The 42,774-nt window shown below is 74.4% G+C and carries 34 protein-coding genes (1 of these 34 cut by a window edge); 13 read left to right on the top strand and 21 right to left on the bottom strand.

Annotation, left to right across the window (positions count from 1 at the left end; genetic code table 11):
- Nucleotides 1-689: 689 nt before the first annotated feature.
- The 4 genes from I003_RS0118915 to I003_RS0118900 form a co-directional block, all read right to left on the bottom strand.
- The gene (locus I003_RS0118915; protein WP_027772939.1) at nucleotides 690-1,679 is read right to left on the bottom strand and encodes a fibronectin type III domain-containing protein; all 990 of its coding nucleotides are present in this window, start codon (nucleotides 1,677-1,679) and stop codon (nucleotides 690-692) included.
- Nucleotides 1,680-1,768: 89 nt separating this feature from the next.
- Complete coding sequence (locus I003_RS32645) at nucleotides 1,769-3,016, bottom strand: PadR family transcriptional regulator (RefSeq protein ID WP_078564165.1); 1,248 nt, start codon at nucleotides 3,014-3,016, stop codon at nucleotides 1,769-1,771.
- A gap of 1 nt (nucleotide 3,017) precedes the next feature.
- Nucleotides 3,018-3,956 (bottom strand): DUF4097 family beta strand repeat-containing protein, encoded by a 939-nt coding sequence (locus I003_RS0118905; protein WP_027772938.1) that lies wholly within the window; start codon nucleotides 3,954-3,956, stop codon nucleotides 3,018-3,020.
- Between the two features lie 133 nt (nucleotides 3,957-4,089).
- Nucleotides 4,090-4,269, bottom strand: coding sequence for a DUF6104 family protein (locus I003_RS0118900; protein ID WP_027772937.1), 180 nt, complete (start codon nucleotides 4,267-4,269; stop codon nucleotides 4,090-4,092).
- Between the two features lie 148 nt (nucleotides 4,270-4,417).
- On the opposite strand from I003_RS0118900, the gene I003_RS0118895 reads away from it, so the two are divergent.
- From I003_RS0118895 to fxsT, 7 genes are all read left to right on the top strand, one after another.
- Nucleotides 4,418-4,993 (top strand): CU044_2847 family protein, encoded by a 576-nt coding sequence (locus I003_RS0118895; protein WP_027772936.1) that lies wholly within the window; start codon nucleotides 4,418-4,420, stop codon nucleotides 4,991-4,993.
- Nucleotides 4,990-7,173, top strand: coding sequence for a VMAP-C domain-containing protein (locus tag I003_RS0118890; RefSeq protein ID WP_027772935.1), 2,184 nt, complete (start codon nucleotides 4,990-4,992; stop codon nucleotides 7,171-7,173). Before I003_RS0118895 ends, I003_RS0118890 begins: the two co-directional genes overlap by 4 nt.
- Before the next feature lie 535 nt (nucleotides 7,174-7,708).
- Nucleotides 7,709-8,746: an AAA family ATPase gene (locus I003_RS0118885; protein ID WP_027772934.1), complete on the top strand. Its 1,038-nt coding sequence runs from the start codon at nucleotides 7,709-7,711 to the stop codon at nucleotides 8,744-8,746.
- Nucleotides 8,747-8,751: 5 nt separating this feature from the next.
- Entirely contained in the window at nucleotides 8,752-12,051 is a 3,300-nt protein-coding gene (locus I003_RS0118880) for an SAV_2336 N-terminal domain-related protein (protein ID WP_486584288.1), read from the top strand.
- A gap of 66 nt (nucleotides 12,052-12,117) precedes the next feature.
- Entirely contained in the window at nucleotides 12,118-12,330 is a 213-nt protein-coding gene (locus tag I003_RS0118875; RefSeq protein ID WP_027772932.1) for a YxD-tail cyclophane-containing RiPP peptide, read from the top strand.
- 250 nt (nucleotides 12,331-12,580) lie between these two features.
- A complete protein-coding gene (locus tag I003_RS0118870; RefSeq protein ID WP_027772931.1) occupies nucleotides 12,581-13,828 on the top strand; it encodes an FxsB family cyclophane-forming radical SAM/SPASM peptide maturase in 1,248 nt (415 codons plus the stop codon).
- Nucleotides 13,829-13,894: 66 nt separating this feature from the next.
- Nucleotides 13,895-16,870: an FxSxx-COOH system tetratricopeptide repeat protein gene (fxsT, locus tag I003_RS0118865; RefSeq protein ID WP_027772930.1), complete on the top strand. Its 2,976-nt coding sequence runs from the start codon at nucleotides 13,895-13,897 to the stop codon at nucleotides 16,868-16,870.
- Nucleotides 16,871-16,984: 114 nt separating this feature from the next.
- On the opposite strand, the gene I003_RS0118860 is transcribed toward fxsT, so the two are convergent.
- From I003_RS0118860 to I003_RS32640, 4 genes are all read right to left on the bottom strand, one after another.
- Nucleotides 16,985-20,827 (bottom strand): multifunctional oxoglutarate decarboxylase/oxoglutarate dehydrogenase thiamine pyrophosphate-binding subunit/dihydrolipoyllysine-residue succinyltransferase subunit, encoded by a 3,843-nt coding sequence (locus I003_RS0118860; RefSeq protein WP_027772929.1) that lies wholly within the window; start codon nucleotides 20,825-20,827, stop codon nucleotides 16,985-16,987.
- A gap of 302 nt (nucleotides 20,828-21,129) precedes the next feature.
- Entirely contained in the window at nucleotides 21,130-22,260 is a 1,131-nt protein-coding gene (locus I003_RS0118855) for a sensor histidine kinase (RefSeq protein WP_027772928.1), read from the bottom strand.
- Complete coding sequence (locus I003_RS0118850; protein ID WP_037721142.1) at nucleotides 22,257-23,006, bottom strand: response regulator transcription factor; 750 nt, start codon at nucleotides 23,004-23,006, stop codon at nucleotides 22,257-22,259. The genes I003_RS0118855 and I003_RS0118850 overlap by 4 nt, the downstream gene beginning before the upstream one ends.
- A gap of 79 nt (nucleotides 23,007-23,085) precedes the next feature.
- On the bottom strand, nucleotides 23,086-23,850 hold the full coding sequence (locus I003_RS32640; RefSeq protein WP_051368326.1) for a spermidine synthase: 765 nt from the start codon (nucleotides 23,848-23,850) through the stop codon (nucleotides 23,086-23,088).
- A gap of 108 nt (nucleotides 23,851-23,958) precedes the next feature.
- Here I003_RS32640 and lon point away from each other — a divergent pair, with 108 nt between their 5' ends.
- On the top strand, nucleotides 23,959-26,391 hold the full coding sequence (gene lon / locus I003_RS0118840) for an endopeptidase La (protein WP_027772926.1): 2,433 nt from the start codon (nucleotides 23,959-23,961) through the stop codon (nucleotides 26,389-26,391).
- A gap of 195 nt (nucleotides 26,392-26,586) precedes the next feature.
- Here lon and I003_RS0118835 read toward each other — a convergent pair whose 3' ends face one another.
- Nucleotides 26,587-27,465: a lysozyme gene (locus tag I003_RS0118835; protein ID WP_027772925.1), complete on the bottom strand. Its 879-nt coding sequence runs from the start codon at nucleotides 27,463-27,465 to the stop codon at nucleotides 26,587-26,589.
- Between the two features lie 378 nt (nucleotides 27,466-27,843).
- Here I003_RS0118835 and I003_RS0118830 point away from each other — a divergent pair, with 378 nt between their 5' ends.
- A complete protein-coding gene (locus I003_RS0118830; RefSeq protein ID WP_486584287.1) occupies nucleotides 27,844-28,338 on the top strand; it encodes a MarR family winged helix-turn-helix transcriptional regulator in 495 nt (164 codons plus the stop codon).
- A gap of 54 nt (nucleotides 28,339-28,392) precedes the next feature.
- Here the strand turns inward: I003_RS0118830 and I003_RS0118825 are convergent, their stop codons facing one another.
- Nucleotides 28,393-29,160 carry a protein phosphatase 2C domain-containing protein gene (locus I003_RS0118825; RefSeq protein WP_027772923.1) on the bottom strand — a complete coding sequence of 256 codons (768 nt, stop codon included), beginning with the start codon at nucleotides 29,158-29,160 and terminating at the stop codon, nucleotides 28,393-28,395.
- 231 nt (nucleotides 29,161-29,391) lie between these two features.
- Here I003_RS0118825 and I003_RS0118820 point away from each other — a divergent pair, with 231 nt between their 5' ends.
- Nucleotides 29,392-31,554 (top strand): ATP-binding protein, encoded by a 2,163-nt coding sequence (locus I003_RS0118820; protein WP_027772922.1) that lies wholly within the window; start codon nucleotides 29,392-29,394, stop codon nucleotides 31,552-31,554.
- Nucleotides 31,551-31,970 carry a roadblock/LC7 domain-containing protein gene (locus I003_RS0118815; RefSeq protein WP_027772921.1) on the top strand — a complete coding sequence of 140 codons (420 nt, stop codon included), beginning with the start codon at nucleotides 31,551-31,553 and terminating at the stop codon, nucleotides 31,968-31,970. Before I003_RS0118820 ends, I003_RS0118815 begins: the two co-directional genes overlap by 4 nt.
- Nucleotides 31,971-31,980: 10 nt before the next feature.
- Here I003_RS0118815 and I003_RS0118810 read toward each other — a convergent pair whose 3' ends face one another.
- The 10 genes from I003_RS0118810 to I003_RS0118765 all read right to left on the bottom strand — a co-directional run bounded on the left by I003_RS0118810 (nucleotide 31,981) and on the right by I003_RS0118765 (nucleotide 40,669).
- On the bottom strand, nucleotides 31,981-33,228 hold the full coding sequence (locus tag I003_RS0118810; RefSeq protein ID WP_027772920.1) for a C40 family peptidase: 1,248 nt from the start codon (nucleotides 33,226-33,228) through the stop codon (nucleotides 31,981-31,983).
- 64 nt (nucleotides 33,229-33,292) lie between these two features.
- Nucleotides 33,293-33,574: a hypothetical protein gene (locus I003_RS0118805; protein WP_027772919.1), complete on the bottom strand. Its 282-nt coding sequence runs from the start codon at nucleotides 33,572-33,574 to the stop codon at nucleotides 33,293-33,295.
- A gap of 5 nt (nucleotides 33,575-33,579) precedes the next feature.
- A complete protein-coding gene (locus I003_RS0118800) occupies nucleotides 33,580-34,344 on the bottom strand; it encodes a TetR/AcrR family transcriptional regulator (RefSeq protein ID WP_051368325.1) in 765 nt (254 codons plus the stop codon).
- A gap of 164 nt (nucleotides 34,345-34,508) precedes the next feature.
- Nucleotides 34,509-35,438 carry an AurF N-oxygenase family protein gene (locus I003_RS0118795; RefSeq protein WP_027772917.1) on the bottom strand — a complete coding sequence of 310 codons (930 nt, stop codon included), beginning with the start codon at nucleotides 35,436-35,438 and terminating at the stop codon, nucleotides 34,509-34,511.
- Between the two features lie 123 nt (nucleotides 35,439-35,561).
- On the bottom strand, nucleotides 35,562-35,726 hold the full coding sequence (locus I003_RS36500; RefSeq protein WP_199784323.1) for a hypothetical protein: 165 nt from the start codon (nucleotides 35,724-35,726) through the stop codon (nucleotides 35,562-35,564).
- 90 nt (nucleotides 35,727-35,816) lie between these two features.
- Nucleotides 35,817-37,271 (bottom strand): penicillin-binding transpeptidase domain-containing protein, encoded by a 1,455-nt coding sequence (locus I003_RS0118785; protein WP_027772916.1) that lies wholly within the window; start codon nucleotides 37,269-37,271, stop codon nucleotides 35,817-35,819.
- Entirely contained in the window at nucleotides 37,268-38,767 is a 1,500-nt protein-coding gene (locus I003_RS0118780) for an FtsW/RodA/SpoVE family cell cycle protein (RefSeq protein WP_027772915.1), read from the bottom strand. Before I003_RS0118780 ends, I003_RS0118785 begins: the two co-directional genes overlap by 4 nt.
- A gap of 100 nt (nucleotides 38,768-38,867) precedes the next feature.
- Nucleotides 38,868-39,572 (bottom strand): type 1 glutamine amidotransferase, encoded by a 705-nt coding sequence (locus I003_RS0118775; protein ID WP_027772914.1) that lies wholly within the window; start codon nucleotides 39,570-39,572, stop codon nucleotides 38,868-38,870.
- A gap of 19 nt (nucleotides 39,573-39,591) precedes the next feature.
- Nucleotides 39,592-39,963, bottom strand: a complete 372-nt coding sequence (locus tag I003_RS0118770; RefSeq protein WP_027772913.1) for a DUF6191 domain-containing protein — start codon at nucleotides 39,961-39,963, stop codon at nucleotides 39,592-39,594.
- A gap of 286 nt (nucleotides 39,964-40,249) precedes the next feature.
- Nucleotides 40,250-40,669, bottom strand: coding sequence for a winged helix-turn-helix transcriptional regulator (locus I003_RS0118765; RefSeq protein WP_027772912.1), 420 nt, complete (start codon nucleotides 40,667-40,669; stop codon nucleotides 40,250-40,252).
- Nucleotides 40,670-40,791: 122 nt separating this feature from the next.
- Here I003_RS0118765 and I003_RS0118760 point away from each other — a divergent pair, with 122 nt between their 5' ends.
- Nucleotides 40,792-41,685 carry a zinc-binding dehydrogenase gene (locus tag I003_RS0118760; RefSeq protein WP_027772911.1) on the top strand — a complete coding sequence of 298 codons (894 nt, stop codon included), beginning with the start codon at nucleotides 40,792-40,794 and terminating at the stop codon, nucleotides 41,683-41,685.
- Nucleotides 41,686-41,772: 87 nt separating this feature from the next.
- Here I003_RS0118760 and I003_RS0118755 read toward each other — a convergent pair whose 3' ends face one another.
- On the bottom strand, nucleotides 41,773-42,513 hold the full coding sequence (locus I003_RS0118755) for a VOC family protein (RefSeq protein WP_027772910.1): 741 nt from the start codon (nucleotides 42,511-42,513) through the stop codon (nucleotides 41,773-41,775).
- A gap of 75 nt (nucleotides 42,514-42,588) precedes the next feature.
- Between I003_RS0118755 and I003_RS0118750 the strand changes: the two genes are divergently transcribed.
- Nucleotides 42,589-42,774, top strand: the 5' portion of a protein-coding gene (locus I003_RS0118750) for a hypothetical protein (RefSeq protein WP_027772909.1). The gene runs 108 nt beyond the window's last position; 186 of the gene's 294 nt are visible here — the first part of the coding sequence; the start codon lies at nucleotides 42,589-42,591; its stop codon lies off the right edge, out of view.

Here is a 42,774-nt window from a genome sequence, read left to right as displayed (position 1 = left end):
CGTTTCGGGGCGAACAACGGCGCCCACGACGCGGCACCCACCGACGTCCGCCTCGGTCACGGACGGGCGCCCACCCGGCCCTCACCGGCACCGGGCCGACCCCACGCACCAACGGCCACCCCGGCGCGTACCCCCGGGCACCGGTCCGCTCAGCTAACTGCCGTTCCGCTCGGCGCGTACCCCCGCACCCGCTTCACCCACCACGCCGGCCGGCCGTCGGCGCCGGTGACCCGGGCCCACTGTCAGAGCGGGCGCATACCCTTGGGCGGGCGTGCGGGGGACGTGGTCCCCGGCGGTGCCCCGGCCTCCCGGCGGGGCGGCCCGGCTCCTCCGGCCGTCACGGCCAGTCGGCCGCCCCGGCCCTGCGGCGCCCCGACCTCCGCGGCCTCCTCGATTTCGCGGTGCCCCGGCCTTCCGGCCTTCCGGCCTCCCGGCCAACCTTGGCCCGACACCCTTCGGCCCGTACTTGGGCCCGACATACTTCGGCCTGGCGGCTTTTCGGCCTGGCGGCCTTCTCGGCCTGGCGGCCTCCCTACCCCTCCGGCCCTCACGGTCCCGGCCCCGGCGGGCCCCGGCGGGCCGTGGCGGCTTCGCCGTCGACCCGCCTCCTGCACCCCACCCCCCCCCCACCCCGGTCCCGCGTACCCGGGTCACTCCGCCCTCGACCGGCGAACCGCACGCCGCCGTTGCTACCCGCCCGCCGTCGCCTTCACTTCCTTCGTGAACGGGCCCCACTTCCCGTCCAAGAGCTTCGCCCGCACCTTCACCGCGTATGTCCCCTTCCCCTTCTCCAACGGCAGGCTGATCCGTCCCGTGTCCTTCGGTGCCGACTCACCCAGCACCAGCTTCGATCCGAACTTCCCGTCCACGTACACCTCGTACTCGGTGATGTCCCCGCCCGCCTTCGGGGCGTTCCACACCAGGTCGAGGTTCCACACGCCGGCGTCCTTGCGGGCCGTCGCCTGGAGGTCGGTCGGGACCTCCGCGCCTGCCTTGCCGTCCGGTTCCGACTGCGTCGTGACGGTGGCGGACGGACTGGCCGGGCCGGAGTTGTCGGCGGCGTCGCGGGCCTTGACCGTGAAGGTGTAGCGGGTGTCGGGGCGGAGGGTGGTGACCGCCGCGGTGGTTTCCGTGCCGCCGACGCTGTGGATCTTGGTTCCCTCCTGGTAGATGTCGTAGGACGTGACCTCCTTGTCGTCCTTCGCCTTCGTCCAGGTCAGGGTCGCCGAACGGGGGCCGTCCGCGCGGGCCCGGAGACTCGCCGGCCGCGTCGGGGGCTTGCTGTCGTCGGCGTCCGCCGAAGGGGTCGTGACGGGGGCGGCCCGGCCGGGGGCGGAGAGTTTTCCGCCGGCGTCCCGGGCGCGTACGGAGAAGGTGTACGAGGACGACGGCTTGAGGCCGGTGACGTCGATCATGTGCTTCGCCGCCGGTACGTTCTGGATCTTCTTGCCGTTGCGATACACCTCGTACCGCCGTACGTTCTCCGCCTCCGCCGCCTTGTTCCACATGACGTGCACCGACGTGGACGTGCTCGTATAGACGGTGACGCCGGTCGGCACGGTGGGCGTGTCCGGCGGTTCGGCGGCGGCGCCGCTGTCCGAGCTGCAGGAGGTCGCGGTCAGGGCCAGGAGGCAGGCGGCGGTGGTGCTCAGCGCGGCGAGCGTGGGGGTGGGCCTCACAGGGACGCCTCTCATCGTGCGAAGCAAAGGTCCAGACCTTTTTCGCACACCACCGCGTACATTTCAAGACGTCGGCGGCGCCCCGCAGTTCAGCCCTTCCGGCCACCCCCGCCACCGTCTCTGCCGCCGTCTCTGCCGCCGCCTCGGCCGCCTCCCTCACCGCCGCCCATGCGCAGCAGTGCCGTGAGATGCGCCGCCGCCGTGGACAGGTGGCGGCGGGCCTCGCGGAGCTGGTCCGGCGAGACGCCGTTGTCGCGGGCGGCGTCGCGGACGTCGTCACGGAACCGGTCGAGCAGGCGCTCCAGTTCACGGGCCAGCTCGGCGGGGGTGGCGTCCTGCGGGGTGTCCTCCTCGGCCCACTCCGGGGTGTCGGCGGGGTCCGGCTTGACGTACGGCGGCCAGGGCGTCCTGACGCCGTCCATGCCCGTGGTTCCCGGGCCCGTGTGCAACCCGCCGGAGGGCGGGGTGGGGGCAGCCGCGTCCGCGATCCTGTCGGACGGAGAGGCGGCCTCCGGACCCGTGCCGGAGGCCCCGCCCGCGCCGGGCCCCGGACCCGCCCCCGGCCCCGGCCCCGGTCCCGCGCCCGCGTCCGTCCCCGGACCCGTCCCCCCGTCCGTACCGCGGCCTCCGAAGCCGCCCAGGTTCCCCAGCTCCCGCGTCAGCTCCGCCAGGCCGTCCATCAGGCCGCCCTGCCAGTCGCCGGTACGCACCCGCGTCTGCACCTGCTCCTGCACCTGCCGCGCGATCCGCTCCGCCTCGCTGCGCACCCGCTCCTGCGTCTCACGCGCGTGCCTGCGCGCCTGCTCCGCGTCCTGCCGGGCCCGCCGCGTCTCGTCCTTCGCGCGCCTGGCCTGCTCCTTGAACTCCTGCTTCGCCCGCTTGTACTCCTCCTTCGCCTGCCGCCACGACTCCTTCTCCCCGGCGTTCGCGCCGCGCGCGCCGCCCGGCGTGCGCGCCTCCTTGGCGGCCTGGCGCATCTCGCGGCGCAGGTCGCTGGCCGTGCCGCTGACGTCCGCCTGGATCTCGGCCGCCAGTTCGGCGACGGACTCGCGGATCTCCAGCTCCAGCTCCGCGAGTTCCGTCTGGCGGGCGGCCAGTTCGGCGCGGCCGGCGTCGGTGATCGCGTAGACCTTCCGGCCGCCCTCGGAGGTGTGCGTGACCAGGCCCTCGGTCTCCAGTTTGGCGAGCCGGGGGTAGACGGTGCCGGCGGAGGGTGCGTACAGGCCCTGGAAGCGTTCTTCGAGGAGGCGGATCACCTCGTAGCCGTGGCGGGGGGCCTCGTCGAGCAGCTTCAGCAGGTAGAGCCGGAGCCGGCCGTGGGCGAAGACGGGGGCCATGTCAGAACACCTTCTTGTCGGCCGGGCCGGTCGCGCCGCCCGGCGGTACGTCCTCCGGCGCGTCCCCCGGTACGTCCCCCGGCGTGCCGCCCGGCGCGTCGTCCCGTTCCTCGTCAGCCCCCGGCGGGCGGCGGAGCAGGGCGAGGGCGCCGGAGACGGTGGTCGCCTGCAGCGCCCCCTTGCCCGTCCCCAGGCGGCCCTCGACGGACTTCGCGCCCCAGTGGCCGCTGACGTCCAGTGCCGCGAAGGCGTTGGAGACCGCGCCGCTCGTCGTGGTCGCGTGCACCTCGACGTCAGGCTCCTCGGGCAGCCGTATGGCGATCTCGCCGGAGACCGTGTGGACGCGGACGTCCGCGGCGCGGGCGGCGGGGGAGAGGTCGATGACCATGTCGCCGCTGACGGTGTCGGCCTGGACGTTGCCGCCGGCGCCGTCGATGAGGGTGAGGGGGCCGGAGACGGAGTTGTAGCGCAGGTCGCCCTCGAGGGCCTGGGCCTCCAGTTCCCCCGACACCGTGTCGGCGCGGACCGGGCCGGAGAGGCCGACCAGGGTGGCTCCCCCGCTGACCCCGCGTACGTCCGTACGGCCCGTGATGCCGGAGACGACCGCGTCGGCGCCGACGACGCCCACCTCGACGCGGGCGGCGGCGGGTACGGCGAGGGAGACGACCACGCGGCGGCGCCAGCCCTTGCGGTCGAGCCACTTCAGGAAGCCGCGCCAGGGCAGGTCCTCGTACGCGACCGTCAGCTCGCCGTTCTCCAGGGAGACGCGCAGCGGCGGGCCCTCGATCTCGCTGACTTCCAGCCGCGCCGCGCCCGGCCGGCCGGTGTCATCGGGGGTTCCGACGACGTGCACGGCTCCGTTGACGATCCGCACCTTCAGGGCCGTGACCGGCTCTTCGAAAGCGAGGGTCTGGGGATCGGCCACAAGCTGCACCGGCATCCACGGCCTCCTGACTCGGGCTCTGGCGAGCGCTCACGCCCCAACGCAACATATCGCGTATCTGATGAGACACGATATATCGCGGTGTGCGGAAGTCAAGCGCGAGCCCCGCGCCGCCGGCCGGCCGCGCCGGCTACTCCTCGTCCTCGTCGTCGAGGCGGGCGAGCCATGTGGCCAGCCGCTCGACCGGAACCTCGAACTCCGGGTTCAGGTCGACGAACGTGCGCAACTGCTCGGAAAGCCACTCGAAGGTGACCTCCTCCTCGCCGCGCCGCTTCTCCAGCTCCTCGATCCCGCGGTCGGTGAAGTACATGGTGGGTGCTCCGGAAGGGGGAAGTGACCGGTTCAGTATCGCTCACCACGGGGGACGACCGGCGCGCAGCCGCGGGTACCGTCGCGGGGCGGTGGTCCGGCGGACTAATCTCGGTGTATTGGCCACCCAGCGTAGTCGGGGGAATCGGATGAGCGGCAACCTTCCGCAGCGCGTGACTCTGCCGGACGGCACCGAGGTGTGGGTCCGGGCGACGCCGCTGGACGAGCGGGTCGCGGCGGGGTCGCGGGCGACGGTGCCGGCGCCCGGGGGTGCCCGCCGGAGCGCCGGGTGGGACGTCGAACCCGACGCCGGCCTCGCGGACCTCGACGCGGACGCCGAAGACGTCGCCGCCGCTGACGTGGGCGCAGACGACGCGGACCTCGAACCCGTCGCCGACTGGGGCCGGATGACCGCCCGGCTCGCCGGCTTCGCGCCCCTCGTCGGCGGAGTGGCCGCCTCCGTACGTGCGGCGACCGCCGCCGCCGCGCCGCACGAGGTGAGTGTGACGTTCGGCGTGGAGATCTCCGCGGGAACCGGAAAGGCGATCGCGCTGCTGGCCGACGCGAGCACCACGGCGCAACTGTCGGTCACGCTGACCTGGCAGCCCGGCGCCCGGCCGGCCGAGCCCGGCGGAACGGCGGCCCCGGCCGCCTCGACGGCCGCGCCCGATACGGCTGCATCTGGTGCATCCGGCCCGTCTTCCGCGACGTCTGCACCGGTATGAGGGTTCCCATCGAGAGCAGCGAATCCGCGGACTACGCGCGTCACCAGCTCTGCACACTCGCCGCCGCGGCGACCGTCGACATCCGGGCGGCGCCCGGGTCGGGGGACGGGTCGCTGTGGGGCAGCGGGTTCCTCGTCGCGCCGGAGTGGGTCCTGACCTGCGCGCACGTCTTCGTCCATCCCGACGGCTGGCGGCGCGGTACGGCGCCGGGCGAGCTGATCGGCGTGGTCGTGGGCGGGCGTACGGTGCCGGGGCGGGTGGAGTACAGCATGCCGTCGCCGGACAGCACGGCCGCGCGGATGGGCCGCGACCCGGAGGTACGCGACGAGACATTCGCGGAAGCGGTGATGCAGGTAGGGCCGGATCTCGCCCTGGTACGGCTGTTGCCGGCGCGGGCCGACGGGGCGGGCGGGGGCGAGGGCCCCCGGGGCGACGCGCGGTACGGGCTCCCGCACGGGGGGCTCATCGGCGCTCAGGGGGGTGGTCCGCCCGGGCAGCCCGGCCAGCAGGGGCCCGCCCGGCCGCCGGCGGGCAGCGAACCCGTCTGGCTCGGCGACCGCTACGAGGACTTCCTCGACCAGGCCGTCCTCCTCAGCGCCCACGGGCGCGCCGGCGCCGGGAGCGGCGACGGGCCCGACGCGGCCCTGCTGAGCGCCGAGTTCGCCGGGCGCAACGGGCAGCAGATCCTGCTCGGCACCCCCACCCCGATCCGGAAGGGCGCCTCCGGCGGCCCGGTGCTGCACCTCGGCCGCGGCGAGGTCGTCGGGGTGGTCAAGGCCCGCTACCGCAGCGGCACCGGCGGCGGCACCGCCGTGTCCCTCGACGAGCTGCACGCCCTCTCGCCGGAACACCTGCTGCCCGGTGCGGAGGGCCTGGGCCCCGAGCCGTACCGCGAGCTGATGCGGCTGCACGACGCCTGGCACTGGCACCGCCACCACGGCATGGACGACGAACGCACCTCCTGGACCGACCTGCAGCGCGCGCTGGGCCCGCCGCGGTTCGGGGCCTGGGGCGCGCTGGACCGGCTCAGCGCGCTGTGGCGGCTCGCCGACCTGCCCGCGCCGCGCGACCCGGAGGTCGTCGAACGGCTGGTGCACCACGTGCTCGACATCCAGGGCCGCCCGCTGGGCACCCGGCGGCTGCGCGACTGGCGCGACGGCCACGGGCTGCTGCACCGGCAGGCCGCACCGGAGCGCGCGCTGCGCGACATGCTGCTGTACCTCAAGCTCGTGGCCCGTGAGGCCGCCGCCGACCCCGGCGCGAGCGCCGACGCCGGGGTGCGTACCGCCGTCGAATCCCTCGAAGCCTGGGTCGCGGAGCGCGCGGGGGAGCTGACGCCGCGCCAGCGGCGGGAGATCCACGCGGTACGGCGGGCGCCGGTGAGCGTCCTCGTCACGTTCGACAAGCTGCCGTTCCTCGACCCCGCCGCACCCACGGTGCCCCGCTACAACTGGACCGTGCGGCGCGGCTACGGCAAGGGGGAGTGGGAGCACGTCGCACTCGACCAGTCGTACGCCGGCGGGTCGTTCGAGGAGGCGGAGGAGCAGGTGCTCCAGGCGCTGGCGCCGCAGTTGCTCGGGGCCGATGCCGAGGCGCAGACGCGGGTGCGGCTGGAGGTGGCGCTGCCGGAGGAGCGGCAGGCCCAGCCCACGTACCGCTGGGAGCTGCCCGTGTCCGGCCGGTCGACCGCCGGACGTCCGCCCGCGGGCACGGTGCGGCCGGTGGTGCACCGGGACGCGGCGCGCGCCGGGCCGGAACCGGAGCCGCTCTGGCGCGACCGGTGGCGGCGGATGAGCCGGGCGCCGCGGCAGCGGCTGGTACGGGCCGAGCCGCCGGACTGGGGCCGCGGGGCCGGCGACGGCGCGGTGCCGGTGTTCTGCCACGCCCTGGGCGGCGCCGGCGTGCGGGCGGCGGTCGTGGGGCAGTTGCTCGACGAGGGCACGGCGGTGGCGCTGTGGCGCGCGGGTGGCCACGAGGGCGAGGAGTGCGACGAGGCGTGCGAGGCGTACCACGAGGAGCTGGCGGCGCTGCTGGCCGACGGTACGGGAACGGTCGTGCGGGACCTGCCCGAGCGGCTGCACGAGGTGCGCAGGGAGGCGCTGGAATCCGGCCGGGGGTGCGCGGCGGACGTGATCCTCTTCTACGACGACGCGGACGACGCGATCGGCGCCGGGGGCTGACCTGCCGGGCGGGGCGTGTGTGTGACGCGCGTTGAGCCACGGCCGCGTGGGTACGCCGGGAGGCGCGCAGGGGCTGTGCGCGGGTGACGTCATCGGGTCCTGGCGCGTGTGTGGCGCGCGTTGAGCGAGTGGCGCGTGGGTTCATCGGGACGCGTGGGACGTGCGCGGGTGATGCCGTCGGGGGCGGTGGCGCGGCGGCGCTCGCGCCCGGGGCGGTGGCGTGGAATGTGCGCCGGCGGATGCGGTCGTACGCCCCGCGACGGGGGGCGTGAAGGGCGTACGGGTGGTGGTGAATGGGTGAGTTGGCCGGTGAACGGGTGAACGGCGCGCGGGCGTCCACGTGCGCCGGGGGCGAACCTCGCGCACCCCATGCCCAGTTGGACGAAACCGGCCCGCCACCACGCGGATTGGCCGATTCGGCACCCGGCGTCTGTGCGCCCGGCTAGCCTCTTATCCCCGTGAGGGTTGCCCTCGTCCGTCGCCGGGCAGACAGTGGGGCAAGCCCGCTGCCCGGTCGGCGACAAGGGGTTACGACGTGAGCGAGTGGCTCATCTACCGAGGCACCGGCGCCCCCCACGACGGTATGGAGAGATTGCCGGCACCGCCTCCCTGGCGAGAATTCGACGGCGGTCCACCGGTGCCTCCGCCGGCCGCGCTGGAACCCTCGTCCGAGCGCAGACTCGGCCAGCGACGACGCGAGGCCAGCCACCACAGGCCCAGCACCCGCGAGTGCGAGATGGTCAACGCCGCGCTCTATCTGCGCCGCCCGCTGCTCGTCACCGGGCAGGCCGGCAGCGGCAAGAGCACGCTCGCGCACTCGGTGGCGTACGAGCTGGGCCTCGGCCGGGTCCTGACCTGGCCGATCGTCAGCCGCAGCACGCTGCGCGACGGCCTGTACGCCTACGACGCCATCGGCCGCCTCCAGGACGCCCAGCTCGAACGGGCCGCCCGGCGGCCCGACACCGCGGACGAGGCCGCCTCCGCGGAGCCCGGCGGCGGCATCGGGCGCTACGTGCGCCTCGGGCCGCTCGGCACCGCGCTGCTGCCCTCCGCGCGCCCGCGCGTGCTGCTCGTCGACGAGCTGGACAAGAGCGACATCGACCTGCCCAACGATCTCCTCCACGTGCTGGAGGAGGGCGAGTTCACGATCCCCGAGCTGGAGCGGATCGCCGACCGGGCGCCGGTGGTCGAGGTGCTCAGCGACGACGGTACGAAAGTGCCCGTGCGCGGCGGCCGGGTGCGCTGCGGGGCCTTCCCGTTCATCGTGCTCACCAGCAACGGGGAGCGCGAGTTCCCGGCGCCGCTGCGCCGCCGCTGTATCGAACTGCAACTGCCGGTGCCGGACCGGGCGCGGCTGACCGGGATGGTGCGGGCGCACTTCCCCGACGGCGACGACGAGCGGTTCGCGGAGCTGATCGACCGCTTCCTGGCCGCCGGACCCGGCGACGTACGGGCCGTGGACCAACTGCTCAACGCCATCGAGCTGACCCGGCAGGCCGACTGGGATCAGGCGGACGGCTCCGCCCGGCGCGTGACCGAGGAGCTGATGCGGCCCATCAACAGGCCGCGGTGAGCGCGATGGCGGGGCGCGGGCTCGGGTGCGAGGACGGGCAGGAGAAGGCCGAGGAACTGGTCGGCCGGCTCCTGGCCGCCGGACTGCCCCCGGACGCCCGCGGCCTCGCCGACGTCCTGTGGCTTGCCGACGAGCTCGCGCGCAGCGCGGGGCCGGCGCCCGGGACGGATCCGCGCGCCGACGGGGCGGGGGTGGCGACCCATAGGGAATCAGCCACTTTTCCCGATGCCGCCGTCGCTTCCGAAGGCCGTGGCACCCGGCGCGCCGAGGGCCCCGACGACGCCTCCGGCACGACCGGCGCGGGGGCTCACACCGTGCCCGAGCGGCGCGTGGGACTCGCCGCGGGCCCGGGATTTCTCCCGGGCACCCGGGTGCCCGACGCCGTGGACGGCCCCGGGTACCGGCAGCTCGGCCGCGTCGGCGTGCCGGAGCCGCCCGCGCTGCCCGCCCTGGTGTCGCTGCAGCGCGCGCTGCGCCCCCTGCGGCGCTACCAGCCGCGCGTCGCGGCCGTGGCGCCCGGCGAGCTGGACGAGGACGAGACCGCCGAGCTGAGCGCGCGGGCCGACCTCGTCATCCCCGTGCTGCGTACGCCCCGCCGGCGCGCCACCCTCCAACTGCTCATGGACGCCTCGCCCGCCATGGAGGTGTGGAGCCGGCTGCTGGAGGACCTGCGGACGGTCGCCGAGCGCTCCGGCGCCTTCCGCGATGTCACCGTGCACCGCCTGTACCCGCTGCCGGACGGCGGTGTCGGCTGTACCGGCGAGCAGGGCCGGCCGTCGATGCTGGGGGATGCCGGCCAGTTGCACGACCCCGGCGGGCGGCGGCTGACGCTCGTGCTCAGCGACTGCGCGGGCCCGATGTGGGCCGACGGCCGGATGCAGCGGATGCTGCACGGCTGGCTGGGCACCGCCCCCGTGGCCGTCGTCCAGCCGCTGCCGCACCGGCGGTGGCGCGAGATGCCCTTCGCCGCGCTGCCCGGCCTGCTCGTCCGGCACCCCGGCCCGTACCCGACGCTGGACTTCCGCGCCGGCACCCGCGGCGACGTCCCCCCGGCCGGCGCCCGACCGCTGCCCGTGCTCGCCCCCGAGCCGGCCGCCGTCGGCACCTGGGCCCGGCTGCTGGCCGCCGGCGAGGGCCTGTCGTTGCCCGGCGCCGCGGGCTGGGTGTGCCGCGACCACGCCGCCGCCCCGGCCGCGGCGGCCCGCACCGCCGACGAACGCCCCGACCCGGCGGCCACGCTCGCCGCGTTCGACGCGACGGCCTCGCCGGCGGCCCGGCTGCTGGCCATCCACCTGGCCGCCGTGCCCCTGGTGCTGCCGGTCATCCGGCTGGTCCAGCGCGCGCTGTTCCCGGACACCGGGCCCGCGGAGACCGCCGAGATCCTGCTCAGCGAGCTGGTCGTGGCGCGTGAACCGGCGCGCGGAGGGGCGCGTCAGCCGGCGCCCGAACCCGTCGGCGACGACCCGTGGTTCGACTTCCGCCCGGGCGTGCGCGAGCTGCTGCTGCGCCGGCTCAGCCACGGCGAGGCGGCGCTCGTGCTCAAGCACTGCTCGCTGTACATCGAGCGGACCTTCGGTCAGGGCGCGCGCAACTTTCCCGCCGTCGCGGTCGCGTATCTCTCCGGCGAGGACCGTGAGCCCGAACTCGGCGAGGGCAAGGTCCCCGACCAGTTCGCGCGCGTCTCCGAGCAGGTGCTGCGCGCCTTCCAGCCCGCCTTCCGCGGACCGGCGGAGGCGGGCGGCGCGGAGCTGCTGCGCCAGTACGAGGACAGCCGCAGCGTCCGCGACCTGCTGGACGCCGTGCGGGCCCTGCGCCGCGCGGTCGTCGAGGAGCGGGACACCGCGCAGCAGGGGCTGCTGGCGCGGGCGCTCCTGCTGCACTGGCAGCGGCTGCGTGAGCCGGACGCGCTGGCGGAGGCCGAGCAGTGGGCGCGTAGCGCGCTGGCCGCGGACGGCTCCGAAGCAGCCGCGGGCGGCGGCGCGCCGGCGGCGGCCGGGGCGCCGCCGCTGCGTGACCGGCTCACGTACGCCGAGGTGATGTGGGAGGTGGCCCGCGAGCGCGCGGCCGACGGCGAGCACGAGATGGCCGTCGCGGCGCTCCGCGCCTCCGCCGTGCAACTGCGCGACAGCCGCGCCCTGGTCACCACGCACGCCGCCCGGCAGGAGCGCGGCGGGCTGCTCGCCGAGGTGCTGCGCCGGCTGCACTCGCTGACCGGCGACGGCGCGGCGCTGCACGAGGCCGAGGAGACGATAGACGAGCTGCTGGCGGGCTGGCCGGACGAGGAGCTGGTGCCCGCGCGGCTGTTCCTCGCCCGCGGCCGGGTCACCCTGGGCCGCGCCCAGGCGGAGCGCACGGTGGACGAGACCCGGGCGTACGGGCTGCGCGCGGCGGCCGACCTGCGTACCGGCGTCGACCTGCTGCGCATGGAGGGCGGCCCCGAACTGCGCCGGCAGGAGTGCGAGGCCCTGCTCGACCTGGCGGACGCCAACACCACCGCGGCCGGCGACGCGGGCGCGGGCCGCGCACTGGCCGCGCTCGACCGGGCCGGGCGGCTGGCCGCCGCCCTGGACGACTACCGGCTGCAGGCGCAGAGCCTGCGCCGCAAGGCCCAGGTGCGCATCGCGGAGTTCGCCCGCGGCGGGGGCCGCGAGCTGCTGGCCGAGGCCGACGGCTGGCTGGAGGACGCACTGGCGCTGCTGCCGCCGGGCGCGGCCCTGTACGGGGAGGTGCTGACCGAGCACGGCGAGCTGCTGATGCGCCGCGCCCAGCTCGCCCCGGACGACGCGGGCCTGCGCGGGCGTGCGGTGCCGGTGCTGCGCGAGGTGCTGGCGGAGACGCCGCAGCGCCATCCGGACCTGCCGCGGCGGCAGTTGCTCTTCGGCCGGGCCCTGCGCATGCGGTACGAGTCGTCCGGCACCCGCACCGACCTGTACGAGGCCGAGTGGGTGCTGGAAGGGGCCGCGCGCGAGGACGACGCCCCCGCGCGCGTGCGCGCCCAGGCGTGGCTGGAGCTGGGGGACGTCCAGCTCCTGCTCGACATCCGGACCGAGTTCCGGCAGCGGCAGGAGCGGGCGGCGGACTGCTACCGGCGCGCGGCGCTCCTGGCCGAGGAGGCCGGCGACAGCGCGGATGCCGCCAGCGCCCACCACAGGCGGGGGCAGATGCTGGAGCCGACCGCGGGGCGCGCGGCGGCGCTCAGGGCGTACCGGGACGCCTGGGAGCAGTGGAGCCGGGCGGAGCAGACGGAGAGCGCGGGAGCGGTGCTGACCCGCGAGCAGATCCGTACCCTCGAAGCGGGCGACTGAGCCGGGACCGTTTTGCTGCACGACTGTTCGGGGAAGGACTCTCACACCCTTCCGGAGGAGTACAGAGTGGAGAACCCCCTGTCGGCGGCGCCGGACGGGAGACCGTCAGCCGTTCCCTCGACCGCGTGCCTTCCCGACTTCAGCGACGTGGACGTGCACGCGGTCGCGGCCCGCGGCGACCACCCGGTGCTCGCCGGGGTCGTCGCCCATCTGCTGCGCAACTGGCCGTCCGAGGAAGAGGCGGGCGCGTACTTCACGAACGACGCTGCCGCCGACTAGCGTCGTATGCACTGCCGCACCCGCTGAGCCGACCGGGCGGTCCCCGGCGACCGCCCGGGCCGAATCACCGCCGCCCCCACCCTGCCGACGCCAAAGTCGCCGTCGATGAACAGAGGGGACCGGATCGCGGCAGATTGCGCACAGAAATGGTCAGGTGGACTTCCACGGGGTTTCGTCCGCGTGACATGTGCGCCATGCATCCAAAGGCGGCGGTCCGTCACCGTCCAGATTCGGGGGACCGGGGAGCGGCATGGGCTACGGAAGCACGGGCGCGGAAGAGGAGGCTCCGTGGCCGGGGCGGCTGCTGGACGTCGGCAGGCTCCGCGCCTCGGGGGTACGAGGCGTACCGTTTCGGCAGTTCATTCTCAAGATGCACAGCCGCTGCAACCTGGCCTGTACGTACTGCTACGTGTACCACGGTGCCGACAGCGGCTGGCGCCGCCGCCCGGCGCGCATGCCGGAGGCCACCACCCGACGTGCCGCCGAGCGCATCGCCGAGCACGTGCGCGCCCACGGGCTGCGCCGGGTCCGCGTCGAACTGCACGGCGGCGAGCCGCTGCTCGCCGGCGCGGCCTCGCTGGTCCGGCAGACCGCGCAGGTACGCGCCACCCTGCCGGCCGACTGCACCCTCGTCGCCGGCGTGCAGACCAACGGCACGCTGCTCACCGAGTCCGCACTGGAGACGCTCGCCGCCGGCGGCATCCGCGTGGGCCTCAGCGCGGACGGCGGCACCCCCGAGCTGAACAGCCGCCGCGTCGACCACGCCGGACGGCCCTCCTGGCCCGCGCTGTCCCGTGCGGCGCGGCTGCTGCAGCGGCACCCCGAGAGCTACGGCGGCATCCTCTGCACGGTGGACGTGACGGCCTCGCCGGGCGCCGTGCTGGACTCGCTGTGCTCCCTCCGGCCGCCCGTGCTGGACTTCCTGCTGCCGCACGCCAACTGGTCCGCCCCGCCCCCCGCCCCGGTGCCCGGCGGCGGCCCCACACCGTACGGCGACTGGCTCTGCGAGGTCTTCGACCTGTGGTGGGACCTGCCCCGGCCGTCGCCGCGGGTGCGGCTGTTCACCGAGATCCTCGGGCTGCTGCTGGGCCGGCCGAGCGGCACGGAAGCCGTGGGCCTGTCGCCGGTCACGGCGCTGGTGGTGGAGACCGACGGGGCCATCGAGCAGGTCGACTCGCTCAAATCCGTCTACGAGGGGGCCTCGGGCACCGGCCTGGACGTCTTCGGCAACTCCTTCGACGAGGCGCTGAACCACCCCGGCGTCGCCGCCCGGCAACTGGGCCTGCACGCGCTGGCCGAGCAGTGCAGGCGCTGCCCGGTGGTCCGGGTGTGCGGCGGCGGCAACTACGCGCACCGCTACCGCGCCGGCGAGGGGTTCCGCAACCCGTCCGTGTACTGCACGGATCTGGAACAGCTCATCCGGCATGTCGCCCACCGGCTGGACGCCGCCGTGACGCACGAACGAAGAGTGCCCGCGGCACCGCCGTGCGTGAGCTGACGGGCAGCCAGATGGGATACTGTGCGAGAGATACAGGCTGCCGGGACTGTGGAGGGAGACGGTCGCATGGCCGAGCCCATCAGCATCAGTTACGCGGGGTTCAACCGCCCGTGGGCGGCCTGGATCGCCCATCAGCTCGAACTGCTCGGACACCCCACGGCGATGCTCCGCTGGAACCCGGCGCGGGAAAGGCCGCTGGTCGACGAGCTGACGGGGTTATTGGCGGCGCCCGACCGTATCCTGCTCGTCCTCGACGACTGGTACTTCGGTCTGGGCCCGCGCAGTGAGGACGAGTGGAACGACGCGCTGCACACGGTCATTCCGCAGCACGCGCACCGGTTCGCCGCCGCCACCGTGGCGACCGCGATGCCGACCGCGGCGGCCGCCCTGGCCCCCGTCGACCTGCGTGACCTGGGGACCGGCGAGGCCCGGCGCCGTATCCTCACCCGGCTGGGCATCGACCCGGACGCCCCCGTCCGCCCGGACCGCGAGCCCGAGCGCGCGCCACGCTTTCCCAACGACCCGCCGGTCGTCTTCAACACGCCCCGCCGCAACTACCGCTTCACGGGCCGCGACGCCATCCTGGAGCGCCTGCACGGCGCCCTGGCCAGCGGCTCCGCCGGCAGCGGAGCCGCCGGTCAGGGCACCCGGATCGCGCTTTCGGGGATCTCCGGCGTCGGCAAGAGCCAGATCGCCATCGAGTACACCCACCGGTTCGGCAGCGACTACGACGTCGTCTGGTTCGTCAACGCCAGCTACCGCATGACCGCCCGCGAGCAGCTCGCCGACCTCTCCGTACGGCTCAACCTCCCGGTCGGCAACAACATCGGCGACCGGGTCCGCCGGGTCCGCGACGCCCTGCGCACCGGCCGCCCGTACCGCCGCTGGCTGCTGGTCTTCGACAGCGCCGACGAGATGGAGCTGCTCGACGACATCATCCCCGAGGGCGACGGGCACGTGCTCATCACCACCCGCACGCGTGACTGGGCCGTCAGCGGCGGCGCCGAGGAGATCGAGGTCCCGCACTTCACCCGGGCGGAGAGCACGGCCTTCGCGCTCCGCCGCGCTCCGCGGCTGACCGAGGCCGAGGCGGACGGGCTCGCCGAGGCGGTGCAGGACCTGCCGCTGGTGCTGAGCCAGACCGCGGCGTGGCTCGACTCCAGCACGATGGCGCCCGCGGACTACATCGAGCTGCTGCGCGAGAAGGAGCCCGGCAAGTTCGGCATCAGCATCGGCTCCGACTATCCGATGGGCTTCCTGACGAGCTGGTCGATAACGCTGAACGGGATGCGGGAGAAGACCCCGGCGGCAGCCGCGATGCTCAACCTGTTCGCGTTCTTCTCCCCGGACAGCATTCCGGTGTCCCGCATCGTCGAGCGCAGCGACGAGCTGCCGCCGCACCTGGCGGAGCTGGCGAACGACCCCATCAGCTGGCACTCCGCGTTGCGCCGGCTGTCGGAGTCCACCGCAGTCACGATCGACTACCTGTCGGAGCAGTCGCCGGAGACCGAGGTGGAAAAGGTTCAGATGCACCGTTTGTACCACCGGTTCCTGCAGAGCGACCTCCCCGAGGACGAGCGCGAAGTACTCTCCGCCACGGCATGCCGCATCCTCGCCGCGGCGGACCCCCGCCGCCCCCTGGACACCCGGGAGTGGGGACGGTACGCCGAGCTGCTGCCGCACCTGGAGCCGGCCGGCGCGATGGAGAGCTCCGACCCGGCCGTGCAGGAGCTGGTGCTGCACTGCATCGACTACCTGATCACGCGCGGTGAGTACCGCACCGCGCTGCGGATGTCCGAGCTGGCCCTGTCCCACTGGACAGTGCGGATGGAGCCCACCCACCGGCCCATGATCACGTTGGTGCACCGGCATGCCGAGGCCCTGCGCAACCTGGGCCGTTTCCGCGAGTCCGAGGCCGCGGGGCGCCAACTGGTCGACGTCCTCGTCCCCGTCCGCGACCCGGAGGACCCGGACCTGCTGCGCGCCCGGAACGGACTGGGCGGCGCACTGATGGGCCTCGGCGAGTTCGAGGCGGCCCGGGACCTCTTCGACGACGTCCGCGCCAAGTACGCCGGCCTCCTCGGCCCCGAGCACCCGCGCACCATGTCGCCGCTCGGCAACTACGCCCTCACCCTGGGCCTGCTGGGACGGTACCGCGAGGCGCTGGATCTCCACCGCCGCCTGCTGAGCCTTCGCGAGAAGCGGCTGGGCGCCAAGCACTACCACACGATGGTGTCCGGCATTCACTACGCCTGGATGCTCCGCCTCCTCGGCCGGTACGAGGAGGCGTACTCCGGGCAGAGCCTCAACGCCGAGCTGCACCGGCAGGTCAGGGGGAGGCACAACCCGCAGACGCTGCGCGCCGAGCACAATCTCGCGCTCTGCCTGCGCAGGCTGGGCAGGCTCAATGAGGCCGACACCCTCATGGAGTCGGTCGTCGAGCGATTCACCCAGGTCCAGGGCCCCCGGCACCCCGAGACCCTGATGGTCGAGGCGGACTACGCCACCTTCCTGCGCGAGCACCGCGACCTGCAGCGCGCGCGGGAGCTGGCCGAGTCGGTCAACCGGCGGTACGAGGCGATGCTCGGCGAGCAGCACCCGTACACCGCCGGCACCCTCGGTAACGTCGGGCTCGCCCTGTGGCCCACCGGCGACTGGCAGGAGGCGTCCGAGATCGCGGAGCTGGCGCTCACCCGCATGACGGCCGCCGTCGGGCCCGCACACCCGTGGACCCTGGGGTGCGCGCTGAACGCCGCCGCCGCCCGCAACCGGCTGGACGCGCCGGACCACGCCGAGGAGCTGAGCCGGCAGACGCTGGACACGGTCAGAGAGGTCCTCGGCACTCAGCACCCCATGGCACTGTCGGCGATGATGGCCCTCGCGGACGACCTGCGGTCGCAGCGCCGCTCGCAGGAGGCGAAGAAGGTCGAGCGGGAGGCGATGCAGGTCCTCAGCGACACGCTGGGTGCCGACCACCCGCACACCATCGCGTCGCGCCGGCGGGAGCGCCCGTACTGGGACTTCGAGCCGCAGCCGACGTAAGCGCGACCGCGGGGGTGCGCCCCCGCACCGGGGAAGGGCCCCGCACGCAGCGCGTGCGGGGCCCTTCCCCGGTGCCGTTGCGGGGTACGGGCCCGGCCCGTACCCCGCGGGGACTCAGAGGTCGAAGACCTCGGCCGTCAACTGGGCATGCTCCGCCTGGTGGCGCTTGGCCGAGCCGACCGCCGGGGAGGACGACGAAGGACGCGAGACCCGCCGCAGCCGGTCGGCGTTCGGCACCGGCCCGGAGCCGATGATCAGGTCCAGGTGGTCGACCAGGTTGAGCGCGATGAACGGCCACGCGCCCTGGTTGGCCGGCTCCTCCTGGGCCCAGACGAACTTCTCGGCACCGCTGTAGCGGGCCAGCTCCCCCTGGATCTCCGCGCCGGGCAGCGGGTACAGCCGCTCCAGCCGGACGATCGCCGTGTCCGTGGCGCCGCGCTTCTGACGCTCGGCGTCGAGGTCGTAGTAGACCTTGCCGGAGCAGAAGACGACCTTGCGGACCGCCGCCGGGTCGACGGAGTCGTCGCCGATGACCGGCCGGAAGCCGCCCGAGGTGAACTCGGCCGTCCGCGACGCCGCCGCCTTCATCCGCAGCATGGACTTCGGGGTGAAGACCACCAGCGGCTTGTGGTGCGGGTTGTGGACCTGCCAGCGCAGCAGGTGGAAGTAGTTCGACGGCAGGGTGGGCATCGCGACGGTCATGTTGTTCTGCGCGGAGAGCTGCAGGAACCGCTCGATACGGGCCGAGGAGTGGTCCGGGCCCTGGCCCTCGTAGCCGTGCGGCAGCAGCAGCACGACGCCGGAGGACTGGCCCCACTTCTGCTCGGCGGAGGAGATGAACTCGTCGACGACGGTCTGCGCGCCGTTGACGAAGTCGCCGAACTGCGCCTCCCACAGCACCAGGGAGTCCGGCCGGGCCAGCGAGTAGCCGTACTCGAAGCCCATCGCCGCGTACTCGCTCAGCAGCGAGTCGTAGACGTTGAAGCGGGCCTGGTCCGGGGCGAGGTAGTTCAGCGTGGTGTAGTCCTCGCCGGTCTTCTGGTCGACGAGCACCGCGTGCCGCTGGCCGAACGTGCCGCGGCGGGAGTCCTGGCCGGCGAGCCGGACCGGGGTGCCCTCCATCAGCAGCGAGCCGAACGCGAGCGTCTCGCCCATGCCCCAGTCGATCGTGTCGTCCTCGACCATCGACACCCGGCGCTGCAACTGCGGCAGCAGCCGCGGGTGCACGGAGACCTGGTCGGGGAGGCTGACCTGGGAGTCGGCGATCCGCTTGACGACCTCTTCGGAGACGGCCGTCTCCACGGCCACCGGGAAGCCGGGCAGCGCGTGCGCCGGCACCTCGGCCGGGGCGGGCGCCTCGGTGGCGTCCCGTACCTCGGTGAAGACCTTCTCCAACTGGCCCTGGAAGTCCTGGAGGGCCTGCTCGGCCTCTTCCATGGTGATGTCGCCGCGGCCGATCAGCGACTCGGTGTAGAGCTTGCGCACCGAGCGCTTCTTGTCGATCAGCTCGACCATCTGCGGGTTGGTGAACTGCGGGTTGTCGCCCTCGTTGTGCCCGCGGCGGCGATAGCAGATGAGGTCGATGACCACGTCCTTGTTGAACGCCTGGCGGTACTCGAAGGCCAGCCGCGCGACGCGCACGACGGCCTCGGGGTCGTCGCCGTTGACGTGGAAGATCGGCGCCTCGATCATGCGGGCCACGTCCGTGGCGTACATCGAGGAACGCGCGGACTCCGGCGGGGCGGTGAAGCCGACCTGGTTGTTGATGACGACGTGCACGGTGCCGCCGCAGCGGTAGCCGCGCAACTGCGACATGTTGAGCGTCTCGGCGACCACGCCCTGGCCGGCGAACGCGGCGTCCCCGTGCAGCGCCAGCGGCAGCACGGTGAAGTCGGTGCCGCCCTTGCCGATGATGTCCTGCTTGGCGCGGACCACCCCCTCCAGGACCGGGTCGACGGCCTCCAGATGGGAGGGGTTGGCGGTGAGCGAGACCTTGATCTGCTCGCCGTCCAGGCCGGTGAACGTGCCCTCCGTGCCCAGGTGGTACTTCACGTCGCCGGAGCCGTGCATCGACTTCGGGTCGAGGTTGCCCTCGAACTCGCGGAAGATCTGCGCGTACGACTTGCCGACGATGTTGGCCAGCACGTTGAGCCGGCCGCGGTGCGCCATGCCGATGACGACCTCGTCGAGGCGGGACTCGGCGGCGGCGTCGATGACCGCGTCCAGCAGCGGGATGACGGACTCGCCGCCCTCCAGCGAGAAGCGCTTCTGGCCGACGTACTTCGTCTGCAGGAAGGTCTCGAACGCCTCCGCGGCGTTCAGCCGGCGCAGGATGCGCAGTTGCTCCTCGCGCTCCGGGGTGTCGTGCGGGCGCTCCACGCGCTCCTGGATCCACTTGCGTTCCTTCGGATCCTGGATGTGCATGTACTCGATGCCGGTGGTGCGGCAGTACGAGTCGCGCAGTACGCCGAGGATGTCGCGCAGCTTCATCATCGACTTGCCGGCGAAGCCGCCGACGGCGAACTCCCGCTCCAGGTCCCAGAGCGTCAGGCCGTGCTCGGTGACGTCGAGGTCGGGGTGCTTGCGCTGCTTGTACTCCAGCGGGTCGGTGTCGGCCATCACGTGGCCGCGGACCCGGTAGGAGTGGATCAGGTCGAAGACCCGGGCGGCCTTGGTGACGTCGTCGTCGTGGCTGGCATCGATGTCGCGGAGCCAGCGCACGGGCTCGTACGGAATGCGCAGGGACTTGAAGACCTCGTCGAAGAAGTCGTTCTCGCCCAGCAGCAACTGGTGCATGATCCGCAGGAACTCGCCGGAGGCGGCGCCCTGGATGACGCGGTGGTCGTAGGTCGAGGTGAGCGTCATGACCTTGGAGACGCCCAGCTTGTTCAGGGTGTCCTGGGAGGTGCCCTGGAACTCGGCGGGGTAGTCCATCGCGCCGACGCCGAGGATCATGGACTGGCCGGGCATCAACCGCGGCACGGAGTGGACGGTGCCGATGCCGCCGGGGTTGGTGAGCGAGCAGGTCACCCCGGTGAAGTCGTCCATGGTGAGCTTGTTGGCCCGGGCGCGGCGGACGATGTCCTCGTACGCCTGCCAGAACTCGAAGAAGTTGAGCGTCTCGGCCTTCCGGATGGCCGCGACGACGAGCTGGCGGTCGCCGTTGGGCTTGACCAGGTCGATGGCCAGGCCGAGGTTGACGTGCTCGGGCTTGACCAGGGTGGGCTTGCCGTCCTTCTCCGCGAAGGAGTGGTTCATCGACGGCATCAGCTTCATCGCCTGGACCATCGCGTACCCGATGAGGTGCGTGAAGGAGACCTTCCCGCCGCGGGCGCGCTTCAGGTGGTTGTTGATGACGATGCGGTTGTCGAAGAGGAGCTTCACCGGGACCGCCCGGACGGAGGTGGCCGTCGGCAGCTCCAGCGAGGCGTTCATGTTCTTGGCGACGGCGGCCGCGGGGCCGCGGAGGGTGACCAGCTCGGGGCCCTCGGGCGCGGCGGCCGGGGCCGCGGCGGCGGGCTTCGCGGCCGGCTCGGCCGCGGGCCGTGCCGCCGGCCGGGCGGGCGCCACCGTGGGCCTGGCCGGCGGCTGGGCCATGGGCCGGCCGTCGACGGCGGGCTTCGCGGCGGGCGCGGGTGCCTGCTGCGGCGGCGCGGCGGGGGCCGGAGCCGGAGCCGCGGCCGGAGCCGCCTGGGCCGCGGGCGCCGGTGGCGCGGCGGGCGCGGGCTGGGCCGCCTGCGTCGCCGCCCCCTGCTTCCCGCCGGCGGTGCCCGGCTTGTAGTCGGCGAAGAAGTCCCACCAGGCCCGGTCCACCGAGTTGGGGTCCTGGAGGTACTGCTGGTAGATCTCGTCGACGAGCCACTCGTTGGGACCGAAGGCGGCAGCAGGGTCCCGGCCCTGGCTGGGCTCTTCGGTCCGGACGCTCGACGAGCTGCTCTTAGGGGACTGTGACGACACGGCGGCAACCGCCCTCTTCCGCTTCACAAGGTGATGGACAGCGGAAAACAAGGCTACGCCCCCTGAGCTGGTACGTGCAGGCCGCACCCGCCGGAGGTCGCGTAAGTCACAATGCGAACGTGGTTTGGGCCCCGGATGTGGCGGGAAATCAAAGAAGTTTGCCCGCGTGCGGCATGGGGGCGTCCGGGCGGTGGCGCCGCGTCCCGTCCTCGTACCGGGCCGTTCACCGGCTGCTCTGTGCTCTGCCGCGTCTGTTCCCGCACCTGCCGAAGGTCAAGTGTAGGTCAAGTCGCGAACCGGAATTAGCCCGGAAGGGTGAGCTTGATCCGGCAGCCACGGGGTGATTCGGCCACACCGATCCGGCCGCCGTGCAGATCGACCGCCCAGCGCGCGATGGCGAGCCCCAGACCGGTGCCGCCGCCGTCCGCGCCGTGGTCGCCCAGCACCCCGTTCTCCCGGCCACGGTTGAAGCGCTCGAAGACCCGGTGCCGCTCGGCGGCCGGGATGCCGGGACCCTCGTCGAGCACCTCCACCTCCAGCGCGCCCGGCTGCGCGCCGGCGCGGGCGCGCACGGTGACCCGGCCGCCGGGCGGGCTGTGCTTCACGGCGTTGTCGATCAGGTTCGCCATCACCTGGTGCAGCCGCTCGGGGTCAGCCCGTACGGCCAGCTCGGACGGCCAGACGTCCAGGTACAGCCGGACGTCGCCGCGCCCGCGGGGGCCGGGGATCTCACCGGCGGCCTCAGGAGCCCCGGCCGCACCGTGGGCGCCGCTGCCGAAATGCGCCTCCTTCAGCACGCCCGCGAGGTACGGCTCCACCGAGAACCGCCGCAGCCGCAGCGGCACCACCCCGCTGTCGATCCGCGACAGGTCGAGCAACTGCTCCACCAGCCTGCCCAGCCGCTCGGTCTGGCGCAGCGCGGTACGCATCGTGTCCGGGTCGGCCTCGGAGACCCCGTCCACCACGTTCTCCAGCACGGCGCGCAGGGCGGCGATGGGAGTGCGCAGCTCGTGCGAGACGTTGGCGACCAGTTCCTTGCGGTGCCGGTCGACGGACTGCAGGTCGGCCGCCATGCGGTTGAACGTCTGCGCCAGCTCGCCGAACTCGTCCCGGCGGCGGGTGGCCAGCCGGGCCGTGTAGTCGCCGTGTGCCATGGCGCGGGTGACCGCGGTCATCTGCACCAGCGGCGACGTCAGCCGCTGGCCCACGAACTGGGTGATCAGCAGCGAGGCGATCAGCGAGAAGACCGTGATCAGCCGGACCTCGGTGGACGAGCGGATCGCCACCCACACCAGACCGGTGGCGATCACCACCGAGCCGATGACCAGGGCACCCAGCGCCGCGTTCACCGACCGCACCGGGTCGAGCGGGCGCAGCGCGTCCCACACCCGGTGCCAGAAGCCGGGCTCCGTGCCGCCGTCCGGCACCGTCATGCGACGGGGGTCTCCAGCGCGTACCCCACACCGTGGACGGTACGGATCCGCTCCGCGCCTATCTTGCGCCGCAGCGCCTTGATGTGGCTGTCGACCGTCCGCGTCCCCGAGGCGTCCTCCCACTCCCACACCTCCACCAGGAGCTGCTCGCGGGAGAGCACCGCCCGCGGCTGGTTGGCCAGACACGCCAGCAGCTCGAACTCCGTCGGCGTCAGATGCACGTCGTCCCCGCCGACGCGCACCCGCCGCTCGGTGTGGTCGATCTCCAGCTCGCCCAGGCGCACCGTGTCGTCCCGGGGGGCGCCCGCCGCCTGCGTGGCGCGCTCGACGCGGCGCAGCAGCACGTGCACCCGCGCGGCCAGCTCACGCATGGAGAATGGTTTGGTCATGTAGTCGTCGGCGCCGACGCCGAGGCCGACGAGCATGTCCGTCTCGTCGTCCCGCGCGGTCAGCATCAGCACCGGCACGAGCCGCTGGGCCTGCACCCGGCGGCACACCTCCAGCCCGTCGAAGCCGGGCAGCATCACGTCGAGCACGAGCAGGTCGGGCCCCCACTCCGCCGCGGTCGCCACCGCGGCCGGGCCGTCGCCTGCCGTACGTACCTGGAAGCCCTCGGCGCGCAGCCGCGCCGATATCGCCTGCCTGATGGTCGGGTCGTCCTCGACGACCAGCACCCTGCGCTGGGCACCGGGCGTCACCGCGGCCGCGTGGTCAGCGCGGCCGTTCAGGGCTTGTCTGTCTGCCATGTGTTCGTGGCCCTCGCCGTCTCTTCCCCGTAGGCCCTCCGGTTCAGTGAGCAGCGTATGGGGAGGTGACACGCCTCGGCTACGGGGAACGGAGAGCCCCCGGCGGCGTTCCGTGCGCGCGGTCCGGTGGGCGGACGGCGAGGTGGACGGCGTCGGGGGCGCCGCGGCGTACCGGGATCTCCTCGGTGCGTACGTCCGCGAAGCCGGCCGTACGGAGCGCGGCTTCGAAGCCGGGGGAGGGGCGGGCGGACCAGACGGCGAGGACGCCGCCGGGGGTGAGACGGTCGCGGCAGGCGGCGAGGCCGGCGGGGGCGTAGAGGCCGGCGTTGCCCTCGGTGACGGTCCAGTCGGGGCCGTTGTCGATGTCGAGGCAGACGGCGTCGTAGGAGCGCGTCGCCGTGGTGAGGTGGTCGAGGAGGTCGGCCTCGACCAGCTCGACGCGGCGGTCGGCGAGGGCGGCGCCGCTGAGGCGGGCGAGGGGCGCGGCCCCGGCCGCAATGCCGGCCGTCGGCGCGGCGGTGCCGGTGTGCCACTCGATGACCGCCCGTTCGCGCTCGACCACCGTGATCCGCCCCCAGCGCGGATCCGCCGCCGCCTCGGCGAGCGAGAACCCCACGCCGAGCCCGCCGATCAGCACCGCCGGCTCCGGCGCGGTGCCCCGTACGGCTTCGGCCGCGGCCCGGATCAGCAGCCGCTCGGAGCGGCCGTCGGAGGTGTCCATGAGGAAGACACCGTTCGCGATGATCTCGTGGTGGACGCCGCGCCGCCGCAGGACGACCTCTCCGTACGGGCCGGACCTGCGGTCGACCGTCACCGCGGTCCCCGTGTCGTCGTGGCTGCTCATGGCCCCATCCTGCCCGATCGCTGACAGCGAACGGACGGCCGGGAACATCCCGGCACCCCTCCTGGGTTGAGCCCATGTAACTCAACTTGCATGCCGAAGGGGAGATCAATGGCTACTGAGTCCGGCTCGCACACGCCGCTGGCCCTGCCCGTACTGCCGCTCGACGACGAGGTCGTGCTCCCCGGCATGGTCGTGCCGCTCGACCTCTCGGACCGCGAGGTGCGGGCCGCGGTCGAGGCCGCGCAGGCCGCGGCGCGCGGCAGCGGACACAAACCCCGGGTGCTGCTCGTCCCACGGGTCGACGGCACGTACGTGGGCACCGGTGTCCTCGGCCGTGTCGAGCAGGTCGGCCGGCTGGCCGACGGCGACCCCGGTGCGCTGATCCGCGGCGTCACCCGGATCCGCATCGGCGCCGGCACCACGGGGCCCGGAGCGGCCCTGTGGGTGGAGGGCACCGAGATCGAGGAGTCCGTACCCGACCCGGTTCCCGGCGCCGTCACGGAGCTGATGAAGGAGTACAAGGCGGTCGCGACCGACTGGCTGCGCAAGCGCGGCGCCTGGCAGGTCGTGGACCGCGTGCAGCAGATCGACGACGTCGGCCAGCTCGCCGACAACTCCGGCTACTCGCCGTTCCTCAGCACGGAGCAGCGCGTGGAGCTGCTGGAGACCGCCGACCCGGTGGCCCGGCTCAAGCTGGCCACGCAGTGGCTCAAGGAGCACCTGGCCGAGCAGGACGTCGCCGAGTCCATCGCCAAGGACGTCCAGGAGGGCGTCGACAAGCAGCAGCGCGAGTTCCTGCTGCGCCGGCAGCTCGAAGCCGTCCGCAAGGAGCTGCGCGAGCTGAACGGCGAGCCCGACGGTGAGGAGTCCGACGACTACCGCGCCCGGGTGGAGGCCGCCGACCTGCCCGAGAAGGTCCGCGAGGCGGCCCTGAAGGAGGTCGACAAACTGGAGCGCAGCTCCGACGCCTCCCCCGAGGGCGGCTGGATCAGGACGTGGCTCGACACGGTCCTGGAGATGCCGTGGAACGAGCGCACCGAGGACGCGTACGACATCACCGGCGCCAAGGAGATCCTGGACGCCGACCACGCGGGCCTGGAGGACGTCAAGGAGCGCATCACCGAGTATCTGGCGGTGCGCAAGCGGCGCGCGGAACGGGGCCTGGGCCTCGTCGGCGGCCGGCGCGGCGGCGCGGTGCTCGCGCTCGTCGGCCCGCCCGGTGTCGGCAAGACGTCGCTGGGCGAGTCCGTGGCGCGGGCCATGGGGCGCACGTTCGTCCGCGTCGCGCTCGGCGGCGTCCGGGACGAGGCGGAGATACGCGGCCACCGGCGTACGTACGTCGGCGCGCTGCCCGGCCGCGTCGTCCGGGCCATCAAGGAGGCCGGGTCGATGAACCCGGTCGTGCTGCTCGACGAGATCGACAAGGTCGGCTCCGACTTCCGCGGCGACCCCGCCGCGGCCCTGCTGGAGGTCCTGGACCCGGCGCAGAACCACACGTTCCGCGACCACTACCTGGAAGTCGAGCTGGACCTGTCCGACGTGGTCTTCCTCGCCACCGCGAACGTCCTCGAAGCCATCCCCGAAGCGCTGCTGGACCGGATGGAACTGGTCCGCCTCGACGGCTACACCGAGGACGAGAAGGTCACCATCGCCCGCGACCACCTGCTGCCGCGGCAACTGGAGCGCGCGGGTCTGGAGGCCGGCGAGGTCACCGTCGAGGACGACGCGCTGCGCAAGCTGGCGGGCGAGTACACCCGCGAGGCGGGCGTACGGAACCTGGAGCGCGCCCTCGCGCGGCTGCTCCGTAAGATCGCGGCGCAGCACGAACTGGGCGACGCGAAGCTGCCGTACACCGTCGGCGTCGACGCACTCCGTCCGCTGATCGGCCGTCCGCACCACACCCCGGAGTCCGCCACCGACCCCGCGGAGCGCCGCACGGCGGTCCCGGGCGTGGCGACGGGCCTGGCGGTGACGGGCGCCGGCGGCGACGTGCTGTACATCGAGGCGTCGCTGGCCGACCCCGAGTCGGGCGCGTCCGGACTGACCCTCACGGGGCAGCTCGGCGACGTGATGAAGGAATCGGCGCACATCGCGCTCTCCTTCCTGCGCTCGCGCGGCGCGGAGCTGGAGCTGCCGGTGGGTGACCTGAAGGACCGGGGCATCCACCTGCACGTGCCGGCGGGCGCGGTCCCGAAGGACGGGCCGAGCGCGGGCATCACGATGACGACGGCGCTGGCGTCGCTGCTGAGCGGCCGGCAGGTGCGCACGGACGTGGCGATGACCGGCGAGGTGTCGCTGACGGGCCGGGTGCTGCCGATCGGCGGCGTGAAGCAGAAGCTGCTGGCGGCGCACCGGGCGGGGGTCACCACGGTGATCATCCCGAAGCGGAACGAGCCGGACCTGGACGACGTGCCGGCGGAGGTCCTGGAGAAGCTGGAGGTCCACCCGGTCTCCGACGTCCGCCACGTCCTGGACCTGGCCCTCACCCCGGCCGGTGCCGCGGCACCGGCCGCGGACCCGGAGATCCCGGTGGCCGCCTGACCGCCCCACCGCCTCCGCTCCTCGGACACGGCCCCTCCCGACCACCCACCAGGGAGGGGCCGTTCGGCGTGCACCCGCCCGTGTACGGACACCGCGCCCGGGCGCCGGCGCGCGCTGCGGGCCGGTGGCGGGTGACCGCCGGTCTCTCCGGAGGAGCAGCTCCGGGGAGACCGGCGGGGGCCGGGGGTGGCGGGGTCAGCCGTTGGCGAGGGCCTGGAGGCGGTCGTAGGCGCCGTTGAACTTGTTGTGGTCGCCCACCGTGGGGCCCGTCGAGGTGTACTGCCAGAAGGTGTAGAAGCCCCAGCCGGCCGGCAGCGTGCCCGGCGAGGAGGCGTAGCGGGCGATCCACAGCGGGTGGTTGCTCGCGTAGCCGCCGTAGTTGCCCGTGCACTGGGTCCACCAGTTGGTGTTCGTGTAGATCACCGCGTAGCGGCCGGTGCGTTCGCGGTAGCGGGTGAGGAAGGAGCTGATCCAGCTCCGCATCGACGCCTGGCTGAGGCCGTAGCAGGTGGCTCCGTAGGGGTTGTACTCGATGTCCAGCACGCCCGGCAGCGTCTTGCCGTCGCGGGACCAGCCGCCGCCGTTGCTGGCGAAGTAGTCGGCCTGGGCGGCGCCGCTGGCGCCGTTCGGGAGGGCGAAGTGGTACGCGCCGCGGATCATCCCGATGTTGTACGAGCCGTTGTACTGCTGGGTGAAGTACGGGTTCTTGTAGCTCGTGCCCTCGGTGGCCTTGACGTACGCGAAGCGGTTGCCCGCGTTCCAGAGCGTGGACCAGTTGACGTTCCCCTGGTGGCTGGAGACGTCGACCCCCTCGACGGTCGCGAGCGGGCCGGCCTCCCGGCCGGCGGCGCCGGCCGAGCCCGCGGGGGCGCCGGTGCCCTCGTGGAGGCGGATGCCGGCGCCCATGTACGCCTCGCCGCGTTCCAGGTGGCGGGGGTCGGGGTTGAGCCGGTCGCCGGCCGCGGCGGGGGTGGTCAGGCCGACGACGAGGGAGAGCGAGGTGGCCGCGGTGGCGATGGCGGCGGCGAGGGAGCGGCGCCCGAGGCGCGAGCGGGTGCGGACTGACGATGACATGCGTTCCTCCGGGTGTGGGGGTTCCTCGGTGGTGCCGGTGGTACCGGTGATGCCGTGGTTCCGGTGAGCCGTGATTCCGGTGGTGCCGGTAGGCGGAGGGTGCGGAGGTGCCGGGCGTGTGTGCGCGGCCGGCTCGGGAGGTGGCGGGAGGGGCGGGGCGGCGGTGGCCCGTTCTCGTACGCCTGCGGGGCCTCGGCCCGGTCCTTGGTGTGGCCATGTCACTACGTGCTGCGCCGAAGGTAAGTGCTGCGCGCGAGGGAGCGAAAGAGGGTCCGGCGGGTGCCTTTGGTCTACGCCTGCGAAATACTGGGGGAGCTGCGGCTTCTGCCGCTTCTGAAGAAAACTTTCAGCCCGCGGAAAGCCGGAAGGGCCCCTGACGTGCACAAGGCCGAAACCCCCGAAGGCGAGCACGGGGACGAGGGAAATGGTGTGGACCACGTCTTCCTCGATCTGGAACGGGAACTCGCGGTTTTCTACCGCCGGGCCCGCGGTATCGCGGCGGACATGGCCCGCCAGGTCGATCCCGGGCTCGAACCCGGCGCGTACGCGCTGCTGGCCCGGCTGGAGGGCGGCGGGAGGCGTGCCACGGACCTCGCCGGCTACTTCAACATCGGCAAGGCGACCGTCAGCCGGCAACTGCACGCCCTCGAAGAGCTGGGCCTCGTCGACCGCGAGCCCGACCCCGCCGACGGCCGGGCGGCGCTCGTGCGGCTGACGGAGGAGGGGCGGCGGCGGGTGCTGAGCGTGCGCCGGGTGCGGCACGCGGAGTACATCCAGCAGCTCGCCGGGTGGGACATCGGCGAGGTCGCCGAGCTGGCCCGGCTGCTGGGGCGGTTCAACGAGCTGAACGCGGGCGGGGGCGGCCGGCGGTAGCGCCTGTGCGGAGGCGGCCGGGGGACGGGGGTGCCGCTCCCCGGCCGGCGATCGTCACAGCTCCACCAGCACCGCCGACGCGTCGTCGTGCACCTTGCCCCTGCGGTACCTGCTGCGGTCGGCGTCCGCCGCCTCCGCCGCCCGCACCTCCGCCACCACGCCCTGCGGCCCCGCCTTGCGCACCCGCTGCCACAGTGCCGTCCAGTCGCCGAAGCCGAAGACCTCCGTCCAGCGCGTCACCCCGTCGGTCAGCGCCGCCAGCGCCGTCACCTCCGTACGCGGCACGCTGCCCACCACCGCCCGCGCCGCGACGTGCGGGTCGGCGGCGGCGGTGAAGAAGCCGCCCTCGCGGTTGCGCATCTCCTCCGCGGGGCGGCTGCGCGGCACCTGTGACAGCCGGGGGTCGAGCACCGCCCGCACGGCGCCGTCCGGCCGCTCCAGGAGCAGCGCCGCGTCGCACAGCACCAGGTGCTCCACCGTCTCGTCGTCCCACCGCGCCGCGGCGACCGTGGCCTGCGGCGTCCGCCGGTGGGTCAGGTCGCAGGCCGGGCCGTGGGCCGCGGCGGTGCGGCGGATGGCCTCCGCCAGGCAGTCCGCGAGCGGGGCTTCGCGGGCGCCGGCCAGTTCCAACAGCGCGCCCCCGAGCCGGGCCGCGAACCACGGCACCCCGTGGACGCAGCCGGTGTCCCCGTCCCGCGGCGGCGTCACACCGTCCAGCACCACCACGGCCCCGCCGGTACCGGAGGCCGGCAGGGCCACGGCGGCGTAGTCCTCGTTCGGGGCGGGAGGTGCGGCGGGCTCGCTGGCCAGTTCGATGCGCATGAGCCCAGTCTGCCGGTGCGGGCGCGCGGCCCTGCGGCGCCGGGAGGACGGCCCGGTGGCCCCCGGCAACACGTGTTCGCTCTTTCGGGTGAGCACCGGGGCAAAGTCCGCATGCCCGCCAGCCCTGCTGACAGGGTCGACCAGCGAACCCGAGACGCAACCGGACTCAGGCATAAACAGTCTGAAATGCAAGGACATTGCGCCGCGGGACATAGAGCCGAAGGAGGGCGATTGCGGACCCCCGTGCAACCGGATCGGCAGGACGGAAAGGGCGGCCGGCGCCGTGGCGGCGTGCGCCCCGCGCCGCGCACGTCGCCGCGGACCCGGGCGGCCTACCTCGTCGTGGGCGCGGCGGTGCTCGCCGCGGGCGCGCCGGGCCTGGCCGGCGCGCTCCGCTCCGTGCGCACCGCGGACCCGGAGGGGCGGGCGCGGGCGGCGAGCGCGCTGCACCTGCACGGCGCGCTGCTGGCGCTGTGCGCGGTGCTGGCCGTGGGCGTCGTCGTGTACGCCGCGCGCGGTGTGCGCGCCGCGGGAGGGGGCGACGCGGAGGACCGCGGTGCGGAGGGCGGCACTGCGGAGCGCCGCGGTGCAGAGGAGGACGGGGGTGCGGAGGACGGCGGTGCAAAGGTTGCGGCCGAACTCGCCGCCGTCCGCGCGGAGCTGGCGGAGGCGAGGGAGAACCACGTCGTCGAACGCGACTCCCTGCTGCGCGAGCGGGCGGCCCTCGCCGAGCGCATCGGCGGGCTCCAGGCCAGCGTGCAGGACACGTTCGTCGGGCTGTCGCGCCGCACGCTCGGGCTGGTCGAACGCCAACTGTCGTTCATCGACGAGCTGGAGGCGCACGAGCAGGAGCCCGGCACGCTGGAGACCCTCTTCCGGCTCGACCACCTCGCGGCCTGCATGCGCCGGCACAGCGAGAACCTGCTCGTGCTCGCCGGCGCCGACCACCGCGGCACGCGGCGCGCGAACGTCCCGCTGATCGACGTGCTGCGCGCGGCGGTCGGCGAGATCGAGTCCTACCGGCGGGTGGTGCTCGCGCCGGACCTGCCGCAGATGCACGTCACCGGCTTCGCCTCCGGTGACGCGAGCCACCTGCTGGCGGAGCTGCTGGAGAACGCCACCTCGTGCTCGCCGCCGGAGTCCGCCGTGCTGCTGACCGGGCGGCTGCTGGGGACGGGCGACCTGCTGCTCGTCGTACGGGACGAGGGCATCGGCATCAGCCCCGCGGGCCGGGTCGACGACCTCAACGCCCGGCTCGCCGACGCCGACCCGGGGCCGGCGCCCCGGGAGGCGATGGGGCTGGGCCTGTACGTGGTCGCGCGGCTGGCGGCGCGGCACGGCGTGGGCGTGGAACTGCGTCCGCGCGACCGGGGGCTGGACGCGGAGGTCCGGCTGCCGGCGCGGCTTCTGGTGGCGGGGGACGTCGGTGCGGCCGGAGGCGAGGCTGCCGGGGCTACGGCCGGCGGTGAGACTGCCGGTGGTGTGGCCGGACGCGAGCCTGCCGGGGGTGCGACGGTGGCCGGGGGTGCGGTCGAGACGGCGGATGCCGGCGAGGGTGCGGGTCACGCCGTGCCGCTGCCCGGGGGAGCGGGGGGCGGCGCACGGGCGGGCGCACCCGCGGCGCGGGGTGCGGCGCCGGATCCGGGAACGGGCACGGGAGACCCGGGCGTACGGCTCGGGGATGCGGCACCCGTACGGCACGGGGATGCGGCGCCCGTACGGCACGGGGATGCGGCACCCGTAGGGCACGGGGATGCGGCGCCCGTACGGGTCGGGGCGCAGTGCTCCGACCCGACGCCCGGCGGCGGCGCGCCGCCGCCGTTCGCCACGGCCCGGTCCGCGGCCACCCCGCGGACCGGGGGGTGGGTCCGTGCCGGGGCGGGGATGCTGCCGCGCCGCAAGCCCGGCGGGACGATCTCCGGTGGTGCGGTCTTTGGCGGTGCGGTGGCGCACAGCGCGGGGGCCGGTCACGCATGGTCCGACCACGCATGGTCCGACCACTCCGCCTCCGATGACGCCGCCTTCGACCACGCCGCCTCCGGTCACCCCGCGGCCGGCGACCCGGTGATCGGCCCGGCGGCGCTCAGCCCCGTCCCGCCCGCGGGTGCCGCCGCCGGCGTTGCGCCGGCCGGTGCTTCGCCCGCCCGCGCCCTCCCCTCGCGGCGTGGCGCCGCGACCCCGGGCGGGTGGTCCGTTCCGCACGCCGGTGCCGCCCCCGCCGACGGGTACCGGACCGTGGTCGCCGTGCCCGCGCAGACCGAGCGGCGGGGCGTCGACGCGCGCCAGGTGCGGCGGTTGCTCGGCGGGTTGCAGCAGGGGTCCCGGGACGGGCGGCGCGCCGCCCGCGCGGAGGCCGCGACACGGGAAGCGAAGGAGCAGGGAGCCAGTACGTGAACAGCGCACAGGACCACCGGGAGACCATCGGCAGCCTGCGGTGGATGCTCGACAACTTCACCGCGGAGGTGCCCGGCGTACGGTCCGTGGTCGTCGTCTCCGTCGACGGGCTCCCCCTCCTCGCCGCGCCGCCGCAGTCCGCGTCGGCCGGCGAGCAGTTGGCCACCGTCGTCTCCGGTATCGGCGGGCTCACCAACGGGGCCGCGGACGTCATGGACGGCGGGCGGGTGAAGCAGACGATGGTGGCGATGGAGGACGGCTGCCTGGTGGTGATGCAGGCCGGCGACGGCTCGCTGCTCGGGGTGCTGACCGAGCCGGACTGCGACCTGAGCGTCGCCGCCTACCACATGGAGCTGTTCGTCGGCCGCGTCGGCCACGTCCTCACCCCGGGGCTGCGCGGCGAGCTGACCGGCTGAGCGGCGGCGGTCAGCCGGGGCGTACGGCGCCGCGCAGCGGGCGGATGGTGAGGGGGACCACCCGCACGCGCCGGCCCGTGCGCGGTGCCTCCACCACCCGGCCGTTGCCCAGGTACACCGCGACGTGCGAGGCGTCGCGGTGGTACACGACGATGTCCCCCGGCCGCATCGCACCCGGCGGCACCCGGTGCAGCTCCCGCCACTGGCCCCGCGCCGTCCGCGGGATGCGCACGCCCGCCTGCCGCCAGGCCCGTTGCGTGAGCCCGGAGGAGTCGAAGGCCCGCGGCCCGCCGGCGCCCGCGCGGTAGGGCTTGCCGACCTGGTCGAGGGCGTACGAGACGGCCCGCCGCCCCGCGCGCGACGGCTCGCGGTCCGCGCCGCCCCACGCCTCCGGCCCCCGGGGCCGTTCCGTACCGCCGGAGGTGCCGCCGGGCGACTCCGGGCCTCCCCCGCCCGGCTTGCCGTCCGCCACCGCGTCCGCCACCGCGTCCGGCCCGCCGCCGGCGTCGCCGGGGCCGGCGTCGCCGTCCTCGCCCGGCGCCATCAGATCACGCCGCTCCTCCTCGGCCTCCCGCACCTCCAGCCGCTCCAGCGCGGCCCGCTTCGCCGGCGTCAGCGCCGCCAGCGCGTCCGCCACCTCGTCGAGCCGGTCGTCCACCCGGTCCCGGCGCCGCTTCCGCTCGCGCGTCAGGTCCCGCTGCCGCGCCAGCGCCTCCCGGGACGAGCCGGTCAGCGCGTCGAGCCGCTTGGCGCCGGACTCCAGCCGGGCCACGACGGCGGCCTGGTTGCCGACGGCGCGGCTGATGATCTGCTTGCGGTCCAGCGCCGTCTCCGTGTCGCGTGCGACGAGGAGTTGCAGGTACGGGGCGAGCCCGGGGCCCCGGTACTGCGCGCGGGCGAGGAGCGCGGCCCGGCGGCGCGCGGTGGCGAGCGCGGCGCGGGTGTCGGCGAGGTCGCCGGCGAGCCGGTCGGCCTCGGCCCGTGCGTCCTTCAGGTCCTCCGCGGTCGCGTGGTACGCCTCGGTGGCGCGTTCGGCCTGTCCGTGGAGGGTCCGGAGCCGGGTGAGCAGGTCGCCGAGCGGGGCGTCGGCGGCCGGTTCCGCGGCGCCCGGGGCGTTGTCAGCCGTCTGCCCCGGCTCTGCCGCGCCGCTCGCCTCCGGTACGTCCGGCACGGGGGCCGCGTCGGCGGGCAGGGCCGGCACGGTGGCCAGGAGGAGGGCGGAGGCGGCGGTGAGGGCGGAGCGGAGGGAGTGCGCCATGTACGCATGGCTGCCCCGCCGGCCCCGCATTCCCGTCGCCACTGGGCGAAACCGCGTAACACCCTCACCCGTGAGGATTGACGCCCGGCCGCCGTGACCACGGCCATCTGCGCCGCTCGGGCACACCTTCCGGGTCGTACGTGTACACCCACCCCCGCGGCAGCTTCAGCCGCGGGCTGAGGTTCGCCGGCTCCAGCCGGTAGACGTGCACCTCCGGCGGGCCGCCGTCGGGGCCGGGCACCGGCACCTCGTACACCTTCGGCGGCCGGCCCGTCGCGCCCACGTGCACGGCGAGCGTGCGGCCGTCCAGCGGGCCGCCGACGAACGCGGTGTCCTCCGTGCGCACGGCGCTCAGCCCTCGCCGAGCAGGTGGCCGGCGTCGGGCAGGAACGGCGCGATGCGGCGTACGAGATCGCCCGCGGGCCCGTCCGGTGTCTCCAGCGCCAGCGCCCGGCGCAGCACCCGGCCGCACTCCTCGTCGCCCGCGGCGGTGGCGACCAGCAGCGCGACGAAGTGGTCGACGAGCCAGCCGCGCAGTTCGGGCAGCGGCGGCTGCTTGCCCTCGTCCAGCCAGATCAGCGACGCGCCCTCGACGGCCGTGATCCACGTGCGGATCATCGTCAGCAGCCTGCGGCCGGGTTCGGGCACCTCGATGTGGAGCAGGATCTGCTCGGCGGCGGAGCGGCGGACCTCGTCGACGATGGCCGTCGTGCGGCTGGTCTGGACGACGCTGCCGCCCTGCAGCAGCGCCTTGAAGCCGGCGTCGTGCTCGTCGACGAAGCCCAGGTAGCTGTCCAGGGCGCGGGTGAGGCGCCGGGTGAGCGGGCCCTGCTGGGGCTGGCGGAAGCACAGCTCCAGCTTGTCCGCGGCGCTGCGCAGGGCGGCCTCGTAGAGCTGCTGCTTGCCGCCGGGAAAGTAGCGGTAGACCAGCGGGCGGGAGACTTCCGCGGCGGCGGCGACGTCGTCGAGGGAGACGTCCTCGGGGGCGCGGTGGGCGAACAGGCCGAGCGCGGCGGTGAGCAACTGGCTGCGGCGCTGGGAGACGCTGAGTCTGCGGTACGCGACCGCCGGCCGGGGCGCGGCGTGCCGGGCTCCCCGGTCGGACGCGGTGCTCATGTCCGGCAGCGTAGCCCGCCGGAGCGACACCCGCGGCCCGGGCCCGCCACCGTCCCGGACGACCTGCGGGTATCTCCCGGACCGCCCTCCGTCAGAGGAGGTCCGCCCAGGCTCTTCCCGCTCCTGCCGTGCCCCGTCCCGGCGTGCCCCGCCCCGCCGCCCGCTCAGGCGAGCAGGCCCGAGCTGCGCCACAGCCTGCGCCCGACCCCGCGGAGCACCCCGATGTCGTCGAGGAAGTCCGTCAGCCGCTTCGCGCCCGTCTGCATCACCTCGCGCCGGTGCGGGCTCGCCTTCACCTGCGCCACCGCCGCCGCCCGGTCCAGGCCCGCGTCCGTGTACACCTGCGGGTTGACGAACGAGACGGAGAACACGCGCGCCGCCTCACCGGAGGTGAGCCGGGTGAAGTTCCGCTCCCAGCGCGGCGCGGTGAGCATCTGCCGCCGCAGCTCCTCGCGCGCGTACCGGACGTGCCGGGCCTCCTCCACGACGTGGATCCGGGTCACGCCGCGCACCAGTGTCTGGACTCGTTCGTCGGGGAAGACCAGCCGCTGCATCCAGTCGAGGATCTCCTCGCCGAGCAGGGTCGCGGTGAAGGAGCCGGGGGTGGTGGAGACGGTCTTGAGGACGCGGGCCAGGTTGTGGTGGAAGCGCGAGACCGGATACGGCTCCGCGCCGCCCTTCGTGATCATCCGGGCGAACATCATCGAGTGCCGGCACTCGTCGGCTATCTCCGTGAGCGCGTAGCGCACGTGGTTGCTCGTGACCGGCTTGTCGTAGATGTGCCGGACGAGCAACTGCATGAGGATGATCTCGAACCAGATGCCCAGGGAGGCCAGCGACGCCGCTTCCAGCCGGGCCAGTTCCTTCTGCTGCTCCTCGGACATCCGCCGCCACATGGGGGTGTCGTAGAGGGAGACCAGCTCGGGCGGCCAGAACCACTTGCCTTCTTCGATCGGGGCGTCCCAGTCCAGTTCCTTGTCCGGGTCGAAGGAGTGCTTCTCCGACGCCGCGAGGAGCCGTTCCGCCACCTTCTCGCGGTCCTTGAGCGGGCCGAGCGCGTCCGTCAGCGCGAGGTGCCCCGTCGTCGTGGTCATCGCGTCTCCTGGGAGAGTCACCGGCGGTCCCTCTTATGAGACTGCTTGTCAGCAAGCCCGTCAATGCCCCGGACGCGATTGGTTGACGCGTCGGTAACGTGGCCAGCCGGCCGCGGACGGGCGTCACTCGACGGTGACGATGCACGTGATACGGCCGTGGGAGCGCTCGGCCTGCTCCTCGCACTTCTCCCGGCCGGCCTCGCTGCCGGAGGCCAGGAGCCAGAAGACGGCGCCGCCGACGAGCAGGAAGATCAGACCGATGACGATGCCGATCAGGATGTCCCTCACGGCGGTCATCGTAGAAGCGCGCCCGGGGAGCGGTCCCGGCTTCGCAGGCCCGCTCCGTACGGGCGGAACGGCCGTGCCCGCCCGGCGGCGTCAGCGCAGCGCCGCCCGCATCACCCGGCGCGCGACGGGGGCCGCGCTGCCGCCGCCGCTGATGTCCGCGCGGTCCGCCTCCGCGTCCTCCACGACCACCGCCACCGCCACCCCCGGCACGGCGGTCCCCGGCCGCTGCGCCCAGGAGATGAACCAGGCGTACGGTCTTTGCGAGTTGTCCACCCCGTGCTGCGCCGTGCCCGTCTTGCCGCCGACCGTCAGCCCGTCGATCGCCGCCAGAGAGCCGGTGCCGTCGGTGACCGCGTCGATCATCATCTGCCGCAGCAGGGCCGCCGTCCCCGGGCTCGTCGCCGTCCCGTCGTGGACGGGCCTCGTCCGCGCCACCGTGTCGCCGCCGGCGTCCGCCAGCCGGTCCACCAGGTACGGGCGCATCGACCGGCCGTCGTTGGCGATCGTCGCCGCGACCCGCGCCATCTGCAGCGGCGTGGCCCGGGTGTCGTACTGCCCGATGGCCGACAGCGCGGCCTGCGCGGCGTCCATCCGTGTGCTGATGCGGCTCGGCAGCACCGGCGAGGGGATCGTGAGGCCGCCGTCGTTGAAGCCGAACGCCTTCGCGGTCGCCACGATGCGCCCGGTGCCGAGCGTTGCGCCGAGCTTCGCGAACACCGTGTTGCACGACTCCGCGAACGCCTCCCGCAGGGGCGCGTCGGCGCAGCCGCTCGCCTCGTTGCGCAGCAGGGTGGTGCTGCCGATGAGGCGGTACGGGCTCGGGGTGCGGGTCGGCGCGTCGATGTCGGTGACGACGCCGGACTCCAGCGCCGCCACCGCCGTGATCACCTTGAACGTGGAGCCGGGCGGATACGTCTGCCGGATCGCGCGGTTGAGGAGCGGCTGGGCGGGGTCGGCGGTGAGACGGTCCCAGGCGAGGGCGGTGGCGGGGGAGTTGCCGGAGAGCCGCGCAGGGTCGTAGCCGGGGCTGCTGACCAGGGCGAGGACGCGGCCGGTGGCGGGTTCGAGGGCGACCACGGCGCCCTTGCGGCCGCGCAGCCCGCGGAACGCGGCCTTCTGCACGGCCGGTACGACGGTGGTGTGCACCTGGCCGCCGGGCCGGCGGCTGCGGGTCAGGTCGCCCCAGAGCGGCAGCGGGGCGAGGCGGCCGTCGGTGCCGGCGAGGATGCCGTCCTCGGTGTCCTCGAGAAGGGTGGCGCCGTAGAGCTGGGAGGCGAAGCCGGTGACGGGGGCGTAGAGGCGGCCGTCGGTGGAGGACCGCTCGTAACGCAGGTCCTGCCGGGTGTCGGTGGAGCCGGTGAGGCGGCGTCCCGCGGCGTAGATGTCGCCGCGTGGCTGGGCGTAGCGCTCCAGGGCGTGGCGGCGGTTGGCGGGGTTGGCGTCGTACTCGGGGGCGTTGAGCACCTGGACGCGGGCGGCGCCGAGGAGGAGGGCGAGGAAGAGCAGGAGGCTGCCGGCGGCGGCGATGCGGGTGTTGCGGATCACCGGGTACCGTCCGCGGGGCGCGGCTGGTCGAGCACGGGAACGGGAGCCGGAGCGGGGGCCGGTGTGGCCGCGGGCGGGGGCTCCGGGCGTGCCGGTGCGGGACCGGCGGCCGGGCGGCGCTCCTCGGGCGGCGTACGGGCCTCGTCGCTGAGCCGTACGAGCAGCGCGACGATCACCCAGTTCGTCACCACGGAGGAACCGCCCTGCGCCAGGAACGGCGTCACCATCCCGGTCAGCGGGACCAGCCCCATCACCCCGCCGGCGATCACCACCACCTGGAGCGTGATGATCGCCGCCAGGCCCGCGGCCAGCAGCGCCCCGAACGGTTCGTCGACGGCGATCGCCGTGCGGTAGCCGCGGGCCACGAAGACGGCGTAGAGGAGAAAGAGCGCGGTCAGCCCCGTGATCCCCAGCTCTTCGCCCGCGGTGGCCAGGATGAAGTCCGACTTGCCGGCGAAGCCGATCAGCAGCGAGTGTCCCTGGCCGAGCCCGGCGCCCAGCGCCCCGCCCGCCGCGAACGCGAACAGCGACTGCGCCAGCTGCCCCGGGCCGTGCCCCTCCTCGATGGCGCGGAACGGCGACAGCCAGTCCTCCACCCGCGTGTGCACGTGCGGCTCCAGCGCCCCGACCGCCGCCGCCCCCGCCGCCGCCAGCAGCAGCCCCACGGCCAGCCAGCCGGCCCGTCCCGTGGCGACGTACAGCATCGCCACGAACAGGCTGAAGAACAGCAGCGAGGCGCCGATGTCCCGCTCCAGGATCAGCAGCACCAGGCTGATGCCCCAGACGGCGACGATCGGGCCGAGGACGCGCCACGGCGGCAGCAGCAGACGCCGGATGCGCGGGCCGCCGGTGAAGGTCAGCGCGTGGCGGTTGGCGGCCAGATACGACGCGAAGAAGACCGCGAGCAGCACCTTGGCGAACTCGCTGGGCTGGAGGGAGAGACCGCCGATCCGGATCCAGATCCTGGCCCCGTTGACGGCGGGGAAGAGGATCGGCGCGGCCATCAGGCACAGGGCGGTGAACGCGTATGTGCCCGCGCGGGTGCGCAGGTCGCGGTGGTCGCGCAGGAAGAGCAGGACGGCGGCGAAGAGGGTGACGCCCACCGTGGACCACAGGAGTTGGGTGGGTGCGGCACGGTCGCCGGGGGTGTCCTGGTCGAGGCGGTGGATGAGGACCAGGCCGAGGCCGTTGAGCAGCAGCGCCACGGGCAGCAGCACGGGGTCCGCGCAGGGGGCGCGGAAGCGGACGACGAGGTGGGCCGCCAGGGCGAGTGCGGCGAGGCCGCCGAGGTGGGTGGTCAGGCCGGCGGGCGGCGCGCCGGAGGTGGCGTAGCCGACGGCGGCGTAGCCGTAGGCGATGACGGCGACGGCGCAGACCAGGAGCGTGAGTTCGGCGCCGCGGCGGCGGGGGCGGGGCACGGGGGGCGGCGGTGTGGCCAGCCGCCGGGCGCGGCCCGGCGGGCGGAGGGCCTGGGCCGGGTCGGTGGCGCTGGTCATGCGGGCAACGTAGCAAGCGGTGGCCGTTTTGCCGGGTATGACGGGGATGGGGGTGGGTCGCGCGGAAGCCCGGGGCGGGTCGGCGGGGCCGCCCGCCGGGTCAGCCTTCGGCGCGTACCACCCGGGCGAACCGGCGGGCCACCCGGCGCCAGACCGCCGCCGACTCCTGCTCGGCGCGGTCCGCCTCGCTGCGCAGCCGGGCCGGGTCGAAGCCGCGGGCGCGGATGGACTCGTCGCTCCACGTGCGGACGCGGTCGGCGCCGGCCTCCGGGTGGAACTGCACGCCCCACGCCCGCGCGCCGTGCCGGAACGCCTGGTGCGGGCAGCGCTCGCTCTCCGCCAGCCACACCGCGCCCGACGGCAGCTCCGTGATGGCGTCGACGTGCCGCTGGACGGCGGTCACGCGCGGCGGGAGCCCGCCGAAGAGGGGGTCGTCCGCCGCGTCCGGGCGCACCGTGATCGGCGTGCTGCCCAGCTCCGGCTCACCGTGCGACGCGGTCACCCGGCCGCCGGCGACGTGGGCGAGAAGCTGGCCGCCCTGGCAGACGCCGAAGACCGGGACGTCCCGCTCCAGCGCCTCGGCGACCAGCTCGCGCACGGCCGCCAGCCACGGCATCGCCACGTCGTCGTCGGGCATGGGGCCGCCGCCGAGCGGCAGGATCGCGGCGTGGTCGAGCCTGTGGGGCAGGGGCGCGCCCGCGTAGGCGTGGACGACGTCGAGGGCGACGCCCTCCTGTTCCAGCCACTCGCCGAAGCGGCGGGGGCCGCCGCTCCGGCCGTTCTGTACCACGAGAACCTTCGTCATGCGTGCGATTCTCGGTCAGCTACGTGCGCGGGGTACCGGCGGGGGCGGGGACGGCCTGCGAGGGGACGGCGACGGGCGGGGCCGCGCCCTCCGGTACGGCGTCGGCGGGGGCCGCCCCGGCGGGTACGGCGTCGGCGGGGGCCGCGTCGCCCGGTGCGGCGTCGCTCGGTACGGCGTCGGTGGGCTCGGGGCCGGCCGGGACGGCGTCCTCCGGCTCCCCGGCCGGCTTCGCCGCCTCCCCGAGTGCGATGACGACCTTGCCCGACGTGAGGTCGATCGGCCCGCGGTGCGGGTCGCCCGTGCCGACGTCGTCGACGACCAGCTCCATCCGCTCCCGCGCCCGCCGGGCGTGGGCGTGACTGGGTGCGAACAGCTCCGCAACGATGTTCATCCCCGCGCCTCCCACGACTCGGCTCGTTCGAACAACGCCGCGGCCCGCCGAACCGTTCCCCCGCCCCCGTCAGGCCGTCAGCCATCCGCCCGGAACGTCCATATCCGTGCCCACCACGGGCGCCGCGGCGGACGAACCCCGCCACATCGTCACGGCGGCCATCGGCGGCCGGGGACGCGGCGTGCGCGCTCGCGGTTCCGGCGGCTGCGGACGAGCCCGCCGATGGCGGGCTTCCTGGCGGTGGTACGGGAGTGCGTCCGCGACCCGGACGCGTGGGCGCGAAGTCTCAGCCCTCCCGCGCCGCTCCCGTCTCCTGCGCCGTGTAGCGCTCGCGGGCCGCGTGCACCTCCTCGATGTGCTCCTCCGCCCAGTCCTTCACGGCGGTGAGGAGCCCGGCGAGGCTGCGGCCGAGGGGAGTCAGCTCGTAGTCGACGCGGACCGGGACGGACGGGGTGACGGTGCGGCTGAGGATGCCGTCGCGCTCCAGGGTGCGCAGGGTCTGCGTGAGCATCTTGGGGCTGACGCCGGCGATCTTCCGGCGCAGGTCGCTGTAGCGCTGCGGGCCGCGGGACAGGGCGGCGACGACGAGGCTGACCCACTTGTCGCTGAGGCGGCCGAGGAGCTGGTTGGTGGGGCAGTCCCGCATGAACGCGTCGTACGCGTAGCGCGCCTCCTCCCGCCGCTGGGCCGCCGTCGTGGTCGCCATGACTCTCCTCCGGGTGACATAGGCACTCTCAGGTAACTACTTACCAGAAGATACCAACTCTTCCTAGGGTCGCAGCAGCGGGAGCGGATACCGCTCCCGACAACGATCAGGGAGAGCTGACCATGCGTGCTGCAGTGGTGACGGAGTTCGGCGGCCCCGAGGCCGTGACGATCGCCGATGTGGAGGTGCCCGGGCCGGGCGCGGGACAGGTACGGATCAAGGTGGCCGCGGCGGCGCTCAACCCCGTGGACGGCGGGACGCGCGCCGGCGTCTTCGGTGCGGCGGCGGGCGCGGCGTACACGGGGCTCGGCTGGGACGTCGCGGGGACGGTGGACGCGGCGGGCGCGGGCGCGGGCTTCGCCGTGGGCGACGCGGTGGTGGCGCTGGTGCACGGGGTGGCCAAACCGCTGGGCTCGCACGCCGGTTACGTGGTGGTGGACGGGGCCGCGGTGGCCCCGGCGCCGGCGACGGTGGACGCCGTGCACGCCGCGACGCTGCCGCTCAACGCCCTGGCCGCCGACCAGGCGCTGGGCCTGCTGGATCCGGCGCCGGGCTCCTCGCTGCTGGTCACGGGCGCGGCGGGGGCGCTGGGCGGGTACGCGATCCAGCTCGCCGCCGACCGCGGCGTGTCGGTGACGGGGCTGGCCCGGGAGTCCGACGAGGAGCTGATCCGCTCCCTCGGCGCCGCGTTCACGACCGCCCCGGCCGACGGCGGCTACGACGCCGTGCTCGACGCGGCGGTACTCGGCGGCGAAACGGCCCTGCGCTGGACCCGCGACGACGGCGCGTTCGCCGCGGTCATCCCGGACACCGCCCCGGCCCCGGTCCGCGGCATCCGCACGGCGGCCCTCGACGTCCGCGCCGACGGACCCCGGCTGGCGGAGCTGGCCCGCCTCGCCGACACCGGCGTGCTGACGCTCCGGGTCGCGGAGACGTACGACCTGGCCGACGCGGCGAAGGCGCACGCCCGCCTGGCGGAGGGCGGGATACGGGGGCGGCTGGTGCTGGTGCCGTAGGCCACAGCCACAGCCACAGCCACAGGTACGGTCACGGCCGCGTACGGCGGCGGGGGCAGGGCGCAACGGTGCCGGGTGCCGGGCGGGTCACGGCAGGGCCAGGACGCAGAACTCGTGGCCCTCCGGGTCGGTCAGGCACGTCCAGGGCACGTCCCCCTGGCCGAGGTCGAGGTCCGCGGCGCCGAGGGCGCGGAGCCGGGCGGCCTCCGCCTCCTTGTCGTCACCGGGGTACGGGAGCAGGTCGAGGTGGACGCGGTCCGGGACCGTCTTCGGGGCGGGGACGCGGAGGAATTCGAGGTACGGGCCGGTGTCCGCGGCCGAGCGCAGCACCGCCTGGTCGTCGGTGACCTCCCGCACCGTCCAGTCCGTCGCCTCGCCCCAGAACCGGGCCATGGCCCGCGGGTCCGCGCAGTCGACGACCACCGCGGCGATCGGCCCGGCGTCCCGGTAGACGTCCCGCGGCTCCAGCACGCAGAACTCGTTGCCCTCGGGGTCGGCGAGGACCGTCCACGGCACGTCGCCCTGGCCCACGTCGGCGGGCGCCGCACCGAGCGCCGTCAGGCGGGCGACCAGTGCCGTCCGGTGGGCCGCGGAGGTGGTGGCGAGATCGAGGTGCACGCGGTTCTTCGTCGCCGTCTTGGGCTCCGGGACGGGGACGACGTCGATGCCGACGGTGACCGGGTCGGGCCAGACGAGGTCGCCGCCGGGGCCGACGTAGGTGGTCGCGCCGGGTGCGTGGGCGCGCCAGCCGAGCGCTTCCGCCCAGAACCGGCCGACCGCCGGGGGGTCGAGGGCCTTGATGTTCACCTGGACGGGTCGCAGAGCCATGGCGGGGATCCTATGCACCCGTGTCGCGCGTGGACGCTCGCTTCCTGAAATCGAACACACGTATGATAGCGAGTCGTGAGTGACTACGAGTTTCCGGAGGAGTTGCTGCGGGCGAAGCGGGAGTGGTTCGCCGTCGCGCAGCGGTTGGAGGAGTTCCCCTTGCGCCCGTACACGGACAGCGCGGGCGTCGAACACCGGGCCGACAGCGGGTGGACGCCCGAGCTGGACCGGCAGGAGACGGTGCTGCGGAAGAGATTCCGC

Source organism: Streptomyces sp. CNQ329, assembly GCF_000482585.1.
Note: the sequence above shows the minus strand (reverse complement) of the source record. Positions and strands in the feature narration are given on the sequence as shown.

Excerpts from the sequence above, each read along its gene's own strand:
- I003_RS0118850 (WP_037721142.1), bottom strand. The coding sequence starts at position 23,006 with ATGGCAGACAGACAAGCCCTGAACGGCCGCGCTGACCACGCGGCCGCG.
- fxsT (WP_027772930.1), top strand. The coding sequence starts at position 13,895 with ATGGCCGAGCCCATCAGCATCAGTTACGCGGGGTTCAACCGCCCGTGG.
- I003_RS0118770 (WP_027772913.1), bottom strand. The coding sequence starts at position 39,963 with ATGAACATCGTTGCGGAGCTGTTCGCACCCAGTCACGCCCACGCCCGG.
- I003_RS0118775 (WP_027772914.1), bottom strand. The coding sequence starts at position 39,572 with ATGACGAAGGTTCTCGTGGTACAGAACGGCCGGAGCGGCGGCCCCCGC.
- lon (WP_027772926.1), top strand. The coding sequence starts at position 23,959 with ATGGCTACTGAGTCCGGCTCGCACACGCCGCTGGCCCTGCCCGTACTG.
- I003_RS32645 (WP_078564165.1), bottom strand. The coding sequence starts at position 3,016 with ATGGCCCCCGTCTTCGCCCACGGCCGGCTCCGGCTCTACCTGCTGAAG.
- I003_RS0118905 (WP_027772938.1), bottom strand. The coding sequence starts at position 3,956 with ATGCCGGTGCAGCTTGTGGCCGATCCCCAGACCCTCGCTTTCGAAGAG.
- I003_RS0118825 (WP_027772923.1), bottom strand. The coding sequence starts at position 29,160 with ATGCGCATCGAACTGGCCAGCGAGCCCGCCGCACCTCCCGCCCCGAAC.
- I003_RS0118835 (WP_027772925.1), bottom strand. The coding sequence starts at position 27,465 with ATGTCATCGTCAGTCCGCACCCGCTCGCGCCTCGGGCGCCGCTCCCTC.
- I003_RS0118810 (WP_027772920.1), bottom strand. The coding sequence starts at position 33,228 with ATGGCGCACTCCCTCCGCTCCGCCCTCACCGCCGCCTCCGCCCTCCTC.
- I003_RS32640 (WP_051368326.1), bottom strand. The coding sequence starts at position 23,850 with ATGAGCAGCCACGACGACACGGGGACCGCGGTGACGGTCGACCGCAGG.
- I003_RS0118895 (WP_027772936.1), top strand. The coding sequence starts at position 4,418 with ATGAGCGGCAACCTTCCGCAGCGCGTGACTCTGCCGGACGGCACCGAG.
- I003_RS0118800 (WP_051368325.1), bottom strand. The coding sequence starts at position 34,344 with ATGAGCACCGCGTCCGACCGGGGAGCCCGGCACGCCGCGCCCCGGCCG.
- I003_RS0118900 (WP_027772937.1), bottom strand. The coding sequence starts at position 4,269 with ATGTACTTCACCGACCGCGGGATCGAGGAGCTGGAGAAGCGGCGCGGC.
- I003_RS0118755 (WP_027772910.1), bottom strand. The coding sequence starts at position 42,513 with ATGGCTCTGCGACCCGTCCAGGTGAACATCAAGGCCCTCGACCCCCCG.
- I003_RS0118855 (WP_027772928.1), bottom strand. The coding sequence starts at position 22,260 with ATGACGGTGCCGGACGGCGGCACGGAGCCCGGCTTCTGGCACCGGGTG.
- I003_RS0118870 (WP_027772931.1), top strand. The coding sequence starts at position 12,581 with ATGGGCTACGGAAGCACGGGCGCGGAAGAGGAGGCTCCGTGGCCGGGG.
- I003_RS0118780 (WP_027772915.1), bottom strand. The coding sequence starts at position 38,767 with ATGACCAGCGCCACCGACCCGGCCCAGGCCCTCCGCCCGCCGGGCCGC.
- I003_RS0118890 (WP_027772935.1), top strand. The coding sequence starts at position 4,990 with ATGAGGGTTCCCATCGAGAGCAGCGAATCCGCGGACTACGCGCGTCAC.
- I003_RS0118765 (WP_027772912.1), bottom strand. The coding sequence starts at position 40,669 with ATGGCGACCACGACGGCGGCCCAGCGGCGGGAGGAGGCGCGCTACGCG.
- I003_RS0118795 (WP_027772917.1), bottom strand. The coding sequence starts at position 35,438 with ATGACCACGACGACGGGGCACCTCGCGCTGACGGACGCGCTCGGCCCG.
- I003_RS0118760 (WP_027772911.1), top strand. The coding sequence starts at position 40,792 with ATGCGTGCTGCAGTGGTGACGGAGTTCGGCGGCCCCGAGGCCGTGACG.
- I003_RS0118880 (WP_486584288.1), top strand. The coding sequence starts at position 8,752 with ATGGCGGGGCGCGGGCTCGGGTGCGAGGACGGGCAGGAGAAGGCCGAG.